Below are 57,450 nucleotides of genomic sequence, written 5' to 3'. Positions count from 1 at the left end.
AGACGCACCGATGCCGGGCGGCATGCCGGGCGGCATGGGCGGCATGGGCATGGACATGTAATCGACTTCGGTCGATGGTGTCCGGAGCGCGCAGCGATGCGCGCGCCAGCCAAAAGAAAAGACCCGCAGCGATGCGGGTCTTTTTTTATTGGTCGCGCGCCATGCGCGGCGTGCGCGAAAGAAGAGGTGGACGCGCCGCCCCGACGCGATGGTGCGCTGCGCTCGACGGCGCGGCGGCATGTGGCCGCCGTGCGTGCGTCAGTGCCGGTGCGACGTCCTTGGTGCCGGATCGGCCTTCACGGCCGGCGGCGTATCCGCATCGTCGTTGCTGCGGGCCCAGAAGAACCGGTCGGGCAGGTACGCACCCATGCCGGGCCGGAACGCGTCGCGCACGGCCTGATACAGATACTCCTGCGCTTCGCGCACCGCTTCGGGCGGTTCCTGGCCATTCGCGAGCAGCGCGGCGATCGCCGCGCCCAGCGTGTCGGTGATGCCCATCAACCGGTGCGGCGAGCGATCCCACATGTCTTCGCGCAACTGGCCTTCCTCGCCGTACAGCGTGTTGACGAGCCGGTGCGAGCCCGTCTCCGACGACAGGATGTACTCGCAACCCTGCGCGAGCAGGTGCGATACGGCCGCGTCGAGATTCGGCGCTTCGGCATCGCCGTCCGGCTGAGCGAGTGCGATCAGCGTCGCGTAATCGGCAACGAGCAGCGTCGTCTGCGGGGCGAGCAGGTCGGCGATCGATTCGCGCAGGTCGTCGGCGGCGAGCACGTGCTCGTCGTCGAGCGTGAAGTCCGGCGCGAGCACGAGCGGCACGCCGTCGTAGTCGGCGACCACTTCCGCGATCGCGCTCACGACTTCCGCACGCGTCGCCGCGCCGATCTTGAACGCGGCGACCGGCATGTCCTCGAGCAGCATGCGTGCCTGGGCGGCGACGACATCGGGATCGAGGCCGGTCACTTCGTCGCAGGCAGCCGAGTCGCGCACGGTATAGCCCGTCAGGACGGACACGCCGTGGCAGCCCATGCTCGCCAGGGTCATCAGATCGGCTTGGAGGCCGGAGCCGCCGGTGGGATCGGACAGGCCGAAGGTGAGGACGATCGGAGGGGCGTTGCTGGACATGGAAAAATGGGGCAAGAAAAAAACGGGGAAGCGACGGAGGTGCGGACGGCGAGGCGAAATGGGCCATTTCGGGCCCTGTGTTGCCCGGCAGGCCGCACTTTGCAGCCATTATGCGGCGGAATCCGGCCCGCACGACGGATTTTTTAGCGCAGCGCAACGTAGTTGCCGTACTCCAGTGCGATTGCTAGGCAGTCCGGCCCCGACACGGTACCATCATGGCTCCCGAATTTACCGACTTTCCCGACGCGGCTTAAGATGGAATACAAGAGCTGGATGTGCCTGATTTGTGGCTGGATTTATGACGAAGAAGCGGGGCTGCCCGAAGAGGGCATCGCCCCGGGCACGCGCTGGGAAGACGTCCCGATCAACTGGACGTGTCCCGAGTGCGGCGCTCGCAAGGAAGACTTCGAGATGGTCCAGATCTGACCGGATCCCGGCCCACGGATACACCGCTCCGGCCTCGCGGTTGCCCGGCGCTCGCGCGCCGCGGCCGGCGCGAGCGACTTGACGATGACAGGCGCGCGTGTCCATGACGGCCGACCCGGCGAACGTTCCCTATCCTGATGCACTGCCCAACCCACGCGGCGGGGCGGTGCGCGCGGCCGACGCGTCACTCGCGGCGGCCGCCGACGCATTTGCGCGTCGCGACGACGCGGTAGCGCCGCTTGCGGCCGCCGCGGCGGTGCTCGCGGAGGCTGGCTGGCTGCCGGCCGCCCGTTTCGCGGGTCAGTTGTCGGCCGCCGCGCCGCTGGTCGCCACCGAGTCGACGGCTGCCGCCTGGCGCGTCGCGCTCGACGATTTCCGCGCGGCCGTCGCGCGTCACAATCTGCGCGAGCTGGCCTGCTCGCCGGTTCTCTTCGAACATTTCCGTGCATTGCGTGTGCAAAGCGCGGCGGATCTGCACGCGAGCGCGCCGCTCGATGCGCTCGCGCTCGTCGGGCGCGCGGTGCCGCAGGCGACGCTGCGCGCGTTGCCCGACACCTTCGCGAGTCGCGCCCGCGCCCGCTACGAACAGGCGCTGCTCGCCGTGCTGCGCACGCCGCAGGGCACGCCGGACGCGGCACTCGACGAACTCGATGCGACCCTGGCCGCACTGGCCGACGGCGTGCCGTACGACTTCTGGCGGCTGGCCGCCGCGTGCCTGCGCGCGCTGCGCGCCAGCGGCGCCCCCGAACTGAGACGTTTTCTCGCGCGGACCAACCTGCTGCTCGGCGAGCACGCGCGGGGCCGGCGCCGTGCGCCGCCCGCGCTCGTGCGCGAGACGCTCGCGCTGCTGTGGCGCGATTTCGCGTTGTTCGGCGCGGCCGCCGAGGATGTCGCGCTCGTCGATGTGCTGCACGACTACGGGCTGACGGTGGACTGGCACGTCGCCGGCACGCCGGCATCCGAGGCGCTGTGGGAAGCCGGTGCCGCCCGCGCCGAGCATGACGCGATCGCGGCGGCGCCGACCCGCACGCTCGGTGTCGTGACCGTGAACGCACATGCCTATGAGGATTTCCTGCAGACGGCCGACGCGTCGATGGCCGATCTCACCGCCGCTCCGGCCGGGGCCGACGCGGGCGCCGCATGGCGCGCATCGGCCGCCGCCTATCGGGTCGGGACGGCCGCGTGCGCGCTCGGGCTCGGCCACGCGGCGTTGCTGGCCGATACGCTCGGGCTCGCGTGGCGCCGCGCTGCGCACGGCGCGCCGCTCGCCGACGGCGGGCTCGACCGCACGCCCGCGCGTTCGACATGCTGCGCGCCGCGCTGCTGAAGATCGCGGCGGGCGGCGCCGCCGGACCTGACCGCGGCGTCCGGCGCGCTCGGCGCGGCGCTCGACCGGGCCTGACCCGCAACGGGGCGCATACATGGCGGCGGCCCTTGTCGCGCGGGCCGGCAACACGCTGCCGACAGCGCCCGCGCGCGTGTTAGAGTGCCGTGTGATCCGCGCGCGTCGTTGCCAGCGTCGCGCGGCGTTGCTTGTTGATCGCGGCCCGGTCAGGTCGCGGCGTCTTTGCTAAAATTCAAACCATGTCAAAGCCTTCCGATCGCATCAATCTCACCAACCAGTTCCTGATCGCCATGCCGAACATGGCGGATCCGACGTTTTCGGGAACGGTGGTCTATCTTTGCGATCACAGCGAGCGCGGTGCGCTCGGCCTCGTCATCAATCGCCCCACCGACATCGATCTCGAATCGCTGTTCAACCGTATCGACCTGAAGCTCGACATCGAGCCGCTGCTGCATATTCCCGTGTACTTCGGCGGCCCGGTCCAGACCGAGCGCGGCTTCGTGCTGCACGAGCCGGTCGAGGGCGCGAACTACAACTCGTCGATGTCGGTCGAGGGCGGGCTCGAGATGACGACGTCGAAGGACGTGCTCGAGGCGGTCGCGACGGGCACCGGCCCGAAACGTTTCCTGCTGACGCTCGGCCATGCGGGCTGGGGGGCAGGGCAACTCGAGGAAGAGATTTCCCGCAACGGCTGGCTGACCGTGGCCGCCGATCCCCGCATCGTGTTCGACACGCCGGCCGAGGAGCGCTTCGAAGCCGCGCTCGGCCTGCTCGGCGTCAGCTCGTCGATGCTGTCCGGCGAAGCAGGGCACGCATGAGTGGCGCGAGCGCGCGCGATGCGACGCTCATGGCGTTCGACTACGGCGAGAAACGGATCGGCGTCGCGATCGGCAATGCGCTGACGCGCTCGGCCCGGGCGCTCGTCGTGATTCCCAACCTGAATCGTGAGCACCGCTTCAACGCGGTCGGCGAACTGCTGGCCGAATGGCGGCCGGACGCGCTCGTCGTCGGGCTGCCGATGCATCCGGACGGCACGCCGCACGAGATGACGCAGCAGGCCAGGCGCTTCGGCAACCAGCTGAACGGCCGCTTCGGGCTGCCCGTCACGTGGGTCGACGAGCGCTATTCGTCGGTCGAGGCCGAGGCCGGGCTGCGCGAGCGCAACGTGCGCGGCCGCGCGCGGGCCGAGATCCTCGATGCGGAAGCCGCGCGCGTCATCCTTCAACAGTATCTCGACCAATTGTCCGACCATGAGCACCATTGATGCCGACGCGCTCTATCGCGTCCTGCTCGACCAGATCCGCGGCGCATACGGCACGGCCTTCGCCGAACCGGGCGGCCCGCGCCTCGCCGGCATTCACAGCGGCGGCGCATGGCTCGCCGAGCGCCTCGCGCGCGATCTCGGCGCGCCGGCGTTCGGCGTCGTGAACGTCGCGCTGCATCGCGACGACTACGCGAAAAAGGGGCTGCACAGCCAGGCGAGTCCGACGGCGCTGCCGTTCGAGGTCGATGGTGCGCGCATCGTGCTGGTCGACGACGTGCTGTACACCGGCCGCACCGTGCGCGCCGCGCTCAACGAACTCTTCGACTACGGCCGTCCGGCCGCGGTCGAGCTCGCGGTGCTCGCCGATCGCGGCGGCCGCGAGCTGCCGGTCGCCGCGCGCTTTGCGGGCGGCACGCTCGACGTGCCGGCCGATGCGACGCTCGTGCTCGCGCGCGACGAAGCCGCGCAGCTCACGCTGCGCATCGAGGCGCACGGCGCCTGAACGAACCGCGAAACCGTATCCCGGGCCGCCGGCTCATGCCGCGGCCCGTTTGCATAGTTGGAATCACGCACACCATGACCACCGACACCACTGGCCGCACCGGCAATCCCGCGACGGCCGCGAGCCCCGAGCGGTTCCGCTACGGTTTCCTGAAGGGCAACCCGCAGCTCACGAAAAACGGCGAGCTGAAACACCTGCTGTCGATCGAGGGGCTGCCGCGCTCGATCGTCAACCATATTCTCGATACGGCCGAGCAGTTCGTCAGCGTGACGGACCGCGAGGTGAAGAAGGTGCCGCTGTTGCGCGGCAAGTCGGTGTTCAACCTGTTCTTCGAGAACTCGACGCGTACGCGCACGACCTTCGAGATCGCCGCGACGCGCCTGTCGGCCGACGTGCTGAACCTGAACATCAATGCGTCGTCGACGAGCAAGGGCGAGTCGCTGCTCGACACGATCAACAACCTGTCGGCGATGCATGCCGACCTGTTCGTCGTGCGTCACGCGTCGAGCGGCGCACCATACCTGATCGCCGAGCACTGCGCGCCGCACGTGCACGTGATCAACGCCGGCGACGGCCGTCATGCGCACCCGACCCAGGGCCTGCTCGACATGTACACGATCCGTCACTACAAGCGCGACTTCACGAAGCTGCGCGTGGCGATCGTCGGCGACATCCTGCATTCGCGCGTCGCGCGCTCGGACATCCATGCGCTTACCACGCTCGGCGTGCCGGAAGTGCGCGCGATCGGCCCGCGCACGCTGCTGCCGGGCGGTCTCGAGCAGATGGGCGTGAAGGTGTTCCACAACCTCGACGAAGGGCTGAAGGGCGTCGACGTGATCATCATGCTGCGCCTGCAGAACGAGCGGATGAGCGGCGCGCTGCTGCCGTCCGCACAGGAGTATTTCAAGACCTGGGGCCTGACGCCCGAGCGTCTCGCGCTCGCCGCGCCCGACGCGATCGTGATGCATCCCGGCCCGATGAACCGCGGCGTCGAGATCGACTCGCAGGTCGCCGACGGCCCGCAATCGGTGATCCTCAACCAGGTCACGTTCGGCATCGCCGTGCGGATGGCGGTGATGGGCATCGTCGCCGGCAACAGCGACTGAGCCCGCTTTCGCGCATCCTTGTTCAGGCATTCAACGCAATCAACGCATTCACAGACAGCGCATGAAGATTCATATCCAAGGCGGCACGCTGATCGATCCGGTCGCAGGCACCGAACGGCAGGCCGACGTATTCGTCGCGGACGGCAAGATCGCCGCGCTCGGCACCGCGCCGGCCGGTTTCAACGCGGACAAGACGATCGACGCGGCGGGGCTGATCGTCGCCCCCGGCCTCGTCGACCTGTGCGCGCGGTTGCGCGAGCCGGGTTACGAGCACAAGGCGACGCTCGCGTCCGAGATGGCCGCGGCCGTCGCGGGCGGCGTCACGACCCTCGTGTGCCCGCCGGACACCGACCCCGTGCTCGACGAGCCGGGCCTCGTCGAAATGCTCAAGTTCCGCGCGCGCAACCTGCACCAGGCGAACGTGCATCCGCTCGGCGCGCTCACTGTCGGCCTCAAGGGCGAAGTGATCACCGAGATGGTCGCGCTGACCGAATCGGGCTGCGTCGGCTTCACGCATGCGAACGTGCCGGTGCGCGACACGCAGGTGCTGCTGCGCGCGCTGCAGTACGCGAGCACCTACGGCTACACGACGTGGCTGCGTCCGCTCGACGCGTTCATCGGCCGCGGCGGCGTTGCCGCGAGCGGCGCGCTCGCGTCGCGGCTCGGGCTGTCCGGTGTGCCGGTCGCCGCCGAGACGATCGCGCTGCACACCATCTTCGAACTGATGCGCGTGACGGGCGCGCGCGTGCACCTTGCACGCCTGTCGTCGGCGGCCGGTCTCGCGCTCGTGCGCGAGGCAAAGGCCGAAGGGCTGCCGGTGACGTGCGACGTCGGCGTGAATCACGTGCACCTGATCGACGTCGATATCGGCTACTTTGATTCGCAGTTCCGGCTCGACCCGCCGCTGCGCAGCGAGCGCGATCGCGAAGCGATCCGCGTGGCGCTCGCCGACGGCACGATCGATGCGATCTGCTCCGATCACACGCCGGTCGACGACGACGAGAAGCTGCTGCCGTTCGCCGAAGCGACGCCCGGTGCAACGGGCCTCGAACTGCTGCTGTCGCTTACCGTGAAGTGGGCCGACGAAACCGGCACGCCGCTCGCGCAGGCACTGCGCCGCATCACGGCCGCACCGGCCGACGTGCTGCAACTGCCGGCCGGCCGTCTGGCCGAAGGCAGCGCGGCCGACCTGTGCGTGTTCGATCCGCGCGCGCACTGGCGCGTGGAGCCGCGCGCGCTGAAGAGCCAGGGCCACAACTCGCCGTTCCTCGGCTACGAACTGCCCGGCTGCGTGCGTGCGACGCTCGTGGCAGGGCAGGTCGCGTTCGAGCGCCACTGAACCACGCCGGATCTTCGCCATGACCGCTCTTCGCAAGTTGCGTCTCGTTGTTCACCTGCTGCGCGGCATGGCGACCGTCGCGCTGTGCTTTTCGCGCGTGACGCCCGCACGGCGCGCCGAAATGACTCGTCGCTGGTCGATCAGGATGTTGCGGATCTGCGGGATGCGCATCGTCGTCCACAACGACGGCGCGCGGCTTGATGCGAGCGCGCTCGTGGTCGGCAATCACGTGTCGTGGCTCGACATCTACGCAATCAATGCGTGGCGGCCGACGCCGTTCGTGTCGAAGGCGGAGGTGCGTCAGTGGCCGGTCGTCGGCTGGCTCGCCGAGAAGCTCGATACCGTGTTCCTGCAGCGTGAAAAGCGCACCGAAGCGATGCGGATCATGCACGAGATGGCCGCGCGCCTGCGCAACGGCGGCTTGATGTGCGTGTTCCCGGAAGGCACGACGTCGGACGGGCAGGCGCTGCTGCCGTTCCATGCGAACCTGTTTCAGTCGGCGGTGTCGGCCGGCTGCGCGGTGCAGCCGATCTGCCTGATGTACGAGGACGCGCAGCAGCGGCAGTCGGTCGCGCCGGCTTATACGGGCGACCTGTCGCTCGGGAAGTCGCTCGACATGGTGTTGCGCGGCGGCCCGCTGGTCGTGCATCTGTACGTGTGCGATCCGATCCCGCCGGGCGGCGATCGCCGCACCACATCCGCCGCCGCGCGCGACGCGATCGCGGCCGCGCTCGAGACGTTGCAGGCGAAGGTCGGCAAGCCGTCGCCCGAGTCGCTCGCGGAGCTGGAGGCGCACGCCTATCCGGTGACTGAAGTCGGCGCCGGTGCGCCGCACGACGCGACGCCCGACGAGCCGGTGCCGGGGCGCGAGATCTGAAGCATCGTTGTACCCGCGCGAGCTGCGCGGGTTACTCGCCGCCGGGCGAGCGGCACGCTTCGCACTGTACCTGCGTGACCGTACGCTGTGCCGGATCGGCCGTCAGTCGCACGGCCGACAACTGATTCCCCCATACGCATCCCGAATCCAGCGCGACGATGTTGTCGCGCAGCATCAGGCCGAGTGCGGCCCAGTGGCCGAACACGACCGTCACGTCCTGCGTGCGGCGACCCGGCACGTCGAACCACGGCAGGTAGCCGGGCGGCGCGCTGTCGGGGCCGCCATTCGCCTTGAACTCCATCGCACCGTCCGGCGTGCAGAACCGCAAGCGCGTGAACGCGTTGAACGCGACGCGCATCCGGTCGCGCTTCTTCAGATCCGGGCGCCATTGGTTTGGCTCGTTGCCGTACAGGTTTTGTAACGTTTCGCGCCAGTCAGGGGCGCGCAGCGCGCGTTGCAGTTCGTCCGCGAGTTCGAGCGCGAGCGTGGTGTCCCATTGCGGCAGCACGCCTGCATGGACCATCAGCATGTCGTTTTCGAAGTGCGCGAACGGACGGTGGCGAACCCAGTCGAGCAGCGCGTCGGCGTCGGGGGCGTCGAGGATTTCGCCGATGGTGTCGCCCGGGCGTTCGGTGCGAATGCCTGCGGACACCGCGAGCAGATGGAGGTCGTGATTGCCGAGCACGACGGTCGCGCGCGGACCCAGTTCGACGAGCGCGCGCAGTGCGGCGAGCGAGTCCGGTCCACGGTTGACGACGTCGCCCGCGATCCAGAAAGGCGTATCGATCGGAGCTGAAAGCTCTTCGAAGAGCGACTGGAAAGCAGAATGACAGCCTTGAATGTCGCCAATGGCGATGGGGGTGCGGGTCATGAGCGGAAAGTTGTTACAAAACCTATTGCCGAGTGAAAAGCGGACATGGTGGCAGGGCAGCCGCATGCGTCGTCGTCTGATAGTTTAACCTATTGATTTGGCAAGAAGTTTTGGTGGCTCTGCGGGTTCGGAGCACTGTTTCAAGTTGTTAGCGGCATGGCTTTTGCGCAATGCCGCTTCCTATAATCGACTCTTCCCAGACAAAATTAGCATTTCATGACTTTGGCAATCTCGGTGAACAGTTAGAATTCCCGCCTTAAGTGACGCGCGAGCAGGCGTCGTCGCTTTCCGAATCTGTGGCGGCACGTGCTCGAGGCCTGCCGTGTATGACTTAAGGGAGCCTCATGATCCTGGTGACGGGCGGCGCGGGTTTTATCGGTGCCAACTTCGTACTCGACTGGCTGCGTCAATCCGACGAAGCCGTGCTCAATGTCGACAAGTTGACCTATGCGGGCAACCTCCGCACGCTGCAGTCGCTCGACGGGAGTCCGAAACACGTGTTCGCGCGTGTCGACATTTGCGACGGCGCCGCGCTGCGCGCGCTGTTCGACGAACACAAGCCGCGCGCCGTCGTGCATTTCGCCGCCGAGAGTCATGTCGATCGCTCGATCCACGGCCCGGCCGATTTCGTGCAGACCAACGTCGTCGGCACGTTCGCGCTGCTCGAAGCTGCTCGCGCGTACTGGAACGATCTCGATGCCGCGGGCAAGGGCGCGTTCCGCTTCCTGCATGTTTCCACCGACGAAGTGTTCGGTTCGCTGTCGTCGACCGATCCGCAGTTCTCCGAAACGACGCCGTACGCGCCCAACAGCCCGTACTCGGCGACGAAGGCCGGTTCCGATCATCTCGTACGTGCCTACCATCACACATACGGGCTGCCGACGCTGACCACGAACTGTTCGAACAACTACGGTCCATACCAGTTCCCCGAGAAGCTGATTCCGCTGATGATCGCGAACGCGCTCGCCGGCAAGTCGCTGCCCGTGTACGGCGACGGCCAGAACGTGCGCGACTGGCTGTACGTCGGCGACCATTGCTCGGCGATCCGCGAAGTCCTCGCCCGCGGCCGGACCGGCGAAACGTACAACGTCGGCGGCTGGAACGAGAAAACGAATCTGGAAGTCGTTCATACGCTGTGCGACCTGCTCGACCAGGCGCGTCCGAAGGCGGCCGGTTCGTATCGCGACCAGATCGCGTACGTCACCGACCGTCCCGGTCACGATCGCCGTTATGCGATCGACGCGCGCAAGCTCGAGCGCGAACTCGGCTGGAAGCCCGCCGAGACGTTCGAGACCGGCCTCGCGAAGACGGTCGACTGGTATCTCGGCAATCAGGCCTGGGTCGACGAAGTCTTGTCCGGCGACTACCGGAAATGGGTCGCAACAAACTACGCGCATCGCGCGTAAGGGCAACGGACATGGCACGCAAGGGCATTATTCTGGCCGGCGGATCCGGCACCCGGCTGTATCCGATCACGCACGCAGTGTCGAAGCAACTGCTGCCTGTGTACGACAAGCCGATGATTTATTACCCGCTGTCGACGCTGATGATCGCCGGCATTCGCGATGTGCTGATCATCTCGACGCCGCAGGACACGCCGCGCTTCGAATCGATGCTCGGCGACGGTAGCCAGTGGGGGATGAACATTCAGTACGCCGTGCAGCCGTCGCCTGACGGCCTCGCGCAGGCGTTCGTGATCGGCCGCGATTTCGTCGGCAACGACCCGTCGGCGCTGATCCTCGGCGACAACATCTTCTACGGGCACGATCTGGCGAAGCAGCTCGAGCGCGCGGACGCACAGGACGCGGGCGCGACGGTGTTCGCGTATCACGTGCACGATCCGGAGCGTTACGGCGTCGTCGAATTCGACGAAGAATTCCGCGCGCTGTCGATCGAAGAGAAGCCGGCAAAACCGCGTTCGAACTACGCCGTCACCGGTCTCTACTTCTACGACAACCGTGTGTGCGACATCGCGGCCGACATCAAGCCGTCGCCGCGCGGCGAGTTCGAAATCACCGACGTCAATTCGCGCTATCTCGCGGACGGCGCGCTGAACGTCGAGATCATGGGACGCGGCTATGCATGGCTCGACACGGGCACGCACGATTCGCTGATCGAGGCGGCAAGCTTCATCGCGACGCTGCAGAAGCGGCAGGGGCTCATGGTCGCGTGTCCCGAGGAGATTGCGTACCGCAAGCGCTGGATCGACGAAGAGCAGGTGCTGAAGCTCGCGCAGCCGCTGTCGAAGAACGCTTACGGGCAGTATCTCCGGAACCTTCTCACGAATCAGGTCGCATGGTTATCCAGGTAACGGCAACGGCGCTTCCTGAAGTCAGGGTCATCGAGCCGAAGGTGTTCGGCGATGCGCGCGGCTATTTCTACGAGAGCTTCAACGGCCGCGAATTCGCGGAACTCGTCGAGACCGGCGTCGAATTCGTGCAGGACAACCATTCGCGTTCGGCGAAGGGCGTGCTGCGCGGGCTGCACTACCAGATCGAACACGCGCAGGGCAAGCTCGTGCGCGTGGTCGAAGGCGAAGTGTTCGACGTCGCGGTCGACATCCGGCGCAGTTCGCCGAATTTCGGCAAGTGGGTCGGCGTGACGCTGTCGGCCGACAACCACCGTCAGCTGTGGGTGCCGCCGGGCTTCGCGCACGGCTTCGTGGTGCTGTCCGAGTCCGCGCAATTCCTGTACAAGACGACCGACTACTGGTTCCCGGAACACGAGCGCAGCCTGCTGTGGAACGATCCGGAGATCGGCATTCAATGGCCGTTCGACGGCGAGCCGGTGCTGGCGGCGAAGGACGCGGCAGGCAAGCGGCTGAACGAGGCCGAAGTCTATGCGTGACGGCGGCCATCGTCAGCCGACGATCCTCGTGACGGGGGTAAGCGGCCAGGTCGGATTCGAGTTGCTGCGTACGCTGCAGGGGCTCGGCCGCGTGGTGCCGTGCGACAGGTCGATGCTCGACCTGTCCGATCTCGATCGCGTGCGGGCCGTCGTGCGCGAGCTGAAGCCGTCGCTGATCGTGAACCCGGCGGCGTATACCGCGGTGGACAAGGCCGAGACCGACATCGACGCCGCGCGGAGGCTGAATGCCGACGTGCCGCGCGTGTTCGCGGAAGAACTGGCGCGCATCGGCGGTACGCTGATTCATTACTCGACCGATTACGTGTTCGACGGCACGCAGGCGAGCCCGTACACGGAAAGAGACGCGACGAATCCCGTGAACGTGTACGGCGCGACGAAACTGGAAGGCGAGCAGGCGATCGCGGCCACCGGCTGCGCGCATCTGATTCTGCGCACGAGCTGGGTGTACGGCCGGCGCGGCAGGAATTTCCTGCAGACGATGCTCAAGCTCGGCGCCGAGCGCCCGGCGTTGAGCATCGTCGCCGATCAGGTCGGTGCACCGACCTGGGCGAACACCATTGCCGCCGCCACGGCACACATCGTCGCGCAGGGCGCGGCGACAGCCGACGCGCACTGGTGGGCGCATCGCACGGGCGTATATCACCTCACGTCGGCCGGCGCGACTTCGTGGTGCGGCTTTGCCGACGCGATCTTCGCGACCGCGATGGCCGGACGCGTGCCGACGGTTGTGCCGATTGCGTCGAGCGACTACCCGGCGCCGGCGAAGCGACCGGCCAATTCGAGGCTGGCGCTGGACAAGCTGACCGCAACGTTCGGTCTGCGGATGCCGGACTGGCGCGATGCGCTGCAACTGTGTCTGGCCGAGTGATTCAAGGGTTGGGGGTGTACGAGGGGCGCGGGTTGGGCGGTTTTGCCGCGACTCTCATTTTCGATTGGTGACAATGCATACGGATCCGGTTTATTTCCTTCATATTCCCAAAACGGGAGGATCGTCGCTCATTTCTTTCCTCGAGGATCAGTACGACAGGGAAGACGTGTGCCCGGCGCAGGTCCTCGAGGAGCTGTTCGCGCTGCCGCGGGAATCCGTCGACAGGTACCGGCTGTTTCGCGGACATCACTGGCACGGCATCGAGTCGTTCGTCGGACGAAACCTGACCCACCTCACGATGCTGCGGGATCCGGTGCAGCGAACGGTGTCGTGGTATCTGCATGCGCAGCGCCACGACGATACGTATCGTCATCGGCGGATGAACGACGAGAAGTGGTCGTTGCTGGATTTCGTTCGGGATCCTGACACGAACTGGGACATCGTCAATACGCAGACCCTCTTTCTCGCGGCCGACTTCGACTACGAGAAGCTGATGCGCGATCCGATCGGCTACGGTCGCGAGGCGGTCAAGGAATACGCATCGCGCCGGCACGACCGGGCGTTGCTCGACCGCGCGAAAAAGCGGCTCGAATCGTTCGCGTTCTTCGGCATCACCGAGCGCATGCGCGACTCGATGAACCTGCTCGCCTATTCGATGAACTTCTGTCCGAGGTTCGCGACGCCGCGGCTCAACACGTCGTCGGATCGGCCGGTCATGCACGAGTTGTCGTTCGAGGAAGTCGACGCGATCAACGAGCTGACTGCCCTCGACCAGGAACTCTATGCGTGGGGTTGCGCACTGTTCGAAGAGCGCCTTGGCGATATGGTTCGCGCGTTGCTGATCGAGCGTTTCGAGCAATCCGACACATTGCGCAAGAATTCCTGGCACGCGCCGCTTTCGGCGCAGGCAAAGGCCGAAATCGCGGTGACGGTGCTCGACGCGCCGTCGACGGTTGCCGCGGGCGCGTCGTTTTCGGTGCGCGTTCGCCTGTCCAACCGGTCGAACTTTCAGCTGGCCAGCCGGGCGCCGACTCCGGTGCACGCGTCGTATCACTGGCTCGACCGCACGCGCTCGCAGGTCGTGGTGTTCGACGGCGAACGAACGAGGCTGAAGGCCTCCATGATGCCGGGCGACGCGCAGGACCTGCTGGTGTCGGTCGTGGCGCCGGCTGCCGCCGGGCGCTACGTGCTGCGGTTGACCCTGGTTCAGGAGGGCGTCGCGTGGCTCGACGACGGTCGATCGGGCGTGTTCGGCGATGTCGAGGTGGTCGTCCGGTAAGGCCCGCTCGGCGGGTGCGACGCGTTTGTCCCTGCCGGCGCAAGCCGGGCAGCCCGATCGCCCGGCAGGGGCGCCCGGGCCTTGCGTGGCGGCGGTTCCCGGCGCCCGACCGGTTCCGAAGGCGGCAGTTCGCCGGCTATAATCCCCGCTTGGTCCGGCCGGTCGCGACCGGCCGGCAGGCACGCCGGTGGTGGTTTGATGTAAGTGGCGAAGGCATTGGCTTCGCCAGCGGATACTAAATCTGGAGTGAATGTGATGTTAATCCCCGTCATCCTGTCCGGTGGTGCTGGTACGCGGCTTTGGCCCGTCTCCCGCGAAGGGCATCCCAAGCCGTTCATGAAGCTTGCCGATGGCGAGAGCCTGTTGCTGAAGACGTACCGACGGGCAGCCGCGGCGGTCGGCCAAGATGCCGAGTCGGCATGCGCGGAGCTGCTGACGGTCACGAATCGCGACTACTACTTCATGAGCAAGGACGAGTTCGTCTGCGCGGCGCTCGATGATCAGCAATCCGGCGTATTCATGCTCGAGCCGTCCGGCCGGAACACGGCGCCCGCCGTCGCGATGGCGGCACACCACGTGGCGGAAAAGTACGGGCGCGATGCGCTGATGCTGGTGCTCGCGGCCGATCATCTGGTGCAGGATCAGCAAGGATTCTCCGCGGCTGTCGCAAGCGCGGTCGAACTGGCGAAGCAGGGCAAGCTGGTGACGTTCGGCATCGTGCCGACGTGCCCGGATACCGGCTTCGGCTACATCGAGGCCGGCGAGCAGATCGGCAATGGCCGGGTCGTGCGGCGTTTCGTCGAGAAGCCCGATGCGGCGAAGGCTGCCGAATACCTGGCGACGGGCAATTATCTGTGGAATTCCGGCATGTTCTGCTTCTCTGCGGGCGCCATTCTCGACGAGATGGCCCGTCACGCGCCGGACGTCGCGGCGGCTGCCGAAGCATGTTGGGCGTCGCTGCAGGCCGACAAGGCAACCGCGCAGATGCTCGAGATTCCGGCCGAATCGTTCCAGAAGATGCCCGACATTTCGATCGACTACGCGGTGATGGAGCGCTCGTCGAACGTGGCGGTGGTGCCGTCCAGCTTCGGCTGGAGCGACATCGGCTCCTGGGGCGCGGTGCGCGACCTGGTCGCGCCGGATCAGGACAGCAACCGCGTCGTCGGCGATGCGATCTTCGTCGATAGCCGCAATACCTACGTGCAAAGTCCGGATCGCGTGGTCGCGGCGGTCGGCGTGGCCGATCTGATGATCATCGATACGCCGGACGCATTGCTGGTCGCGCATCCCGATCGCGCGCAGGACGTGAAGCAGGTCGTCGCCCGGCTGAAGAAGCGCAATCACGATGCGTACAAGTTGCATCGCACCGTGAGCCGGCCGTGGGGTACCTACACGGTGCTGGAGGAGGGGCCGCGCTTCAAGATCAAGCGCATCGAGGTCAAGCCGGGCGCGAGCCTGAGCCTGCAGATGCACCATCACCGCAGCGAGCACTGGATCGTCGTGTCGGGGATGGCCAAGGTCGTCAACGGCGACCGCGAAATCTTCGTGCGCACCAACGAGTCCACCTATATCCCGGCCGGCCACAAGCACCGTCTCGAGAATCCGGGCGTGCTGGATCTCGTGATGATCGAGGTGCAGAGCGGCGAATACCTCGGGGAGGACGACATCGTTCGTTTCCAAGATGTGTACGGGAGGGCTTGATGCTGGGCATGCTGAGAGCCCTGTGGTCGTATCGCGGCTTCATCCTGGGGAGCGTCAAGCGGGAATTCCAGTCCAAGTACCGTAATTCCCTGCTGGGCGCCGCGTGGACCGTCATCAACCCGCTCGCGATGATCGTCGTCTATACGGTGATCTTTTCGCGGGTGATGCACGCCCGGCTGCCGGGCGTCGACAGCAGTTTCGCGTACAGCATTCACCTGTGCGCGGGGGTGCTGCCGTGGGGGATGTTCGTCGAGATCGTCAGTCGCGCGCAGAACGCGTTCATCGAGAACGCCAACCTGATCAAGAAGCTGAACTTTCCCCGGCTGTGTCTGCCGGTGATCGTGGTGGCGAACTCGCTGATCAACTTCGCGATCGTGTTCGGGCTGTTCGTGGTGTTCCTGCTGGTCACCGGCAACTTCCCCGGCGTGGTGTTCGTGGCCGTCGTTCCGCTGCTGATCGTGCTGACGCTGTTCGCGATCGGCCTGGGGATCACGCTCGGCGTGCTGAACGTGTTCTTCCGCGACGTCGGGCAGTTCTTCAACATCGTGCTGAATTTCTGGTTCTGGCTGACGCCGATCGTCTATTCGGTCGACATCCTGCCCAAGCGGATCCAGGCCGGCATGCAGTTCAACCCGATGGCATCGCTGGTCGAGGCGTTCCAGGTCGTGATGATGCAGGCCAGGTGGCCCGACTGGTCGCAGCTCTGGTTCGTGACGGCGCTGGGCGTCGGCCTGTGCCTGCTCGGCTTCAGCCTGTTCCGCAAGCATGCGGGCGAAATGGTGGATGAACTCTGATGGGCACCATTACCGTTACCAATCTGGGCAAGGCCTACAAGCAGTATCCGACGCGCTGGTCGCGTCTCGTCGAATGGATGGACCCGCGCCGCAAGCAGCATCACACGCTGCACTGGGTGCTGCGTGACGTGAGTTTCTCGGTGAAGGCCGGCGAGGCGCTGGGCATCATCGGCATCAACGGCGCGGGCAAGAGCACGCTGCTGAAGATGATCGTCGGGACCACGCAGCCGAGCGTCGGCAGCGTGACCATGACCGGCCGCGTCGCCGCTCTGCTGGAACTCGGGATGGGGTTCCATCCGGACTTCACCGGGCGCCAGAACGTGATGATGGCCGGGCAACTGCTCGGCTATTCCGTCGACGAACTGCTCGCGCTGATGCCGGAAATCGAGGCGTTCGCCGAAATCGGCGAATACATCGACCAGCCGGTGCGCGTGTATTCGAGCGGCATGCAGGTGCGTCTGGCATTCAGCGTCGCGACCGCGCGGCGGCCCGACGTGCTGATCGTCGACGAGGCGCTGTCGGTCGGCGACGCGTATTTCCAGCACAAGAGCTTCGACCGGATCCGCGAGTTCCGCAAGCTCGGCACGACGCTGCTGATCGTCGCGCACGACAAGGCGGCGATCCAGGCGATCTGCGATCACGCGATCCTGCTGAATGCGGGGCGGCTGGAGATGGAAGGGCCGCCGGAAGTGGTCATGGACTACTACAACGCGATGCTGGCCGACCGCAAGGATCACGAGGTCCGGCAGGAGAAGCTCGAGAGCGGCGCGGTGCAGACCGTGTCCGGCACCGGCGAGGCCGTGATCGACGCGGTCGAGCTGCTGGACGAATCCGGTCAACCCATCGAGGTTGCGGGTGTAGGGCAGTCGGTCGCGTTGCGCGTCAAGGTCCGGTGCGTGGAGGCGATCCCCGAGCTGGTGGTCGGCTACATGATCAAGGACCGGCTCGGGCAGACGGTGTTCGGCACGAACACGTATCACCTGAAGCAGGTGCTGGTCGGTCTCGACGCGGGACAGGCGATCGAGTTGCGCTTTGAATTCACGGCCAATCTCGGCGTCGGCAGTTATTCGGTCGCGGTCGCGCTGCACACGGGCGACGCCCATCTTGCCAACAACTACCAGTGGCGCGACCGCGCGCTGGTGTTCAACGTCGTCAACATCAAAATGCAAGACTTCGTCGGCGTAGCCTGGTTGCCGACGACGGTGCGGAGCTTGCCATAGTGGATAGTTTTTATCGTGCGTTTGAAGATCGGTATCGGGGATCGCGCAAGCTGATCAAAAGCCGGCTGACGAACTACTCGCCCTTCTTTGAGCCGCTCGCGGCGCGTTATCCGGGCGGGAAGACCTTCGACCTGGGGTGCGGCCGCGGCGAGTGGCTGGAGCTGATGGCCGAGGCCGGGTTCGAACCGATGGGGGTCGATCTCGACGCGGACATGCTGGAAGCCTGCCGCGAGCGCGGGCTGCCGGTCCAGCAGGGCGATGCGATCGCGTATCTCGCGTCGCTCGAATCGGATAGCCACGCGCTGATCTCGGCGTTTCACGTCGTCGAACACGTGAGCTTCGAGCAGTTGGGCGTGATCGTCCGCGAAGCGCTGCGCGTGCTGAAGCCGGGAGGCCTGCTGATTCTCGAGACGCCGAATCCGGAAAACATCTCGGTGGCGACGACCAATTTCTACATGGATCCGTCACACCAGAAGCCGATTCCGCCGCTGTTGCTGTCGTTCGTCGCCGAGCATGCGGGCTTCGATCGCGTGAAGGTGGTCCGTCTGCAGGAATCGCCGGAACTGCGCGATGCCGCGACGCCGGTTCAGTTCCTCGACATCGTGCGCGGCGCGAGCCCCGACTATGCGATCGTCGCGCAGAAGGACGTGGAATCGACCGAGGGCGCATTCGACGAAGCGTTCGGCGCGGAATACGGGCTGACGATCGATACGCTGATCCAGCGCTACGAAACCCGGCTGACGTCGGACGTTTCGCAGATCGGCGGTCGCGTGCAGCAAATGGGCGCGCGGCTTCAATCCATAGAAGGTCAACTGCGGCTCGCGGAAGGGCGGTTGCAGCTCGCCGAGGATCGCAGCCGGTTCGCCGAAGAACAGCGCGTGCTGGCGGAGCAAGTGCTGCGCGAGGTCGAAGCGCGCGCGCAGCATGCCGAGGAACTGGCCCGGCTGGCCAGCTCGCGGGTCGTCGATACGCAACTGCTGCATGTCGAGGATCGGTGCCGGCAGCTCGAGGCGCAGCTCGCACTGGCCGAGAGCAAGCTGCACGAGGCCGAGGCGCGTGCGCAGCACGAGCAGGCCGTGGCCCGGCAGACCCATGCGCATCTGCAGGCCGTCTATCGGAGCACGTCGTGGCGCGTCACCGCGCCGCTGCGGTGGGTGAGCCTCGGCCTGCGCGGCAAGGGGCTCGGGCCGCTCAAGCGGACCGTGAAGCAGCAGGTGAAGCGGGTGGTGCGCTACGCGTACCGGCAGCCCGCGCTACGCCGGCTCACGGTGGCCGTGCTCAATCGCGTGCCGGGCCTGAAGGCGCGTCTCGTGCCGTACGTGGCGGCCGCGGCGGCCAGCCAGCCCGTCGGCACCGCGTCGACGCATATTCGTATCGACAATCTGGACGCGCATGCGAATCGCATTCACGCCAGCCTGGTCGCTGAATTCGACCGGCTGAAGCAGGAGAAGAACTGATGCGCATTGTTATCGACATGCAGGGTGCGCAGACAGAAAGCCGATTCCGCGGAATCGGCCGCTACGTACTGGGTTTTGCGAAGGGCGTCGCGCGCGTGCGCGGCGAGCACGAGGTCGTTCTGGCGCTGAGCGGCATGATGTCCGATTCCATCGATGCGATTCGGGCGGAATTCGAGGGGCTGCTGCCGCAGGAGAACATCCGTGTCTGGCAGGCCGTGGGGCCTGTCGAGGAAATCAGCGACGACAACATCGCACGTCGCGAGATCGCCGAGTTGAGCTGGGAAGCGTTCCTGTCGAGCCTGGAGCCTGACGTCGTTCACGTCGGCAGCCTGTTCGAGGGGGTCACGGGGTACGGTGTGTCGAGCATCGGGCAGTTCGATCGGGCCACCCCGGTCACCGTGACTTTGCACGACCTCATTCCGCTCGTTCATGCGAAGCGTTACCTCGATCCGCATCCGGTCACGGCGCGCCACTATTACCGGAAAATCGATTACCTGAAAAAGGCCGCGCTTCTGCTGTCGAATTCCGAATTCTCGCGCCAGGAAGGTATCGAATATCTGGACTATCCGGCCGAGCGGATCATCGCGGTTTCTTCCGCTATCGAGGATTCGTTCAAGCCGCTCTCGATCGATGCCGCGGAGGCGAATCGCCTGCGTCGGCAATTCGGAATCAACGATGCGTTCCTGTTGTACACGGGCGGCGCGGACGAACGCAAGAACCTGCCGCGCTTGATCGAGGCCTATTCGCTACTGGCGAAGGACATTCGCGCTCGCGTTCAACTGGTACTCGTCGGCAAGATTCCCGAAGGCGTGATCGCCGAGTTGCGTCGACATGCACAACAGTTCGGCGTCACCGATGTCGAACTGAAGTTCACGGGCTACGTGAGCGACGATGACCTGCATGCGCTGTACGCGATTTGCGAAGCGTTCGTGTTTCCTTCGTGGCATGAAGGCTTCGGGTTGCCCGCGCTCGAAGCGATGGCCTGCGGCGTGCCGGTCATCTGTGCGGATGCCGGTAGCCTGCCGGAAGTGATGGGCTGGCAGGACGCGATGTTCGATCCGCTGGATACGTCCGCGATTTCCCGCAAGATCGCGCAGGTGCTGACCGACGCGAACTTCCGCGAGCAATTGCGCGAACACGGTCTCACGCAAGCGACGAAATTCTCGTGGGAGGCGGTTGCCCGCCGCGCGATCGACGCATGGGAAAAGCTCGATCGGCCCGCCGCGAAATCCTGGATCGAACGATCCAGCGAGCAGGAGCGTCTGCTCAAGTTGATCGCCGCGAAAGCCGCCGGAGCAAACGATTCGGACCTGCTGGTGCCGCTGGCCGACTGTCTGGCCCAGAATCAGAAGTCTGGCCGCGTCCGCCAGATCCTCGTCGATGTATCGGAGTTCTGCCACAACGATGCCGGCACGGGCGTGCAGCGGGTCGTGCGGAATCATCTGCGTTGTCTGCTCAACGATCCGCCCGAGGGCTACCGGATCGAGCCGGTGTATGCGACGTCGGGCGACGGGTATCAGTACGCGCGGCGCTTCACCCAGAAATTCCTCGGCGCGGCATCGGACGAGACCGTCGCGGACAGCCCGGTGCAATGGCAGCGCGGCGACGTTTTCTTCGGGCTCGACATGCAGCATTCCGTGCAGATCGCGCAGGCCGAGTTCTATCAGACGCTCCGAAGGCAAGGCGTGCTCGTCAAGTTTCTGGTTCACGATCTGTTGCCGATCGAGTTTCCGGAGCACTTCTTCGATCCGAACTTGAAGGTCATGCACGAGAAGCTGCTCGCGACAATCGCCGCGACGGACGGCGCCATCTGCGTGTCCCAGGCGACCGCGGATGCGCTGAACGCATGGATTCGCGAGAGCAAGACGCCGACCTCGTCGACGTTCCGAACGTCGTGCGTGCACAGCGGCGTCGAATTTCAGGAAGCTGAAGCCGGTGCGTTGCCGGCCGACGCGTCTGCCGTGCTCGCCGCGATGAAGCGGTGCCCCAGTTTGTTGTGCGTATCGACGATCGAGCCGCGCAAGCAACAGGAGCAGTTGCTGGCAGCGGTCGAGCTGCAGTGGGCGGCCGGTGAGGATGTCTGTCTGACCTTCGTCGGTCGTCTGGGCTGGAAGATGGAGGCGTTCGCGAAGAAGGTGCATGCGCATCCCGAATTCGGCCGGCGCCTGTTCTGGCTCGCGGGTATCGACGACAATTACCTGGTCAGTCTGTACAAGGCGGCGAGCGGACTCGTTGCGGCGAGCGTCAACGAGGGTTTTGGCCTGTCGTTGATCGAAGCGGCTTACTATGGAATCCCTGTCATTGCGCGCGACATTCCGGTGTTCCGCGAGGTGGCGGGAGAGGGTGCGTACTATTTCAGCGGCGATTCGGCCGAGCAGTTGAGTGCGGCACTGACGCAATGGCTCGTACTGTACAGGGCGGGGCAGCACCCCAGGCCGGAAAACATCTCGTGGTCGACGCTCGAGGAAAGTTCGACGGCGCTCAAGGCCCGGCTGCTCGAAGGCGCGGACGACACTCGGCAACTGCTGGTGGATATCTCCGAACTGGTGCAGCGCGATGCAAAGAGCGGCATTCAGCGGGTAGTCCGCAGTATTCTTCGAGAGTGGTTGTCGAATCCGCCCGACGGATATCGTCTGGAGCCCGTGTATGCGACTGCGGACCAGCCGTATCGTTACGCGCGAAAATACATGGCCCGTTTCCTTGGGCAGGATGACAGTCAGCAGCGCGACGAAGCGATGGAATATGGCGTCGGCGACGTCTTTCTCGGGCTCGATCTCGCACCGGCGGTCGTGCCGCACTACGCGAGCTTCTATCAGAAGATGCGCGACCAGGGCGTGCGGGTCAAGTTCGTGGTCTACGATCTCCTGCCGCTGCGGGACAACCATTTCGAGCAGCACGTCGTCGACCACTTCGTGCGCTGGCTGGACGTTGTCGCCGAAAGCGATGGCGCAGTGTGCATTTCGAAGGCGGTGGCGGACGAGTTCGAGGAATGGATGACCGGGCGCAAGATCGTGCGCCAGCGTTCGTTCGCGCTGAACTGGTTCCATCTGGGCGCGGATATCGCGAACTCCGTCCCGACCACCGGCATGCCGAAAAATGCGGCAAGCGTGCTGGAGGCGTTGGCGGCGCGGCCGAGTTTCCTGATGGTCGGCACCCTGGAGCCTCGTAAGGGGCATGCGCAGGTACTGGAGGCGTTCGAGCAGCTGTGGTCGAGCGGCGTCGACGCGAATCTGGTGATCGTCGGCAAGCAGGGGTGGATGATGGATGCGCTGGCGAGCCGCTTGCGTGCCCATGCTGAACGGGATCGCCGGCTGTTCTGGCTGGAGAGCATCAGCGACGAGTTTCTCGAGAAGGTGTATGCAGCGAGCGGTTGCCTGATCGCCGCGTCCACCGGCGAGGGTTTCGGGCTTCCATTGATCGAGGCAGCCCTGCACGGCGTGCCGATCATCGCGCGCGACATTCCGGTTTTTCGTGAAGTGGCCGGCGAACATGCATGGTATTTCCAGGCCGGCAAATCGGCGGATCTGGCAAACGCCGTGCGCGAGTGGCTGATGCGCCGCGAGGCGGGTACGGTTCCGGCCTCGACCGGGATGCCGTTCCTGTCGTGGTCGCAGAGTGCCGTGATGCTTGCCGGGAAAGTGTAGAGCAGGGCGCGTCGAATGCCCGGTTTTGCTGACAAGTCAGAGAACCAGCGACACGAATTGCATGTGTTGGATCGTTATGTTGGAACGAGTTTGAGGGGATGATGAAGACTTCCATTATTACTGGCATCACCGGTCAGGACGGTGCCTACCTTGCGCAGATTCTGCTCGAGAAAGGCTACACCGTTTACGGCACCTATCGCCGCACGAGCTCGGTCAACTTCTGGCGCATCGAGGAACTCGGGATCGCCAAGCACCCGAACCTGCATCTGATCGAGTACGACCTGACCGACCTGTCCGCGAGCATTCGTCTGCTGCAGACCACGGGCGCGACGGAAGTCTACAACCTGGCCGCGCAGAGCTTCGTCGGCGTGTCATTCGACCAGCCGGTCACCACCGCGGAAATCACCGGGATCGGCCCGCTGAACCTGCTCGAGGCGATCCGCATCGTCAACCCGAAGATCCGCTTCTACCAGGCGAGCACGTCGGAGATGTTCGGCAAGGTGCAGGCGATTCCGCAGATCGAGTCGACGCCGTTCTATCCGCGCAGCCCGTATGGCGTGGCCAAGCTGTATGCGCACTGGATCACGGTGAACTATCGCGAGAGCTACGATATCTTCGGCTGCAGCGGGATCCTGTTCAACCACGAGTCGCCGCTGCGCGGTCGCGAATTCGTCACGCGCAAGATCACCGACTCCGTCGCGAAGATCAAGCTCGGCCAGCTCGACGTGCTCGAACTGGGCAACATGGACGCGAAGCGCGACTGGGGCTTCGCGAAGGAATACGTCGAAGGGATGTGGCGCATGCTGCAGGCCGACGAGCCGGACACCTACGTGCTGGCCACGAACCGGACCGAAACCGTGCGCGATTTCGTGCGCATGGCGTTCAAGGCGAGCGGCGTCGACCTCGAGTTCAAGGGCAGCGACGTGAATGAAACCGGCGTCGATGTCGCGACCGGCAAGACGCTGGTTCGCGTCAATCCGAAGTTCCATCGCCCGGCCGAGGTCGATCTGCTGATCGGCAATCCGGAGAAGGCGAAGCAGAAGCTCGGCTGGGAGCCGAAGACGACGCTCGAGGAGCTGTGCGCGATGATGGTCGAAGCGGATTTGCGTCGAAATGAACGCGGCTTCTCGTTCTGACGCCCCGCGCGCCCTGGTGACGGGGCTCGGCGGCTTTACCGGAGATTACCTCGCGCAGTCGCTGCGTGCGGCCGGCTATCGCGTGTTCGGCACCGCGCACGGCGCCGAAGCGACGGGCGCCGACATGTACCGCGTCGACTTGTGCGACCGCGCCGCGCTCGCGCAGGTCGTCGCGGACGTGCAGCCTGACGTGGTGGCGCATCTGGCCGCGATCGCATTCGTCGCGCATGGCGACGCCGATGCGATCTATCGCACCAACGTGGTCGGCACGCGCAACCTGCTGGAGGCGCTCGCGAACCTGGAGAACCGTCCGAAGGCGGTCCTGCTGGCGAGCAGCGCCAACATCTACGGTAACGCGGCGGTCGAGGTCATCGACGAATCGGTCGAACCGAATCCGGCGAACGACTACGCGGTCAGCAAGCTGGCGATGGAATACATGGCGCGTCTTTGGCGCGACAAGCTGCCGATCGTCGTTGCGCGTCCGTTCAACTACACGGGCGTCGGCCAGTCGCCGCAATTCCTGCTGCCGAAGATCGTCGGCCATTTCCAGCGCGGCGAGCGCGTGATCGAGCTCGGCAATATCGACGTCGAGCGCGATTTTTCCGACGTTCGGCGCGTGGTGGACGCCTATCGGCGCCTGCTTCAACTGGCGCCGGCCGGCGGCGTGTTCAACGTATGCTCGGGCCGGGCCGTATCGCTGAAGGCGGTGATCGCGATGATGGAACAGATCGCCGGCTATTCGATCGAGGTGCGCGTCAACCCGGCATTCGTGCGGGCGAACGAGGTACGCCGCTTGCAGGGTGACGGTGCGCGCTTGCAGGCCGCCGTCGGGCCGCTCGAGGACATTCCGCTGGAAAGCACCCTGCGCTGGATGTTTGGCGGAGGGCGGGGGTGAAAGTCGGTTTCGGCACGACCGCCCTCGCGCGCAGCAGCGCGCATGGCGGTGTCGACGGCATCGGGTCGTATACGCGTGAACTGGGGCGGGCGCTGCTGGCCCACGGCGGGGTCGACCTGGTTCCCGCTGGCTTCGGCGCGGTCGTCGGCAGCGATGCATTTCCGGGCGCCCGGCCGCCCGTGAATCTGGGCGGGCACGCGGTCGCGACGGTGCTGGGCGCCGTCACGCCGTGGTCCTGGGTCGACACGCAGGCGTTGCGCGCCGAGCGCGTCGACGTTTTCCACGCGACGGATCACTTGATTCCGAAGCTGTCGGGCACGCCGGTGATCGCGACGCTGATGGATGCGATCCCGCTGTCGCATCCTGAGTGGACGACGGTCCGCCTGGCTGCGCTGCGCCGCTGGCTGTTGCGGCGTTCCGGACATTGGGCCGATCATGTGATCACGATCTCCGATTATTCGAAGCGCGAAATCGTCGAGCATTTCGGCATCGCGCCCGACCGGATCTCGGTCGTTCCGCTGGGCGTGCATCCGCGCTTCTTCGAGCGGATCGACGCAGCCGAGCGGGCAGCAGTGCTGAAGCGGCTCGGCCTGCCCGACCAGTTCTTCCTGTGCGTCGGCACCTTGCAGCCGCGCAAGAACCTCGAGCGGGTGGTCGATGCCCACGCGAGCCTGCCGGCCGCACTGCGCCGCGACATCCCGCTGGTGATCGTCGGCCGCGCCGGGTGGGGCTGCGATCAGCTCGTCGCGCGCCTGGGCGCGGACGAAAGCGGCAGCGTGCGCTGGCTCCAGTATCTGCCCGACCACGACGTGCGCGCGCTGATGCAGTCGGCCAGCGCGCTCGTGTTCGCGTCGCTGTGCGAGGGTTTCGGGCTGCCGGTCGTCGAGGCGTTCGCGTCGGGGCTGCCGGTGATCGCATCGAATACGACGTCCGTTCCCGAAGTCGCGGGCGACGCGGCGATCCTGGTCGACCCCGCCAGCACCGGCGACATCGCCGACGGGATGCGCGTGATCGTCGAGCAGTCGGGCCGGGCCGCCGCGTTGCGCGAAGCCGGGCTTGCGCGTGCGCGCGAACTGAACTGGCCGGCCTGCGCGGCGCAGACCCTGGCCGTCTACGACACCGTCCTGCGCGGGACGCGTCGTTCATGAATGAATTTGCTGCGAGGAGTACCGCGTGAAGTTGGGGGTGGATATCACCTGGATGGTGGGCAACTACCGCGGCATGGGGCGGTTCGCCCGGCAACTGGTGGCGCCGGTCGGCGCATCGGTCCTGGGCCTTGCGCCGGACGGCGTGAACGCCGACGAATGGCGGTGCGTGAGCGGCGGCCGCGGTTTCTTCCCGTGGTGGGAGCAGGTCGAGCTGCCGCGCCTTTGCCGGGAACAGAAGCTCGACTACCTGCTGTGCCCGTACAACACCGGGCCGCTGCGATCGATCGGCAACACGCGGCTGATCGCGGTCGTTCACGACCTGATCTACATGAAGCCGTGGAGCGTGCTGCCGCCGGCAAGATCGCTGTACCAGACCGCCGGACGCGTCTATCGCCGGCACGTGGTGCCACGGCTCGCGCGCCGGGCGGACGTCGTGCTGACCGTTTCGCGATTCACGCAGCGTGAGCTGGTGGAGACGTTCGGACTGCGTGAGGCGGACGTGCAGGTCATTCCGTGCGCGATTTCGGACGACTGGTTCGCACCGCCGTTGAGTCGCGCGGAGCGCGCGCCGTACCTGTTTACGGTGGCGGGCGAGGTGCCGAGCAAGAACGTCGACCGGTTGCTGCAGGCTTTCGCGATCGCGCGGCCGGCGCTGGACGACGATGCGCGGCTCCGGATCGCCGGCATCAACGTCGAGCATCACGCGCATTTTCGCGAGCGGGCGAATGCACTCGGGCTCGCGCGCCACGTCGAACTGCTCGGCTACGTGTCGCGCGACGAACTGCGTGAGCAGTACCGGCGAGCGCGTGCCTTCGTGTTTGCTTCGCTGTTCGAAGGATTCGGAATTCCGCCGCTGGAAGCGATGGCGTCCGGCACGCCCGTCGCGTGCAGCAACACGACGTCGATCCCCGAGATCGTCGGTGCGTGCGGCCTGCAGTTCGATCCGTATTCGGTGGAAGACATGGCGGAGCAGATCCGCCAGGTATGGTGCGACGACACGCGCTTCGAGGTGGCGTTCGGCGACGGGATGGATCGCGCGCGCACCTTTTCGGAATCCGCTGTCCGTCCGAAGATCGAGGATTTCTGGGCGTGCCTGTCATGAGCGAAAACAAGAAGAAGCTGCTGGTGCTGACGCCCCGGTTTCCGTATCCGGTGATCGGCGGCGACAAGCTGCGGATCTATCACCTCTGCAGGATGCTGTCGCGCCATTACTCGCTGACGTTGCTGAGCCTGTGCGACAGTCAGGAAGACATGCATGCCGAAGTGCCGGCCGACGGCGTGTTCGACCGCGTCGAACGGGTCTTTCTGTCCAGGGCGCGTTCGTACGTCAATACGCTGCTCGCGCTGCCCACGCGCACGCCGCTGCAGGTGGCGTATTACCGCAGCCGCGCGTTTGCGGCGGCCGTGTCCCGGCTGCTGCCGTCGCATGACGGCGCGTTCGTGCACCTGGTGCGCTGCGCGGAGTACGTGCGCAAGTCGGACAAGCCGCGCGTGCTCGAAATGACCGACGCAATCTCGCTCAACTACAGCCGCGTCAAGCAACTCAGGAAAGCGCGGGGGCTGAAGTCGCGCGTGTTCGGCATCGAGGCGAAGCGCCTGCTCGACTACGAGCGCACGATCGTCGACGACTTCGACCTGTCGGTACTGGTGTCGAAGACCGATCGAGATTACCTGTTTCCCGGCGAGTCCGGCAAGCGGGTGATGGTGTGTTCGAACGGCGTGGATCTTTCCGGCCTGCCGTATGCGGCGCGCAGCATGGCGAGCCGCTTGCTGGTGTTCATCGGCGACATGCGCACGGTGCAGAACCAGGACATGTGCCACTACTTCGCCGAAGCGGTGCTGCCGTTGCTGCGCCGGCGCGCCGACTATCGCTTCCGGATCGTCGGCTCCATTGCCCCCGCGCTGGCCGAGCAATTCCGCGCGTACGACGGCGTCGAGGTGACCGGCCGCGTCGAATCGGTCGCGCAGGCCGCGGCCGACGGCGCGATCGGCGTGTGCCCGATGCGGATCGGCGCCGGCGTGCAGAACAAGATCCTCGAATACATGGCGCTCGGGCTGCCGGTCGTCACGACGTCGCTGGGGCACGAAGGGCTGGGTGCGAAAAGCGGGGAGGACCTGCTGATCGCCGATACACCCGAGGCGTTCGTCGAACGCATCGAGTGGCTCGTTGCGCATCCGTCGGAAGCGGTGGAGATGGCCGGTCACGCGCGGCAGTTCGTCGAGCGCGAACATGGCTGGGTCGAGATGACCCGCGCGCTGGTCGAGCGGGTGGACGCTCTGCTGGCCGCCGGCCCGGGGCGTTGATCGAGCGCTGACGGAGGGCGGCGGCGAGTCGGTGCGACGTCTGTTGCCCGGCGAACACCGGTATATTCCTTCCCGTATCGTCGAGCGCGAGCCGGGCATCATGCATTGCGCACCGCCGTGGAGGCGAAATCCGTGGTGTGCGACTGGTAGATCGGGATGCCGTCAATTTTCAGGAAATGCGAACGATGCCGGCGCCGAATGTTTTATCCATCGTTTCGGGTGCGAAGGGTTTATTAATCCCGATGAAATAAAGGTGTAATTTGGATGGCTGTCGCAGGAAGGTCGTCATATCCTGCGTACGTATTCTTACGATGTAGTCTTCATGATTTCCACATTACAATAGCGGTGGATCAATGCTGGATCGGGTAGATTGACGGAGGATGTTGGCACATGATTTATGGATACTTGGCTCTGGTTTTTAGCAGTATTGCCAGCGCTGCCGCAAGCGTGCTTTTGAAGCTGGCCGCCGATTTGCCACCTGATAGTGCGCGGTTTCTCCAACTACTCGGGGGAACGGGGTTGAAGGCAGTTGCGGTTTTGTGCTACGGCGTTGGTTTCGTTTTTTATTCTTTGTCGTTGAAATCAATTCAACTGCAGATTGCTTATCCAATTATGGTCGGCGTCACCATACTGCTGCTGTTCGTGTATGGTGTTGTGCTGTCCCAGTCGGTTGCGATGACATCCATGCTGGGAGCGGCATTCGTCTGTTTGGGTATATTTATCATGTCGGTCAAGTAAAATAACGCATACTGGCTGATTGTTGTTGTCGGTGTCTACGGGGAATTCCAATGCTGTCTTCCAAGAAGTTTTTCTGGATATCTCTGTTTCTTGTTGGATTATTTTCGGGGGTTAGTCTTGGTAATATAAAACCAGGAATCACCGGAGACGGACTCGAATATACCCTCATGAGCCAAGCTATCTTGGATCACGGTGGTGCCAATGTAACGCCTCACGATTTCCATGAAGTGCAATTGTACAAAGGGGATGCCGGGACCAATGTTCCGGAGATTTCGAGTCACAGGACGGTATCCACTTCCCCGCCATTTTTTAGGGATACGGGAGGGCGTTACTATTCTTACCATTTCTGGTTTTATTCTTTATTCGTAGCCCCATTTCTTTTTCTGGTTAAATTGTTCGGAGTTGCAACGCCGTGGGCCTTCGTCTCCACTAACTTGATTTTTGCCCTAGTCGCGTCCTACTCGATTTGTGTGTGGCGTGGGGTTAGTAGAGAAAAAAGGGTGCTCCTGCTGACCTTGTTTTGGAGCTGTGGAACGATACCTTACATCAGGTGGACGCATCCGGAGGTTTTCTCCGCATCATTCCTTGTTATATCGATGGTGCTGGCGCACAGTCGGCGATACATACTGTCAGCGATTGCCGCAGCAATGGTCGCGCAACAGAATCCACCGGCTTTGTTTTTGGTGGCTGCGTTGCTAGTTATTGATTTTCATGCAAGCTACGCTCAAACGGGGTCCGTTGTGCCCCCTGTCAGAAAGATGGTGCAGTGGCTCGTGTGTATCGCAGTGGCGTTTTTCTCTACTGCATTTTTCTATATTCATTTTAAGACTGGTAGTCTTATTGCAAATTCAGGATTCGCAAAGGCCGAACTAATATCAATTGGTAGGCTGTGGTCTTTTTATTTTGATCCCAATCAAGGTGTGATCGTATTGCTTTGGCCACTGCTAGCTATAGTCCCGGCAATGGTCGTGTGCGACGTTGTGGAGAGAAGGGGGGGGATCAAACGTTATGTTCTCGCAGGGGCACTGATAGGCGCGTCCCTGATGCTGGCCGTGCCGTCCCTTTCTACGACCAATTTCAATTCCGGGGCGTCGTTCATTCTCCGATATGCGTATTGGGCAAGTATTCCACTGCTATTTGCTGTTGTGGCGTTGTGTTCAAAGGGGACCGGATCCAGAGTGGTCACTTATCTGGCGGTGACGATTTTCGCTGTCGCGAACTTGGCGTGCTATCGAGGAACGTGGCCAAGCTACGTCTACTACACGCCGATCACTGAAAAAATCATGGATGTATTCCCCGGTGCATACAATCCCATTCCTGAGATTTTCGTGGAGAGAGGGCAGCATCTCGACGGTGCAATGAATGTCGGTAATATTTATTATTATTCGACGAATAATGGTGTTAGAAAAATCCTGTTGAATGGGAAGTATAGGGATATATCAGAATTTAAATGCTCGAATGGACGGCTGGCGCGGGATTATATCGATTCGACCTCTCCTGTCGAACAGGGATGGATCTATTTCAACCTTGCGCGTGGTTGTTCGACATTGTTCGGGAAGCGTGGAATCTATGAAGTGCCTCCAGCTGTCGGACACAGCGATTCATTGTTTTTTTTCGACAGCGCCAACGGCAAACTCTATCTGGGTTCAGGATGGTCTAACTCGGAGTCCTGGGGTACGTGGTCCGATGCTCGTGAGGCTTTCGTTATCTTGCCTTTGAAGGGCAACAACGTCCGCGAAATCTCTCTGGAGGCCAATGCACTTGTGAACGCCCGGCACTGGGAGCAAATGGTCGACGTTTCCATGAACGGCGTGGATGCCGGATCGATTACGCTGAATGCTGCCTCGAACAATCACTTCGATATTCGCATCCCTGAAAAAGCCTTGTCCGGGATTGGGCAGTCGAAAATACTCAGACTGGATTTCGGGTTCCATGACGCCATCAGCCCGAAGGAACTCGGAATCAACGGTGATGAGCGTATGCTGGCCATCGGGTTGATATCGCTGACCATCCGGTGACGACGAGGCGGGGTCGACCGGCCCTGTTGAAGCGCGCAGGGTGTTTGGGTCTCAAGAGGCCTGCCAGCACCTGATGAACGGGTGCTGGCGCATCGCGATCGGCGTGGGTCCGGAATGTCGAGCCCTTGTCGTCGATATCAGGGGGCCGACTGTCTTCAGATGGCAGCCCAGAAGACCAGGCCGCACAGTCCGACCACGACGAGACTCAATCTGTCGCGAACGGCGAAGATGATGGGATCGTCGTGCATGTGCCCGCGGTGCGTGATGATCCAGGTGCGGCTGACCCAGTAGAGCAGCAAGGGGCAGGCCAGCCAGATCAGTTGAGGGTGATGATAGAGGTGTGCGGTCCTCGGGTCTTGGATGTACAGCGCCAGCACCAGCACGGACAGATACCCCGATGCACAGCCCAGCGACGAAATCATTTCGAGATCGCCCGAAACATAGCCACGACCGCGAGATTGATTCAGCCCGCGCTTTTTTACCGAGAGCAGCTCTGCATAGCGTTTGACGAGCGCCAGGCTGAGAAAGATGAACATCGAGAAGGCCAGTAGCCAGAACGTCAGGTGCACCGCGATCGCGGTGGTGCCCGCAATGATACGTACCGTATACAGCAACGCGAGCACGACGACGTCGACCATCACCAGCCGTTTCAATACCGTCGAGTAGGCGAGGGTCAGTGCGTAGTAGCCCAGCAAGACGGCCGCGAAACGCCAGGGCAATGCGATCCAGGCCAGCGCGAACGCACCGGTGAGCAGGACAGGAAAGGCCGCAAGTCCGTGCGCGAGCGGTAGCGCGCCGGAAGCAAGCGCCCGTCGGCACTTGGTCGGATGGTGGCGGTCGTCTTCAAGGTCGAGCAGGTCGTTGAGCAGATAGACGCTCGACGCACAAAGTCCGAAGACCACGAACGCCAGCGCCGCATTGAAGACCAGGTGCGGCGACGTCAGCATGTGTCCGGCAAGGAGCGGAACAAAGATCAGCAGGTTTTTCAACCACTGATGCATGCGCAGGGATTTGGCCCAGGTCTTCAGGACCGGCGGGCGGGATTCAAAGACACGTTCGACGTTGCCGGCTTTTTCCGCCGCGCGCTTGACGGTAGTCGGGGCGTTGACGACATACGCTCGTGCGGCCGCCTGCCAGACGGGGAGGTCATCACGGGAGTTGCCCGCGTAGTCGAAGCCTCGCTCGCCGAATCTGGCCACGAGCTTGTCTTTTTTCCGGTGCGAAGACAGATTGATCTGGTCGTCGCTCGCCAGGACTTCATCGAACAGTTCGAGATACTGGGCAATCGCCTGTGCATATTTTTCGTGGCTTGCAGTCGCAAGCACGATCGTGCGTCCGTTCGCTCGCTCTTCCTTGAGCCACGCGACGATCTGCTGGTCGTACGGCAGTACGCGGACGTCGAGTTCGGTTTCGGCCGCCAGTTTCGACTTGAGCGCAGGCTTCCCGCCCTGGAGTAACCACTTGAACGGAGCGAGGCAGCGAAGAGGGGACGTCTTCAGGTGAGAAAAGCCCGATTCGATCAGGATATCGGAGCGAAGCAAGGTCCCATCGAGGTCAACAACGAGCGGTCTGCTGATCATATGTAATTTCTGCTGGAGGCGAGTCGAATCTAACAGCATCAACAGATGGCTGAAACGGTTTTCGAAACATTCTTGCCGGACCTGGCCAGACCCGGTTTGCGAGAATTGAAGAAACGGGAAGACTGGATGATCGCTGCCGATTCGGGATTGATTGCGGACAGGGAAAGCGAGTTTTTCGTCTTCCAGGTCGGGCAGCTTTTTCTCGCGAAACCCGGGGCATCAGCGCGATGGATGCCGGTAGAGATCCTGCTGATCGGCAGTGTTTCGATTGCAATGGCGGGGGAAATCAATAAGTCAGGAGAAACGATATTGTTTTTAATAGATTCCCTGATTGACTGGTGCTCCCCGGTTGCATCCAATGTGGGTCCCATAGATCCGCTTTATCTTTGTCAGTCGCCAGTGAGCATGGCTTCGCCGGTCAGACTGGCATATCCCGAAGCGGGCGCTATCATGCAGGAAAAAGCGTGATATTTCAACCTCTTGCGTGCGTGTCGAATGTGTGTTGCGGTGAATTTGGGATAGTGCCCGGAGGGCCGCGCGAGGGGCGCGCATCACCAGTTTTGCTCCCCGGGCGAGGATGCCGAAACGTGACCGAACTGCCACGATCGAAACCCGGTACCTAAACGGTATACTGCGGGTCTATTAGGCATTCGAACATCATTCCTGTATCGAATGAGCATGGGTGTCCGCCGAGCGTGTCGCGCGCCGCGTCCATGCTGCTTTCTCAACCGCTTTGCCTGGAAACATCGCCGATGCATGTCGTGGTAACGGGGGCGAACGGCTTCGTGGGCCGCGTCCTCTGCCGTACCCTGGTCGAGAACGGTCATCGGGTGACCGGCCTCGTGCGCCGCGCCGGCACCGCGCCGGCCGGCGTCGACGAGTGGGTGTACACCGGCCCCGAATTCGCCGATATCGACACGCAGTGGCCAGCCTCGGCCTGTGATGCCGACTGCGTCGTGCACCTCGCCGCACGCGTGCACGTGATGAACGACGCCGCTGCCGATCCGGACGCCGCGTTTCGCGCGATGAACGTCGATGGCACGCTGCGCGTGGCCGCCGCCGCGCACCGGCATGGCGTACGTCGCATCGTGTTCGTGAGCAGCATCAAGGCCATCGCCGAAACCGACGGCGGCCAGCCGCTGCGAGAGGATACGCCGGCTCGCCCTGACGATCCGTACGGCCGTTCCAAGCGCGATGCCGAAGTGCGGCTTCGGCAATTCGGCGACGATACCGGCCTCGAGACGGTGATCGTCCGGCCGCCGCTGGTATACGGCCCCGAGGTCCGCGCGAACTTCCTGAAAATGATGGACGCCGTATTGCGCGGCGTGCCGCTGCCGCTCGGTGCAATCACCGCACGCCGCAGCATCGTCTACGTCGACAACCTCGCCGACGCGCTGCTGCAATGCGCAATCGATCCGCGCGCCGCTGGCGAATGCTTCCACGTCGCCGACGACGACGCGCCGTCGGTCGCCGGCCTGCTGCGCATGGTCGGCGACGCGCTCGGCCGGCCGGCAAGGCTCTTTCCGGTCCCGCTCGCCGCGCTGCGGCTCGCCGGCCGGCTGACCGGCCGCCGCGCCGCGATCGACCGCCTGACCGGCAGCCTGCAGCTCGATACGAGCCGCATCCGGCGCGTGCTCGGCTGGCATCCTCCCCATACGACCCGACAGGGTCTCGAGGCGACCGCCGCATGGTATCGTTCGCGCGATACCCAGAACTAAACGACATGTCTTTCCCGATCTCCACGTGGCCGGCCGCGCTCGCGCTGGCCCTGGCCGCGGCCGTCGCATCGACGGCCATCCTGCGCGTGCTGCTTGCGACCGGTCTCGCATGGCGGCTGGCCACCGACATTCCAAACGATCGTTCGCTCCATACGCTGCCGACGCCGCGCGTGGGCGGGTGGGGCATCGTGCCCGTGTGCGTCGTCGCGCTGCTGGCGCTCGCGCCGCGGCTGGGGCTGATCGCGGCAGCGGCGGCGGGGCTTGCGGCGCTGTCCCAGATCGACGACCGGCGCGGGCTGCCGGCGCGCGTGCGGTTCTCGGCGCACCTCGCGGCGGTCGTGGCGCTGGTCGCCGTCTATCCCGCCGCCGCGCCGTGGTGGCTGCTGGCCGGCGTGGGCTTCGTGATGGTCTGGCTGACGAACCTGTACAACTTCATGGACGGCGCGGATGGTCTCGCGGGCGGGATGGCGCTGTTCGGCTTCGGCGGCTATGCGGTCGCGGCACTGGGCGGCGCGAATCCGTCGCCCGACCTGGTCGTGGCCGGCGCGGCTGCCGCCGGCGCGGCGCTCGGCTTTCTTCTGCTGAATTTCCATCCGGCGCGGCTGTTTCTCGGCGACGCCGGCTCGATTCCGCTCGGCTTTCTCGCCGGCGCGCTCGGCTACTGGGGCTGGCGCACGAATGTGTGGCCCATCTGGTTTCCGGCGCTGGTGTTCTCGCCCTTTATCGCAGACGCATCTGTAACACTTTTGAGACGTCTGTTACGCGGAGAAAAGTTCTGGCAAGCGCACCGCGAGCATTATTATCAAAGGATGGTGCGATCGGGGGTTGGCCACCGTCGTACCGCTCTTTATTGGTACCTCATCATGCTCGCAGGCATAATCGTCGCCGTGTGGGCAAAGGGCCGCCCTGAACTGCAGCAATGGCTGTCGTTCGTCGCTTGGTACGGCGTCCTGGCATGTCTCGGAGTCGTGGTCGACATGCGTTGGCGCCGGTTTCAGTCGGCCGCCAAAAACAACTCGTGAGGTTTCCCGCCGATGTTGCGATCCAAAGCATCGTGGCTGTCGCTGAGTGCTTTCCTGTTCGACCTGATGGCGGTTGTAGCCGCCTGGTTGTTCGCCTATCTCGTCCGTTTCAACGGCAGTATCCCGCCTGACTTCCTGAGCGGCGGCTCGACCGCGCTCTTCTGGGTGCTGCCGGTCTATGCGCTGATGTTCCACGTGTTCGGCCTCTATCGCGGCCTGTGGGTGTTCGCGAGCCTGCCCGATCTGGTGCGGATCTCGAAGGCGGTGATCGGCGGCGGCGTGATCGTGATGATCGGCGCCGTGATGTTCCAGCCGTCACCGATCATTCCGCGCTCGGTGCTGCTCGTGTCGCCGCTGATGTTGTTTCTCGCGATGGGCGGCGCGCGTGCGCTGTATCGCGCGACCAAGGAGTTCTACCTGTACGGCGGACTCGTCGGGCAGGGCAAGCCGATACTGGTGCTCGGCGCCGGCACGGCCGGCGCGAGCCTCGCGCGCGAGCTGTCGCGTTCGGGCGAGTGGCGCCTCGTCGGCCTGCTCGACGACGACGTCACCAAGCAGGGCCGCGAAATCTACGGCTACAAGGTGCTCGGCTCGTTCAACGACCTGCAGCACTGGACCGACGCGATGAAGGTCGAGTACGCGATCATCGCGATTCCGTCGGCATCCGTCGAAACGCAGCGCCGCGTCGCGACGCTGTGCGTGCGCGCCGGGATCAAGGCGATGGTGCTGCCGTCGCTGACCGCGCTGATGCCGGGGCAGGGGTTCCTGTCGCAGGTGCGGAACATCGATCTCGAGGATCTGCTCGGCCGCGATGCGGTGACGATCGACACGCCGCACGTCGAGGCGCTGCTGCGCGGGCGCGTGGTGATGGTGACGGGGGCGGGCGGCTCGATCGGCTCCGAGCTGTGCCGGCAGATCCTCCGCTTCAAGCCGGCGCAACTGGTGGCGTTCGATCTCTCCGAATACGCGATGTACCGGCTCACGGAGGAACTGCGCGAGCGCTTCCCCGACCAGCCGGTGCTGCCGATCATCGGCGATGCGAAGGATTCGCTGCTGCTCGACCAGGTGATGTCGCGCCATGCGCCGCACATCGTGTTCCATGCGGCCGCCTACAAGCACGTGCCGCTGATGGAAGAGCACAACGCGTGGCAGGCGCTGCGCAACAACGTGCTCGGCACGTACCGCGTCGCGCGCGCGGCGATCCGCCACGACGTGCGCCATTTCGTGTTGATCTCGACCGACAAGGCCGTCAACCCGACCAACGTGATGGGCGCGAGCAAGCGGCTGGCCGAAATGGCTTGTCAGGCGTTGCAACAGACGAGCGGGCACACCCAGTTCGAGACGGTGCGTTTCGGCAACGTGCTCGGCAGCGCGGGCAGCGTGATTCCGAAGTTCCAGCAGCAGATCGCGAAGGGCGGCCCGGTGACGGTCACGCACCCCGAGATCACGCGCTTCTTCATGACGATTCCGGAGGCATCGCAGCTCGTGCTGCAGGCCTCGAGCATGGGCCGCGGCGGCGAGATCTTCATTCTCGACATGGGCGAGCCGGTCAAGATCGTCGATCTCGCGCGCGACCTGATCCGCCTGTACGGTTTCTCGGAAGGGCAGATCCGCATTGAGTTCACGGGGCTGCGCCCCGGCGAAAAACTCTACGAGGAACTGCTCGCGGACGACGAGGCGACAACACGCACGCCGCACCCGAAGCTGCGCATCGCCCGCGCGCGCGAAGTGCCGGACGGCCTGCTCGACGAACTGCTGCCGTGGCTGATGCAGAACCGCGTGCTGAGCGACGACGAGGTGCGGCGCGATCTGCGGCGCTGGGTGCCGGAATACCAGTCGACGGTTGCGCCGGCGCTGCAAAGCGTGCCGGACGTGCGGGCGGCATCGAACGGGTAAGTCGTTGCCGCCCGAAACAAAAAAGCGCCCCGCGGAGCGCTTTTTTCTGTCGAACAGTTGGCGCGGTTGGCGCTCAATGCCCCCGCTTTTCCTTCCTCACGACCATCCACCGCGGCACCCGGAACCGCACGATGCTGATGTACAGCCACACGTAGGTGAGCGCGAACAGCACGACGAACACGAACAGGTGCACCGTGTGCCGCCAGAACAGCGTCGCGGGAATCACCGCGATCAGGCACAGCAGCCACAGGTACGGCGACGTCAGCGAGTTGCGGCGCGTGAGATCGTGCGCGTGCTTCGTGCCGACGGCCCAGCGCATCAGCCGCTTGTACACCAGCATGTGCAGGTGCACGCCGTCCGGAATGCCGGGCGACATCCCGCGAATGAATTTCTTCCGGTAGATCGAGAAGCAGGTCTCGAAGATCGGGTACATGAACAGAAGCACCGGGTACCACGCGGACACTTCGCGGTTGCGCATCACGAGCATGATCGCGAGTTCGGCGAGCATGAAGCCGATGAAATACGCGCCGCCGTCGCCGAGAAAGATCAAGCCGGCCGGGAAATTCCACAGGAAGAACCCGAGCACCGCGCCCATCATGATGATCGACGCGGACATCACGACCGGGTCGCCGACCTCGAACGCGACGTACGCGAGCGACGCGAACATCATGAAACTGACCATCGACGCGAGCCCGTTGAAGCCGTCGATGATGTTGATCGCGTTCGCCAGCGCCGCGACCGCGAGCACGGTCACGAACGCCGAAATGGCCACGTAGCGGAGCAGGAAGTCGAGCGGCGGCACGCTGATGCGCGTGACCGCGATGTTCAGCAGCCAGAACGCGAGCGCGGCCGCGGCCATCGTGCAGAGCAGCCGCGCGCGCGGCGATACCTTCTTGGTGAGGTCCTCGACGAGGCCCGACAGGAACGCCGGCATCCCGCACGCGACGATGCCGAGGATGCTGCCGGCGATCGTCGGGTAGCGCTGCGTCAGCAGCAGCGCCGACGCGACGACCCCGGTGAGGATCCCGATGCCGCCGACGCGCGGCACTGGCCGCACGTGGAATTTCTGCACGCCGGCCAGATCGCTGTCGATCGAGAATTTCTCGTGCAAATGCGCATAACGCACGATGAACAACGTGACGAGCAGGGAGACGATAAAGCCGGACGCGAAGCTGAGCATGGGATCGCTCGAAAAATGGACAGCGGATTATACAAAACCGCGGGGGTTCCCCTCCTGCCATCTCCAGTGATCGGCACACATTTCCTCGATTCCGAGCCTTGCGCGCCAGCCGATGAGGTCGGCCGCGGCCTGCGGGTTCGCGTAGCACTCGGCGACGTCGCCCGGGCGGCGCGCGACGAGTTCGTACGGCACCGGGCGGCCCGATGCCTTCTCGAACGCGCGCACGACTTCCAGCACGCTGTAGCCCTGGCCCGTGCCGAGGTTCACGACGAAGCTCGCGTCGCGCTTCGCGAGCGCGTCGAGCGCGGCGATATGCCCCTTCGCGAGATCGACGACGTGAATATAGTCGCGCACGCCGGTGCCGTCCGGCGTCGGATAGTCGGAGCCGAACACGCGCAGCTTCTCGAGCTTGCCGACGGCGACCTGCGCGACGTACGGCATCAGGTTGTTCGGGATGCCGGCCGGGTCCTCGCCGATCAGCCCGCTCGCATGCGCGCCGACCGGGTTGAAGTAGCGCAGCGTCGCGATCCGCCACGACGGATCCGATACCTCGAGATCGCGCAGGATCTGTTCGGCGATCAGCTTCGACTGGCCGTACGGGTTGGTCGCGGAGAGCGGGAACGACTCGTCGATCGGCGAGCGCTCCGGCACGCCGTACACGGTCGCCGACGAGCTGAACACGAACTGCCGGACGTTGCGCTCGCGCATGACCTTGAGCACGGCGAGCAGGCCGCCGAGGTTGTTCTGGTAGTACTCGATCGGCTTCGCGACCGACTCGCCGACCGCCTTGAGCGCCGCGAAATGGATCGTGCCGGTGATCGGATGCGCGTCGAACACCTTCGCGAGCGCGGCTTCGTCGCACACGTCGACCTGGTGGAACGCGGGCGTTCTGCCCGTGATCTGCTCGATGCGCCGCACGGACTCGGCCTTGCTGTTGACGAGATTGTCGACGATCACGACGTCGTAGCCGTTGTCGAGCAGCTCGACGGCCGTGTGCGAGCCGATGTAGCCCGCACCGCCGGTGACGAGGATGGTGCCTTTAGCGGTCATTGCTGATGCGCTCCTTCAAAGTGTGATGCCCGTCAACGAATGGATGGTCTGGCGGTAACGTTCGACGACGTGCTGCTCGTCGAATTCTGCCGCGACTTTTTGTCGGCCGCGTGCACCCATGGCTTCGCGCCCGGCCGTGCCGAGCTCGACCATGCGAATCAATTGTTCCGCGAGGCTCGCGCTGTCGCGCGCGCGGCACAGGAAGCCCGTTTCGCCGTCGGCGACGACGTCGCGGCAGCCCGGCACGTCGGTCGCGACGATCGGGCGGCCCATCGCGGACGCCTCCATCAGCGTGCGCGGCACGCCCTCGCGGTACGACGGCAGCACGACGCAGTCGGCCGCCGCGATGTGCGGGCGCACGTCGTGCGCCTCGCCGAGATAGTCGACGACGCCTTCGCCGACCCATGCGTCGACATCCGCACGGCCGATCGCGCTCGGGTTGTCCACGCCCAGCGGCCCGAGCAACTGGAAGCGCGCGTTCGGATAGCGCTGGCGCACGACGCGCGCGGCTTCGACGTATTCGCGCACGCCCTTGTCCCACAGCAGCCGGCCGATCAGCACGAATACCGGCGCGTCGCCGGCCGGCAGCGGCACTGGCGCGAACTGTTCGAGATCGACGCCTTCGCCGTGCAGCAGGCGCGCGCGCTCGGGGTGGGCGAGCAGCTTCTCGTCGGTGAAGGTGGCGAGATCGTCGCGGTTCAGGAACCAGACTTCACGCGGGAAGCGGAACGCGAACCGGTACAGGCGCTTGGCGACGCTTGCCGCGCGGCTTTTCTGGATGAACACGTAGCCGAGGCCCGTGGTGACCGCGATCGACGGCACGCGCGCGAGCCATGCGGCGATCGACCCGTAGATGTTGGGCTTGATCGTGTAATGGAACACGAGATCGGGCGCGAGCGCACGGTAATGGCGCACCAGCGCGGCCAGCGTGCCGAGGTCCTCGCGCGGGCTCGTGCCTTTCGAGGCGACCGCGAGCGCGACGTAGCGGCAGCCCATCTGCTCGAGCAGCGGCACGGTGCGGTCGTGCGGTGCGATCACGATGACCTCGGCGCCGCGCGCGACGAGCATCCGGATCAGCCCTTGGCGGTAGGTGTAGATCGCCCAGGCCGTGTTGCACACGAGCGCGATGCGCAGCGGGGAGGTAGCGGACATGAAAAAAAAGAAAAAATAAAGCGTCGAAAATGCCGGCTATCGGCTAGGCGGACGGCCGCGCGGCGAACAGCGCCTGCTTGATCCGCTGCAGCGTCCGGTACGGCGTCACGAAATGCAGCAGGTTCTTGGCGAGGCCGGCCCAGTCGTACGGATTCAGCGCGTTGAAGTGGCGCAGCAGCAGCGACAGGGTCGACATCAGCTGGCGGCGGCGCTTGGTCGCGCTGATCCCGCCCTCGTTGAGCTCGTAGTAAAGGCCGAGCTCCGGCAGGTTCGCGCAATCGTAGCGTTGCATTAACCGTAAAAAAAGATCGAGATCCTCGGCCGCGCGGTACTTCGCGCGATAGTTGCCGACTTCGCGCACGGCATCGACGCGCAGCATGACCGACGGATGCACGAGCGGCGAGCGCAGGAAGCGCGTGCGGCGCAGCGCGCGTGGATCGGCGGGCGGCGTCAGCATGAAGCGCGGCTCGCCGGCGCGCGACACGACCTGGGTCCACATGCCGACGCAAGCCACGCGCGGGTGGGACTCGAGATACGCACGCTGCTTTGCGAGGCGCTGCGGCGCGGCGAGGTCGCCCGCGTCGATACGGGCCGCATAGCGGAAACCGCGCGCGGCGAGCGCGTCGATGCCGGCCTGGAGCGCGCGCTCGATGCCGCCGTTCTGCGGCATGCGCAGTACCTCGATCTCGAGGCCGGGCAGCGCCGGCGCGACGATCGGCGGCGTGCTGCCGTCGTCGACGATCAGCACGTGAACCGGCGCGTCCTCGCGAAACGACGCGAGGGTGCGGGCAACGTCGTCGTGCCCGTTGTAGGCCGGCATCAGCACGGCCACGTCGTCGAGCGGGAGCGGGCAATCGGGAGACGTCATGGGCGCAGCTTGAAACGAATGTAATAAAAATTGACGGCGGCAGCCGCGACATAGCCGGCCGCGAGCCCGACGAGCGCGCCGTACAGGCCGAGCCGGGGGATGGCGAACACGTTGACGAGCGCGGCGATCGCGAGCGCGAGCACCCATTTCGCCAGCAACACGAATTTTGCTTGATATTTGAGAACGATAAGATTGCCTATCGCCTCGATGCCGGCCGGCACGGACAGCCAGACGGCCCAGCGGAAGATGTCGACCGACGCCTCGTAGCCGTGGCCGAACACCTTGCCGACGATGAGCGGGGCGGCCGCATCCAGCACCAGCGCGCCGGCCGTCATCAGCGCGGCGGTCATCGCGATCAGCCGGACGATGTTGCGGCGCAGCCGCGCGACGTCCTGCACGCGGTACACGAACGCCGGCGCGATGGTCTGCGCGAGCATCAGCGCGAGCGTGATCCAGTTCTCGTTGAGCTGCTGGGCCGCCGCGTAGCGGCCGAGGTCGGCGAACGACACGTGACGCTCGAGCATCAGGCGGTCGAGCTTCAGGAACAGGTACATGCAGATCAGGCCGAGCCAGAACACGGTGCCGGCAGTCGCAAAGTGCCTGAACAGCGGTTTGTCGAACGTCCAGCCGAGCGTGCCCCCGTTACGATGGCGGTAGTAGAGCAGCAGCGCGAAGCCGATCGCGGCGGCCTCCAGCGCCCACAGCCACGCGAAGCGGGCAGGGCCGGCGGCCGCGCGGACTAGCAGCCACACGAGCAGCGCCTTCGCCAGCGCCGTGACCATGCTGGTCACGAGCTGCGGCTTGCTGTAGGTCATGCTCTGCAGCCACGCGTTGATCACGCCGACGAACGGCTCGCGAAACACCATCGTGACTGCGAGGCCGGCAAGCATCGCGCCGACGAGCGGATCGAACGCGCCCGCGCCGATCGCGATCCAGGTCGCGGCCAGCGCGACGGCGGACACGCCGATCCGCAGCGCGAACGCGCTGCCGAGCACCGCGCCGAGCTGGGCCGGCGGACGCTGGACGATGGTCGGAACCAGGATTTCGGCGCCGCACACCCAGGTGAGCGGCGCCAGTACGAGGAGAAGCGTATTCGCATACTGCCATTTGCCGAACACGTCCGGCCCGAAATAACGGGCCAGAAGACCGCTGATCGCGATCGCGACGCCGATCTGCGTGAGCCGTTCGAGCCCCAGCCAGACGAGATTCGCGACGGCCTTCGCGACGTCCGGGTTGCCGAATCGTTTCAGCATGCGGGACAGCCATATGCGCGCGAAGCGGCCGGGAAGGCGCCCGGGGGCGGCGGATTGGCGGCGGCGGAACGGCTAGGCATTAAAATGGGCGCAATGCGCGTCATCAAAACCCGCGATTATAAGTTGGATCGGGGCCGCTCCCGCCGTCCCGTTCCTCGTTGCGCGGAGCCCGCATGTATCATGCCGGGCACACGCAAGAGGCGGCCAGATTACTTTTCATGCATGCAACCGAGAGAGAATCGATGATCTCCCAATCCATCTTCAAGGCATATGACATTCGCGGTGTGGTCGGCAAGACGCTCGACGCCGACACGGCGCGCGGGATCGGCCGGGCCTTCGGCAGCGAAGTGCGTGCCCAGGGCGGCGACGCGGTCGTCGTCGCGCGCGACGGCCGCCTGTCGGGGCCCGAGCTCGTCGGCGCGCTCGCCGACGGCCTGCGTGCGGCGGGCGTCGACGTCGTCGACGTCGGCACGGTGCCCACGCCGTCGGCTATTTCGCGGCGAGCGTGCCGCTCGCGCTGAAGGGCGGCGAGCGCCGCGTCGATTCGTGCATCGTCGTCACGGGCAGCCACAACCCGCCGGACTACAACGGCTTCAAGATGGTGCTGCGCGGCGCGGCGATCTACGGCGAGCAGATCCAGGCGCTGTACCGGCGCATCGTCGACGAGCGCTTCGAGGCGGGCAGCGGCTCGTACGAAGCGTTCGGACGTTACGACCAGTACATCGAGCGCATCGTCGGCGACGAAGCTCGCGCGCCTGACGGTGCCGTCGTCGACGCCGGCAACGGCGTCGCGGGCCCGCTCGCCACGCGCCTGTTCAAGGCGCTGGGCTGCACGTGCGGCTGGTCGAGCGCTTTACCGACATCGATGGCACGTTCCGGAATCACCACCCTGATCCGCCCACCTGAAACCTGCAGGACGTGATCCAGGCGCTGAAGGACACCGACGCCGAGCTCGGCTTCGCGTTCGACGGCGACGGCGACCGGCTGGGCGTCGTCACGAAGGACGGCCAGATCATCTATCCGGATCGTCAACTGATGCTGTTCGCGGAGGAAGTGCTGTCGCGCAACCCGGGCGCGCAGATCATCTACGACGTGAAGTGCACGCGTCACCTCGCGCAATGGGTGAAGGCGAAGGGCGGCGAGCCGCTGATGTGGAAGACGGGCCACTCGCTGGTGAAGGCGAAGCTGCGCGAGACGGGTGCGCCGCTCGCGGGCGAGATGAGCGGCCACGTGTTCTTCAAGGATCGCTGGTACGGCTTCGACGACGGCCTCTACACGGGCGCGCGGCTGCTGGAGATTCTCACGAAGACGGCCGATCCGAGCGCGCTGCTCAACGGGCTGCCGGATGCGATGAGCACGCCCGAACTGCAGTTGTGGCTCGACGAAGGCGAGAACTTCCGCCTGATCGAGAAGCTGCAGAAGGAAGCGAAGTTCGACGGCGCCGACGAAGTCGTGACGATCGACGGGCTGCGTGTCGAGTATCCGGACGGCTTCGGCCTCGCGCGTTCGTCGAACACGACGCCGGTGGTGGTGATGCGATTCGAAGCGGAGACGCGCGAAGGGCTCGAGCGCATCCAGGCGGACTTCCGCCGGGTGCTGACGGCCGCGAAGCCGGACGTCGAGCTGCCGTTCTGAGTTCGCGCGGCCAGCGGGCCGCGACCGGCGCGACGCCCGGGCCGACGGCCGGGCGATTCGTCGCGCCATTTCCGAAAAAGCGGCGCACGCGTCCTGCGTGCGCCGCTTTTTGCCTGTGTGGTTCACCGGGCGCGATAAAATCGCGTCTTTATGCCTGTCGCCGGCTGTCCGCCGGCGTTTTTTCAGCGTGCAAAAGATCCTGATCGTGCGTGTGTCGTCGCTGGGCGACGTCGTGCACAACATGCCGGTGATCGCCGATATCCGGCGACGCCACCCCGACGCGCACATCGACTGGCTCGTCGAGGAGAGCTTCGTCGACCTCGTGCGGCTCGTCGACGGCGTGCGTGAAGTGCTGCCGTTCTCGCTGCGCCGCTGGCGCAAGAAGCCGTTGTCGGGCGCGACGTGGCGCGAGATCCGCGCGTTCCGCAAGCGCCTCGCGGCCGAGCAATACGACCTCGTGATCGATTGCCAGGGTCTCATCAAGACGGCCTGGGTCGCGAGCTGGGCGCATGGCCCGCTCGTCGGCCTCGGCAACCGCACCGACGGCGCGGGCTACGAGTGGCCCGTGCGCTTCTTCTATCGCAAGCGCGTGCCGATCGCGCCGCGCACGCACGTGGTCGAGCGTTCGCGCCAGCTCGTCGCGGCCGCGCTGGGCGATCCGGCGCCGACGCCGGCCGACCCGGTCGACTTCGGTCTCGACACGCGTGCGGCAGCGCTCGCGGTCGCGGCGCTCGGGCTGAACCTGCCGGTGCCGTACGTGGTGTTCGTGCACGCAACGTCGCGCGCCGACAAGCAATGGCCGGACGCCGCATGGATCGAGCTCGGCCAGGCGCTCGTGCGGCGCGGCGCGTCGCTCGTGCTCCCGTGGGGCAACGACGCGGAACGCGCGACCAGCGAGCGGCTCGCGAAGGAATTCGGCGCGGCGGCGATCGTGCCGCCGAAGCTGTCGCTGCCGGCCGTGGTCGGTCTGATCGACGGTGCCGCCGCGACGGTGGGGGTTGATACAGGTCTGGTTCATATCGCGGCCGCGCTGAAGCGTCCGACGGTCGAACTGTACAATTTCTCGACGGCCTGGCGTACCGGCGGCTACTGGTCGCCGAACGTCGTCAATCTCGGCACGGCGGGGCAGCCGCCGTCGATCGCGCAGGTGAAGGCGGCGCTCGCGGGCTTCGGTCTGCTGTAATGCCCGTCATGCCTGCCTTGTCTGTCACGCACGCGAATCGACCATGAGCGAATCCCAGATCATCGAAGTCCCGTCCGCCGACTGGAGCGGACACAACCTGTCAGCGCCGCGCGAGCGGTTGCTGGCCGCGGTCGAGGAAGGCAAGGTGCTGTATTTCCCGCACCTGCGCTTCGCGATCGAAGGTGGCGAGGAAGCGCTGCTCGATCCGGCGCTCGCCGATCCGAAACGCAAGAACATCAGCCTCGCGCCGAACGGCGGCGCGCTCGCCGGCGTGCTCGGCGACAGCGTCACGCAGTCGGCCGTGCGCGCGCTGGTCGCGCGCTTCCAGCATCAGGCGGGCACGCTCGTCGACGGCCTCTTTCCCGAATACCGCGGCAAGCTGCGCGTCGCGCCGACGAGCCTGCGGCTGATGCAGGTCGAGACGCGCCAGACGTCGTGGCGCAAGGACGACAGCCGGCTGCACGTCGACGCGTTCCCGTCGCGGCCGAACTACGGCGAGCGGATCCTGCGCGTGTTCACCAACGTGAACCCGGCCGGCCAGCCGCGCGTGTGGCGCGTCGGCGAGCCGTTCGAGGACGTCGCGAAGCGCTTCCTGCCGAAGATCCGGCCGCAGTTGCCGGGTTCCGCGTGGCTGCTCAACCTGCTGCACGTGACGAAGTCCCCGCGCAGCGCATACGACCACCTGATGCTGAACCTGCACGACGGGATGAAGGCCGATCTCGACTACCAGAAAACCTGCCCGCAGCAGACGATGCCGTTTCCGCCTGGCAGCGTGTGGATATGTTTCTCGGATCAGACTTCGCACGCTGTGATGTCCGGCCAGTTCATGCTCGAGCAAACCTTCTTCCTGCCGGTCGACGCGATGGTGCGCCGCGAATGCGCACCGCTCGGCATTCTCGAACGCCTGCAGGGCAGGGCGCTGGTTTGAGCGCGCACCGTATTCGCCGCTCCGGAGCCCGTGCATGCTGAGGGCGATCTATCGCGCGCTGTGGTGGCTCGTCGCGCCGGTCGCCGTCATCCGGCTCTTCGTGCGTTCACGCAAGGAGCGCGGCTATCGCGAGCATATCGGCGAGCGCTTCGGCCACGTCGCGGGCCGCTCGCCGGACGATCGCGCGCCGCTGGTGTGGGTACATGCGGTGTCGGTCGGCGAGACGCGCGCCGCCCAACCGCTGATCGATGCGCTGATGCGCGCGCGTCCCGACGCGCGCATCCTGCTCACGCACATGACGCCGAGCGGGCGCGCCACCGGCAAACAGATTTTCGGCGCTCGCGTGCTGCGTTGCTACCTGCCGTACGACATGCCCGGCGCGGTGCGGCGTTTCCTGCGCGCGTGGCGGCCGACGCTCGGCCTCGTGATGGAAACCGAGGTGTGGCCGACGCTGATCGACGAGTGCCGCCGCGCGGACGTGCCGCTCGTGCTGACCAATGCGCGGATGTCCGCGCGTTCGTTCCAGCGCGCGGCGAAGTTCGGCGTGGCGACGCGCGACGTGTTCGGCGGTTTCGCGCGCGTGCTCGCGCAGAGCCCGGCCGACGCGGAGCGGCTGTCGTCGCTTGGCGCGCGCAACGTGACGGTGCTCGGCAACCTGAAGTTCGACATGACGACGCCGCCGGAGCTGGCGGCGCGCGGCCATGCGTGGCGCGACGCGATCGGCGTGCGGCCCGTGTGGGTCGCGGCCAGCACGCGCGAGAACGAAGAAGCGCTGGTGCTGCAGGCGTTCGCCGCGATGCGTACGCCCGGCGCGTTGCTGATTCTGGTGCCGCGTCATCCGCAGCGTTTCGCCGAAGTCGAGGCGCTGGTCGAGCGCGGCGGGCTCAAGTGCGTGCGGCGCTCCGCGTGGGCCGCCGATGCGGCCGCGCTCGCCGCCGGGCGCCCGGCGGCCGAACCGCTGCCGGCCGACGTGACGGTGCTGCTCGGCGATTCGATGGGCGAGCTCGGCGCGTACTACGCGGCCGCCGACATCGCGTTCATCGGCGGCAGCCTGCTGCCGCTCGGCGGGCAGAACCTGATCGAAGCGTGCGCGGTTGGCGTGCCGGTGTTGATCGGGCCGCACATGTTCAACTTCACGCAGGCGAGCGCCGATGCGGTCGCGGCCGGCGCGGCGATGCAGGTCGCCGATCCGCTCGATCTCGCGCACGTGCTCGACGCGCTGTTCGCCGACCATGCGCGACGCGTCGCGATGGGCGCGGCCGGCGCGGCGTTCGCGTCGCGCCATCGCGGCGCGACCGCGCGTTCGGTCGACGTGCTCGCGGCGCTGTTGCCGCCGGCCGAGCGCGGCGCGCGCATGGCGGAGGATGCGCAGGACGCGTCCGGCGATTAGACGCAGGCGGCGCAATGCCGCCGGAGCAGGCGAGGCGGCCGCGTGTGCCGCCCTGCAGCCTTGCCGCTCAGACCGTCAGCAATCCCTTCTTTTCGATGAACGCGACGACGTCCGCGACGCCGTCGAGCGCCTTCAGGTTCGTCATCACGTAAGGGCGCTCGCCGCGCATCTTCTTCGTGTCGGACGCCATCACGTCGAGGTTCGCGCCGACGAGCGGCGCGAGGTCGGTCTTGTTGATCACGAGCAGGTCGGACTTCGTGATGCCGGGGCCGCCCTTGCGCGGAATCTTCTCGCCGCCCGCGACGTCGATCACGTAGATCGTCAGGTCGGACAGCTCGGGGCTGAAGGTCGCCGCGAGATTGTCGCCGCCCGATTCGATGAACACGATGTCGGCATCGGGAAAGCGCGACAGCATCCGGTCGACGGCCTCGAGATTGATCGACGCATCCTCGCGGATCGCCGTGTGCGGGCAGCCGCCCGTCTCGACGCCCATGATGCGCTCCTCGGGCAGCGCACCCGCGACGGTCAGCAGGCGCTGGTCTTCCTTCGTGTAGATGTCGTTCGTGATCGCGACGAGGTCGTACCGGTCGCGCATCGCCTTGCACAGCATTTCGAGCAGCGTGGTCTTGCCGGAGCCGACCGGGCCGCCGATGCCGACGCGCAGCGGCGGCAGTTTCTTGGTGCGGCGGGCGGAGGAGGGAGCGAATGCGTTCATGGCGGGTATCGGATTCAGGATCGGAACAAGCGCGAATACTGGGTTTCGTGCCGCGCGGACAGGATGCCGAGCTGCGGCGCAAAGGTGTTGATCGAGTCGGGCGGCGTGGCGAGCGCGCGGCGCACGGCCGCGTCGATCGCGCCGCGCAGCGCGACGATGATGCGCTGGCCCGCGAGCTGGCCGAGCGGCACGGCTTTCAGCGCGGCCGACGTCTGGTTTTCGACCCAGCCGAACGCGTACGCGGCGAGCGTTGCGTCGGCGCTGGCGTCGTGTGCGGCGGCTGCATAGGCGAATGCGGTCGGCAGCGCGATCGGCGACAGCGACGCGAGCGTCGCGCGGCGAGCGGCATCGCCCCATTCGAGCGACGCGCAGAGCTGCGCGAGCGACCAGCCCATCTGTTCGGTCTCGCGGCGCAGCTCGGCGGATTCGCGGCTCGCGACGAACCACGCGTTCTCGCGTACCAGCGTGTCGGCGTCGTGCGCGTGCCAGCGTGCGAGCTGGTGTGCGAGGAACGGCAGCTCCCCGTGCGCGAGCACGTCGGTCAACCCGCTCGCGATCCAGTCGCGCGCGGAGTCGGCATCGCGGATCAGGTTCGCGTCGAGCGCGGCCTCGAGTCCCTGCGAATAGCTGAACGCGCCGATCGGCAACGCGGGCGACGCGAGATGCAGCAGCGCGACGAGCTCAGTGGTGGTCATGGCCGTGGTGGCCGTGCGTGCAGCCCGGACCATGCTGATGATCGTGATCGTGATCGTGATCGTGCGAGTGGTCGTGGCCGTGGTGCTCGCCGAATACCTGCTGCGCGAGCGCATAGTCTTCGGCGAACGTCGCATCGTGCCCGTGCTTGTGACCGCCGCCGTATGCGCCGGCTTCCGGCTGGAACGGCGCGCGCGTCTCTTCGACCTGCGTGCCGAGCCGGCGCAGCATGTCCGCGAGCACCGGGTCGGCTTCGAGCTTCAGGTAACCGTCGCCGATCTCGACCGGCGTATGGCGGTTGCCGAGGTGATACGCGGCGCGCATCAGCGTGAGCGGATCGGCCGCGTGCACGCGCAGCACCGTTTCGGGAGCGGCGGCGATGCGCACGAGCCCGCCGTCGTCGGCGACCAGCACGTCGCCGTCGCGCAGCACCGTGCCGCGCGACAGCAGGACCGCGACGTCCTCGCCGGTGTCGAGCGTCGCCGCGAGGCGGCTCTTGCAGCGGGCGTCATAGGCGAGCGTGAGCGTCGGCGCGCGCGCGACGAGCGACGCGGCGAGCTTCACGTTCGGGGCAATGCGTTTGTCGAGGGTGCGCATGGAACGAAAACCGGAAATCAGAACAGGAAATAGCGCTGCGCCATCGGCAGCGCCGACGCCGGCTCGCAGGTGAGCAGTTGCCCGTCGGCGATCACGTCGTAGGTTTCGGGATCGACGCTGATCGACGGACGCCACGCGTTGTGGATCATGTCGGCCTTCGTCACGTTGCGGCAGTTGCGCACCGGCACGACGCGCTTCGCGAGTCCGTAACGTTCGGCGATGCCTGCGTCGGCGGCCATTTGCGACACGAAGGTCAGCGACGTGCGCGCGAGCGCACCGCCGCGCGTGGCGAACATCTCGCGATAGTGGACCGGCTGCGGCGTCGGGATCGACCCGTTCGGGTCGCCCATCTGCGCGACCGCGATCATCCCGCCTTTCAGGATCATCGACGGCTTGATCCCGAAGAACGCCGGCTCCCACAGCACGAGGTCGGCCCATTTGCCGGGTTCGATCGACCCGACTTCGTGCGCGATCCCGTGCGTGATCGCCGGGTTGATCGTGTACTTCGCGACGTAGCGCTTCGCGCGGAAGTTGTCGTTGCGCGCGCCGTCCTCGGGTAGCGCGCCGCGCTGCACCTTCATCTTGTGCGCGGTCTGCCACGTGCGGATGATCACCTCGCCGACGCGGCCCATTGCCTGCGAGTCGGACGACAGCATCGACAGCGCGCCGAGATCGTGCAGGATGTCCTCGGCCGCGATCGTCTCGCGGCGGATTCGCGATTCGGCGAACGCGAGATCCTCGGCGATCGACGGATCGAGATGGTGGCACACCATCAGCATGTCGAGGTGCTCCTCGAGCGTGTTGATCGTGTACGGACGCGTCGGGTTGGTCGACGACGGCAGCACGTTCGCCTCGCCGCACACCTTCAGGATGTCGGGCGCATGACCGCCGCCCGCGCCTTCGGTGTGGTACGTGTGGATCGTGCGGCCCTTGAACGCGGCGACCGTCGATTCGACGAAGCCGGCTTCGTTCAGCGTGTCGGTGTGGATCGCGACCTGCGTGTCGGTGTCGTCGGCGACCGACAGGCAGTTGTCGATCGCGGCGGGCGTCGTGCCCCAGTCCTCGTGCAGCTTCAGGCCGATCGCGCCGGCGGCGATCTGCTCGACGAGCGGCTGCGGCAGGCTCGCGTTGCCCTTGCCGAGAAAGCCGAGGTTGATCGGCCAGCCGTCGGCCGCCTGCAGCATCCGCTCCATGTGCCAAGGGCCCGGCGTGCAGGTCGTCGCATTGGTGCCGGTGGCCGGCCCCGTGCCGCCGCCGAGCATCGTCGTGACGCCGGACGCGAGCGCCTCGTCGATCTGCTGCGGGCTGATGAAGTGGATGTGCGTGTCGATGCCGCCCGCGGTGACGATCAGCCCTTCGCCGGCGATCACTTCCGTCGCTGCGCCGATCGCGATCGTCACGCCGGGCTGGATGTCGGGATTGCCGGCCTTGCCGATCGCGGCGATGCGGCCGTGCTTGATCGCGATGTCGGCCTTCACGATGCCCCAGTGATCGAGGATCACCGCGTTCGTGATGACCGTGTCGGGCACGTCGGCGGCCACGCGCTGCGACTGGCCCATCCCGTCGCGGATCACCTTCCCGCCGCCGAACTTCACTTCCTCGCCGTAGATCGTGTAGTCGCGTTCGATCTCGATCAGCAGTTCGGTATCGGCGAGCCGGACGCGGTCGCCCGTCGTCGGCCCGAACATTTCCGCGTACGCGCGGCGGCTCAAGCGTAGTGTCATGTTGCTGTTCCTGAAGAGCGGGGCGTGGCTTACAGCGGCCCCATCACCTTGCCCTGAAAACCGTAGACGATGCGCTCGCCGGCCAGCGCGACGAGCTCTACGGTGCGCGTCTGGCCCGGCTCGAAGCGCACGGCCGTGCCGGCCGCGATGTTGAGCCGGAAGCCTCGCGCGGCCGCACGGTCGAACGACAGCGCGTCGTTGACTTCGAAGAAGTGGTAGTGCGAGCCGACCTGCACTGGGCGGTCGCCGGTGTTCGCGACGACGAGCGAGCGCGTCGCGCGGCCCGCGTTCAGCTCGTGTTCGCCGTCGTCAGTGAGGATTTCGCCGGGGGTCATGCGGGGGCCTCGGTCACGGAATCGGATGGTGGACGGTGACGAGCTTCGTGCCGTCGGGGAAGGTTGCCTCGACCTGGATGTCGGGGATCATCTCCGGCACGCCGTCCATCACGTCGTCGCGCGTGAGCAGCGTCGTGCCGTAGTGCATCACCTCGGCGACGGTCTTGCCGTCGCGCGCGGCTTCCATCAGCGCGGCGGTGATGAACGCGACCGCTTCCGGATAGTTGAGCTTCAGTCCGCGCGCACGGCGGCGCTCGGCCAAAAGGGCTGCCGTGAAGATCAACAGCTTGTCCTTTTCTCGGGGAGTCAGTTTCATGAAGGCAGTCGTTCAGGAAAACGTAATTTTTATCGGTGCGCGGGGTTCCGGCGAATGCGCGGCTCATCGTAGCATCGCGCCGTTTTTCGTGCGTCGTGTATCCGTTATGTAAGCAGCAAGGTATGTGCCATGTCGTTGGCGCGCATGGCCATGCGCGTTCATGGTGCGCCATGCACGAAGCGCATGCGGCGCCGACGCCGTGCTGCGCCGAAGCGGTGCATGGCGGGTCCGGCGCGCTCAGGTTTGCCAGATTCGCAGCGGCCGTGCGTCGACGCCGTGCACGATCGGCCGCAGGTGCAGCCAGCAGTCGGTGAAGAGGCGCTGCAGCGCTTCCATCGATGTCGACAGCGCGCGCACCAGCACGACGCCGGGCGTCACGCAGGTCGCGCCTGCGCGCAGTGTGTCGTCGAACGGCATCCGCGCGGCGAGTGCTTCGGCAAGCGCGGCGTCGCACGCGGCGCCGGCCGCCCACAGCGTGCCGTAGGCGGGGAAGCCGGCGAGACCCTGCAGCGCGCCGCGCAGCGGATCGCGCGCGTCGAGCAGCGCGCGCTCGGTCCACAACGGCTGGCCGTCTGCGTCGACGAGTGCCGACGTGGACGCGATGCGGCCCGCCGACCACGTTTCGCCGGCCGCCTGCCGGCCGAGTTGCGTCGCGTCCCAGCCGATCGCGCTCGCACCCGCGCCGAGGGTGACCGTGAAGTCGAGTGCGGCATGCGCTGCGTCGAAGAACAGGTTGTTCTGCGGCAGCCAGTCGAGCTGTGCGTGCGCGCCCAACGTGATGCCGATGCGCTGGGTCGCGTCGAGGCCGTTCGACTTGTACCACTTGGTCGCGCCGGGCGTCGTCAGCACCGCATGCGTGCCGTCGCCGAGCGCGATGTCGATGTCGAGCCGGTCGCCGCCCGCGACGCCGCCCGGCGGATGGACGATCACCGCGTGGCAGATCGCATCGCCTTCCGGATACAGCGGCCGCTGCACGCGCAGCGGGCCGTCGTGCAGCCGATGCACGAGCGTCGTGCGCGCGCCGTGCCGTTCGAAACCGAGTTCGAGGCGGCCGCGCCACGATTTGGCGACGGCGGGACGGGACAGCGAAGCGTGGGAGTCGAGGGCGGACATCGATGGAAAGCAGGGGCGGGCGCGGTGAACGATGATGCTACCGCAACAATATACGCTGCGGCGCGCGCGTAGCGGCATGACCCAACGCCGCTCGCGGGCCGTATCGTTTCGCCGGCGTGCGCCCGACATGTGTGGTGCGGCGATGTCCCGGCGCGATACCCGGAAGCGACACGGCCCACGCGCCGTCTTCTACACCGTCTACACCGCGATCAACTCGCGCACGCCGTTCGTCTCCATGTCCCGCGCATCGCCGCCCGCGACGATCTCGCCGCGGCTCATCACCCAGTAGCGATCCGCGATCGAGCGCGCGAAGTCGTAATACTGCTCGACGAGCAGCACGGTCATCTTCGATTCGTCGACGAGCTGGCGCAGCGTGCGGCCGATGTCCTGGATGATCGACGGCTGGATGCCTTCGGTCGGCTCGTCGAGGATCAGCAGTTGCGGCTCGCTCATCAGCGCGCGGCCGATCGCGAGCTGCTGCTGCTGGCCGCCCGACAAGTCGCCACCGCGCCGTGCGCGCATGTCCTTCAGCACCGGGAACAGGTCGTAGATGCGGTCGGGCACCTTCGACGGCGCGCGGCGGCTTGCCGCGCCGACGAGCAGGTTCTCCTCGACGGTGAGCCGCGGAAAGATGTCGCGGCCCTGCGGCACGTATGCGAGCCCGGCCGCGACGCGCGCATACGGCGGCAGCGTGCCGAGCGCCGTGCCGCGCCACGTCACGCTGCCGCTTTTCGCGGCGACGACGCCCATCAGGCAGCGCAGCAGCGTGCTCTTGCCGACGCCGTTGCGGCCGAGCAGCACGGTGAGCTTGCCGTCGTCGGCGCCCAGCGTCACGTTGCGCAGGATATGGCTGCCGCCGTAGTACTGGTTCAGTGCATCGATTTTCAGCATCGCATCATCGTCCGAGATAAGACTCGATCACCGCGTCGTCGCGCTTGACCTGGTCGAGCGTGCCTTGCGCGAGCACCGCGCCTTCGGCCATCACTGTCACGTGGCCCGTGTCGCCCGCGAGCGCCGCGACGAAGTCCATGTCGTGCTCGACGACCATCATCGAGCAGGTGCCGCGCAGCCTGTTGAGCAGCGCGGCGAGTTCCATCGTCTCGTGATCGGTCATCCCGGCCGCCGGTTCGTCGAGCAGCAGGAGAGCCGGGCGCTGCATCAGCAGCATGCCGATCTCGAGCCGCTGCTTCTGTCCGTGCGACAGCTCGCCGGCCGCACGATACGCGTCGCTTTCGAGGCCGATCAGCGCGAGCGTCTCCTCGATCTTCGCTTGCGCATCGCGGTCGAGCCGCGCGCGCAGCGACGCGAGCCAGCCCTTGTCGGTCTGCATCGCCAGCTCGAGGTTTTCCCACACCGGATGCTGTTCGAACACGGTCGGCTTCTGGAACTTGCGGCCGATCCCCGCACGCGCGATTTCCGGCTCGTTCATCCGCGCGAGGTCGATGGTCTGGCCGAGAAACACCTTGCCCGCGTCGGGACGCGTCTTGCCGGTGATCACGTCCATCATCGTCGTCTTGCCCGCGCCGTTCGGGCCGATCACGCAGCGCAGCTCGCCCGCGTCGATCTCGAGCGACAGCTTGTTCAGCGCGCGAAAGCCGTCGAAGCTCACTTCGATGTCCTCGAGGTAGAGGATCGTGCCGTGCGACGTGTCGATGCCGGGCGGCACCACGCGGCCCATCGATGCGGTGCCGCTGACGGCCAGCAACTCGTCCTCGGGCGGTGGCGTGAACTGGTAGAGCGCCGTGCCGTTCATCCGCGTTTCCCCTTTGCGAGCAGCGTGTCGACGAGGCCCATGATGCCGCGCGGCAGCAGGAGCGGCACGAGCACGAAGATCAGGCCGAGAAAGAACAACCAGTATTCGGCGAAGTACGCGGTGAAGAAGCTCTTCGCGCCGTTCACCGCGAACGCGCCGACGATCGGCCCGATCAGCGTGCCGCGCCCGCCGACCGCGACCCATATCGCCATTTCGATCGAGTTGCCGGGCGACATCTCGCCGGGATTGATGATGCCGACCTGCGGCACGTACAGCGCGCCCGCGATCCCGCACAGCACGGCCGACAGCGTCCACACGAACAGCTTGTATGCGAGCGGGCTGTAGCCGAGGAACATCAGCCGCGTCTCGCCGTCGCGCACGGCGGTGACCACGCGCCCGAGCTTGCTGGTGACGATCGCGCGCGCGACGAGGAACGCGAGCACGAGCGTTGTGAAGGTCAGCAGCAACAGCACCGTGCGCGTGCCGGGCGACGTGATCGGAAACCCGGCGATGCGCTTGAAGTCGGTGAAGCCGTTGTTGCCGCCGAAGCCCGTCTCGTTGCGAAAGAACAGCAGCATCGCGGCGAACGTCAGCGCCTGCGTAATGATCGACAGGTACACGCCCTTCACGCGCGAGCGGAACGTGAAGAAGCCGAACACCCAGGCGAGCACGGCCGGCACGAGCACGACGAGCAGCAGCGCCCACGCGAGATGCTGCGTGCCGCTCCAGTACCACGGCAGCCGATGCCAGTCGAGGAACACCATGAAGTCGGGCAGGTCGCTGCCGTACTTGCCGTCGCGGCCGATCTCGCGCATCAGGTACATGCCGATCGCATAGCCGCCGAGGGCAAAGAACAGCCCGTGGCCGAGGCTCAGGATGCCGCAGTAGCCCCACACGAGATCGAGCGCGAGCGCGGCGATCGCGTAGCACATCAGCTTGCCGGCGAGCGTCATCGCATACGCGGACAGATGGAACGCGCTCGACTCGGGCGCGACCAGCGCGGCGAGCGGCACGCCGATGCCGATCGCGACGCACAGCGCGACGAGCGCGAGCCACGCGCGGCGCGACAGCAGCGCGGGGCGGGGCGGCAGGCCGAGCGCGAAGCGTTTCTCCGCACGCGCGGCGGCCGCGGCTGGCTGCGGCGCGTCGGCAACCGGGGGCGACAACGAATCGGTGATTGAAGTTGAAGTCATGTCAGGCCTCCGCGCTGCGTCCCTTCGGGGCGAACATGCCCTGCGGACGTTTCTGGATGAACAGCACGATCATCACGAGTACCGCGATCTTCGCGAGCACCGCACCCCAGAACGGCTCGATCGCCTTGCTGACGAGGCCGAGCCCGAAGCCGCCGAGCACGGTGCCGGCGATCTGACCGACGCCGCCGAGCACGACCGCCATGAACGAATCGATGATGTAGTTCTGCCCGAGGTCGGGCCCCACGTTGCCGATCTGCGACAGCGCGCAGCCGCCGAGGCCCGCGATGCCCGCACCGAACGCGAACGCATACGCGTCGACGCGGGCCGTCTTCACGCCGACGCACGCGGCCATCCGACGGTTCTGCGTGACCGCGCGCACGAACAGGCCGAGCCGCGTCTTCGTCAGCACGGCCCACGCGACGAATACGACCGCGAGTGCGAACGCGAGGATCGCGAGCCGGTTGTACGGCAAGATCAGGTTCTGCATCACGGTGACGCCGCCGCTCATCCACGACGGGTTCACGACCTGCACGTTCTGCGCGCCGAACAGCATGCGGGTCGCCTGGATCAGGATCAGGCTCACGCCGAAGGTCGCGAGCAGCGTCTCGAGCGGGCGGCCGTACAGGTGCCGCAGCACGAGCCGTTCGAGCACGATGCCGACCAGTGCGGCCGCCGCGAACGACACGGGCACCGCGACGAGCGGATACCAGTCGAACGCGGCCGGCGCATAACGCTGGATCAGCGTCTGCACGACATAGGTTGCGTACGCACCGATCATCAGGAACTCGCCGTGCGCCATGTTGATCACGCCGATCAGCCCGTACGTGATCGCGAGGCCGAGCGCCGCGAGCAGCAGCACGCTGCCGAGCGACAAACCGGCGAACACGGTGCCCACGATCTCGCCGCGGCGCTGCAGCGCGTGCAATGCATCGAGCCCTTGCTGCGCGGCGTCGCGCACCTGCGCGTCAGGCTCCGCGTAGCTGCCGTCGGCGTTCTTCGCGACGAGCGGGCGCAACTGCTCGATCATGTCGAGATCGTGGCGCGCGGCCACCACCTGCACGGCTTCGAGGCGCTTTGCCGGATCGGCGTCGTGCAGCGCTGCGATCGCCCACAGTGCGTCGAGACGGCGCTTCAGCGCGGGATCGGTTTCCTTCGCGCGTGCGCGGTCGATCATCGGCTTGAGCGCCGGGTCGGGTGACTTCAGCAGCGCGTCGATCGCGTCGCGACGCGC

At 65.8% G+C, this 57,450-nt stretch carries 51 protein-coding genes and 2 pseudogenes (1 of these 53 only partly in view); 34 read left to right on the top strand and 19 right to left on the bottom strand.

Annotated elements, in window-relative coordinates; all coding sequences use genetic code 11:
• On the top strand, positions 1-61 hold the end of the coding sequence (gene groL, locus J7024_RS10715) for a chaperonin GroEL (protein ID WP_011883504.1). It extends 1,580 nt beyond the left edge of the window; only the last 61 of its 1,641 coding nucleotides appear in the window; its start codon lies beyond the left edge, outside the window; the stop codon is at positions 59-61.
• A 197-nt stretch (positions 62-258) separates the two neighbouring features.
• Here groL and J7024_RS10710 read toward each other — a convergent pair whose 3' ends face one another.
• The gene (locus J7024_RS10710; RefSeq protein WP_124830212.1) at positions 259-1,125 is read right to left on the bottom strand and encodes a hydroxymethylpyrimidine/phosphomethylpyrimidine kinase; all 867 of its coding nucleotides are present in this window, start codon (positions 1,123-1,125) and stop codon (positions 259-261) included.
• A 255-nt stretch (positions 1,126-1,380) separates the two neighbouring features.
• Between J7024_RS10710 and J7024_RS10705 the strand changes: the two genes are divergently transcribed.
• From J7024_RS10705 to J7024_RS10670, 8 genes and pseudogenes are all read left to right on the top strand, one after another.
• Entirely contained in the window at positions 1,381-1,551 is a 171-nt protein-coding gene (locus J7024_RS10705) for a rubredoxin (RefSeq protein ID WP_004186709.1), read from the top strand.
• 103 nt (positions 1,552-1,654) lie between these two features.
• Positions 1,655-2,953, top strand: a pseudogene (locus J7024_RS10700) (hypothetical protein).
• Between the two features lie 182 nt (positions 2,954-3,135).
• Entirely contained in the window at positions 3,136-3,714 is a 579-nt protein-coding gene (locus tag J7024_RS10695) for a YqgE/AlgH family protein (RefSeq protein WP_006751106.1), read from the top strand.
• A complete protein-coding gene (gene ruvX / locus J7024_RS10690; protein WP_124830210.1) occupies positions 3,711-4,160 on the top strand; it encodes a Holliday junction resolvase RuvX in 450 nt (149 codons plus the stop codon). Before J7024_RS10695 ends, ruvX begins: the two co-directional genes overlap by 4 nt.
• Positions 4,147-4,662 carry a bifunctional pyr operon transcriptional regulator/uracil phosphoribosyltransferase PyrR gene (pyrR, locus tag J7024_RS10685; RefSeq protein WP_124830209.1) on the top strand — a complete coding sequence of 172 codons (516 nt, stop codon included), beginning with the start codon at positions 4,147-4,149 and terminating at the stop codon, positions 4,660-4,662. The genes ruvX and pyrR overlap by 14 nt, the downstream gene beginning before the upstream one ends.
• A gap of 74 nt (positions 4,663-4,736) precedes the next feature.
• The gene (locus J7024_RS10680) at positions 4,737-5,768 is read left to right on the top strand and encodes an aspartate carbamoyltransferase catalytic subunit (protein ID WP_096503383.1); all 1,032 of its coding nucleotides are present in this window, start codon (positions 4,737-4,739) and stop codon (positions 5,766-5,768) included.
• Between the two features lie 61 nt (positions 5,769-5,829).
• Positions 5,830-7,107, top strand: coding sequence for a dihydroorotase (locus tag J7024_RS10675; RefSeq protein ID WP_124830208.1), 1,278 nt, complete (start codon positions 5,830-5,832; stop codon positions 7,105-7,107).
• A gap of 19 nt (positions 7,108-7,126) precedes the next feature.
• The gene (locus J7024_RS10670) at positions 7,127-7,984 is read left to right on the top strand and encodes a lysophospholipid acyltransferase family protein (protein WP_124830207.1); all 858 of its coding nucleotides are present in this window, start codon (positions 7,127-7,129) and stop codon (positions 7,982-7,984) included.
• A 31-nt stretch (positions 7,985-8,015) separates the two neighbouring features.
• On the opposite strand, the gene J7024_RS10665 is transcribed toward J7024_RS10670, so the two are convergent.
• Entirely contained in the window at positions 8,016-8,855 is an 840-nt protein-coding gene (locus J7024_RS10665) for a symmetrical bis(5'-nucleosyl)-tetraphosphatase (protein ID WP_124830206.1), read from the bottom strand.
• Between the two features lie 344 nt (positions 8,856-9,199).
• Here J7024_RS10665 and rfbB point away from each other — a divergent pair, with 344 nt between their 5' ends.
• The 17 genes from rfbB (at position 9,200) to J7024_RS10580 (ending at position 30,925) form a co-directional block, all read left to right on the top strand.
• Positions 9,200-10,261, top strand: coding sequence for a dTDP-glucose 4,6-dehydratase (gene rfbB / locus J7024_RS10660; protein WP_175751270.1), 1,062 nt, complete (start codon positions 9,200-9,202; stop codon positions 10,259-10,261).
• Positions 10,262-10,272: 11 nt separating this feature from the next.
• On the top strand, positions 10,273-11,166 hold the full coding sequence (gene rfbA, locus J7024_RS10655) for a glucose-1-phosphate thymidylyltransferase RfbA (RefSeq protein ID WP_175751269.1): 894 nt from the start codon (positions 10,273-10,275) through the stop codon (positions 11,164-11,166).
• Positions 11,151-11,702 carry a dTDP-4-dehydrorhamnose 3,5-epimerase gene (rfbC, locus tag J7024_RS10650; protein ID WP_124828084.1) on the top strand — a complete coding sequence of 184 codons (552 nt, stop codon included), beginning with the start codon at positions 11,151-11,153 and terminating at the stop codon, positions 11,700-11,702. The genes rfbA and rfbC overlap by 16 nt, the downstream gene beginning before the upstream one ends.
• The gene (rfbD, locus tag J7024_RS10645) at positions 11,695-12,591 is read left to right on the top strand and encodes a dTDP-4-dehydrorhamnose reductase (protein ID WP_124828083.1); all 897 of its coding nucleotides are present in this window, start codon (positions 11,695-11,697) and stop codon (positions 12,589-12,591) included. The genes rfbC and rfbD overlap by 8 nt, the downstream gene beginning before the upstream one ends.
• A 73-nt stretch (positions 12,592-12,664) precedes the next feature.
• Positions 12,665-13,870 carry a COG1470 family protein gene (locus J7024_RS10640; RefSeq protein ID WP_175751268.1) on the top strand — a complete coding sequence of 402 codons (1,206 nt, stop codon included), beginning with the start codon at positions 12,665-12,667 and terminating at the stop codon, positions 13,868-13,870.
• A 255-nt stretch (positions 13,871-14,125) separates the two neighbouring features.
• Positions 14,126-15,571, top strand: a complete 1,446-nt coding sequence (locus J7024_RS10635; RefSeq protein ID WP_124828081.1) for a mannose-1-phosphate guanylyltransferase/mannose-6-phosphate isomerase — start codon at positions 14,126-14,128, stop codon at positions 15,569-15,571.
• Positions 15,571-16,365: an ABC transporter permease gene (locus tag J7024_RS10630; RefSeq protein WP_234745025.1), complete on the top strand. Its 795-nt coding sequence runs from the start codon at positions 15,571-15,573 to the stop codon at positions 16,363-16,365. The genes J7024_RS10635 and J7024_RS10630 overlap by 1 nt, the downstream gene beginning before the upstream one ends.
• The gene (locus J7024_RS10625; RefSeq protein WP_124828079.1) at positions 16,365-17,585 is read left to right on the top strand and encodes an ABC transporter ATP-binding protein; all 1,221 of its coding nucleotides are present in this window, start codon (positions 16,365-16,367) and stop codon (positions 17,583-17,585) included. Before J7024_RS10630 ends, J7024_RS10625 begins: the two co-directional genes overlap by 1 nt.
• Entirely contained in the window at positions 17,585-19,042 is a 1,458-nt protein-coding gene (locus tag J7024_RS10620; protein WP_124828078.1) for a class I SAM-dependent methyltransferase, read from the top strand. The genes J7024_RS10625 and J7024_RS10620 overlap by 1 nt, the downstream gene beginning before the upstream one ends.
• A complete protein-coding gene (locus tag J7024_RS10615; RefSeq protein ID WP_124828077.1) occupies positions 19,042-22,686 on the top strand; it encodes a glycosyltransferase family 4 protein in 3,645 nt (1,214 codons plus the stop codon). Before J7024_RS10620 ends, J7024_RS10615 begins: the two co-directional genes overlap by 1 nt.
• 101 nt (positions 22,687-22,787) lie before the next feature.
• Positions 22,788-23,822, top strand: coding sequence for a GDP-mannose 4,6-dehydratase (gene gmd, locus J7024_RS10610; RefSeq protein ID WP_124828089.1), 1,035 nt, complete (start codon positions 22,788-22,790; stop codon positions 23,820-23,822).
• The gene (locus tag J7024_RS10605) at positions 23,800-24,717 is read left to right on the top strand and encodes an NAD-dependent epimerase/dehydratase family protein (RefSeq protein ID WP_096503411.1); all 918 of its coding nucleotides are present in this window, start codon (positions 23,800-23,802) and stop codon (positions 24,715-24,717) included. The genes gmd and J7024_RS10605 overlap by 23 nt, the downstream gene beginning before the upstream one ends.
• Complete coding sequence (locus tag J7024_RS10600) at positions 24,714-25,865, top strand: glycosyltransferase family 4 protein (protein ID WP_234745024.1); 1,152 nt, start codon at positions 24,714-24,716, stop codon at positions 25,863-25,865. Before J7024_RS10605 ends, J7024_RS10600 begins: the two co-directional genes overlap by 4 nt.
• Positions 25,866-25,902: 37 nt before the next feature.
• A complete protein-coding gene (locus J7024_RS10595) occupies positions 25,903-26,967 on the top strand; it encodes a glycosyltransferase family 4 protein (protein WP_234745023.1) in 1,065 nt (354 codons plus the stop codon).
• A complete protein-coding gene (locus J7024_RS10590) occupies positions 26,964-28,169 on the top strand; it encodes a glycosyltransferase (RefSeq protein ID WP_175751266.1) in 1,206 nt (401 codons plus the stop codon). Before J7024_RS10595 ends, J7024_RS10590 begins: the two co-directional genes overlap by 4 nt.
• Before the next feature lie 390 nt (positions 28,170-28,559).
• Entirely contained in the window at positions 28,560-28,907 is a 348-nt protein-coding gene (locus J7024_RS10585; protein ID WP_234745022.1) for a hypothetical protein, read from the top strand.
• A 50-nt stretch (positions 28,908-28,957) separates the two neighbouring features.
• A complete protein-coding gene (locus J7024_RS10580) occupies positions 28,958-30,925 on the top strand; it encodes a hypothetical protein (protein ID WP_175796560.1) in 1,968 nt (655 codons plus the stop codon).
• Between the two features lie 155 nt (positions 30,926-31,080).
• Here the strand turns inward: J7024_RS10580 and J7024_RS10575 are convergent, their stop codons facing one another.
• A complete protein-coding gene (locus tag J7024_RS10575; RefSeq protein WP_175796559.1) occupies positions 31,081-32,505 on the bottom strand; it encodes a UbiA family prenyltransferase in 1,425 nt (474 codons plus the stop codon).
• A gap of 45 nt (positions 32,506-32,550) precedes the next feature.
• Here J7024_RS10575 and J7024_RS10570 point away from each other — a divergent pair, with 45 nt between their 5' ends.
• The 4 genes from J7024_RS10570 (at position 32,551) to J7024_RS10555 (ending at position 37,141) form a co-directional block, all read left to right on the top strand.
• Positions 32,551-32,973 (top strand): hypothetical protein, encoded by a 423-nt coding sequence (locus tag J7024_RS10570; protein ID WP_175796558.1) that lies wholly within the window; start codon positions 32,551-32,553, stop codon positions 32,971-32,973.
• Positions 32,974-33,257: 284 nt separating this feature from the next.
• A complete protein-coding gene (locus tag J7024_RS10565) occupies positions 33,258-34,223 on the top strand; it encodes a UDP-glucose 4-epimerase family protein (RefSeq protein WP_175796557.1) in 966 nt (321 codons plus the stop codon).
• Positions 34,193-35,245: an MraY family glycosyltransferase gene (locus J7024_RS10560; RefSeq protein WP_175796556.1), complete on the top strand. Its 1,053-nt coding sequence runs from the start codon at positions 34,193-34,195 to the stop codon at positions 35,243-35,245. Before J7024_RS10565 ends, J7024_RS10560 begins: the two co-directional genes overlap by 31 nt.
• Positions 35,246-35,257: 12 nt before the next feature.
• Positions 35,258-37,141, top strand: a complete 1,884-nt coding sequence (locus tag J7024_RS10555) for a polysaccharide biosynthesis protein (RefSeq protein ID WP_175796555.1) — start codon at positions 35,258-35,260, stop codon at positions 37,139-37,141.
• 73 nt (positions 37,142-37,214) lie between these two features.
• On the opposite strand, the gene J7024_RS10550 is transcribed toward J7024_RS10555, so the two are convergent.
• Genes J7024_RS10550 through J7024_RS10530 form a run of 5 tightly spaced genes read right to left on the bottom strand, consistent with a single transcriptional unit; the run spans position 37,215 to position 42,644 of the window.
• Positions 37,215-38,321 (bottom strand): MraY family glycosyltransferase, encoded by a 1,107-nt coding sequence (locus J7024_RS10550; protein ID WP_124828063.1) that lies wholly within the window; start codon positions 38,319-38,321, stop codon positions 37,215-37,217.
• 27 nt (positions 38,322-38,348) lie between these two features.
• Positions 38,349-39,371 carry a UDP-glucose 4-epimerase GalE gene (gene galE, locus J7024_RS10545; protein WP_124828062.1) on the bottom strand — a complete coding sequence of 341 codons (1,023 nt, stop codon included), beginning with the start codon at positions 39,369-39,371 and terminating at the stop codon, positions 38,349-38,351.
• Positions 39,372-39,386: 15 nt separating this feature from the next.
• Positions 39,387-40,523, bottom strand: coding sequence for a glycosyltransferase family 4 protein (locus tag J7024_RS10540; RefSeq protein ID WP_175751262.1), 1,137 nt, complete (start codon positions 40,521-40,523; stop codon positions 39,387-39,389).
• 43 nt (positions 40,524-40,566) lie between these two features.
• A complete protein-coding gene (locus J7024_RS10535) occupies positions 40,567-41,391 on the bottom strand; it encodes a glycosyltransferase (RefSeq protein WP_124828060.1) in 825 nt (274 codons plus the stop codon).
• Positions 41,388-42,644 carry a lipopolysaccharide biosynthesis protein gene (locus J7024_RS10530; RefSeq protein WP_124828059.1) on the bottom strand — a complete coding sequence of 419 codons (1,257 nt, stop codon included), beginning with the start codon at positions 42,642-42,644 and terminating at the stop codon, positions 41,388-41,390. Before J7024_RS10530 ends, J7024_RS10535 begins: the two co-directional genes overlap by 4 nt.
• 242 nt (positions 42,645-42,886) lie before the next feature.
• On the opposite strand from J7024_RS10530, the pseudogene J7024_RS10525 reads away from it, so the two are divergent.
• From J7024_RS10525 to waaA, 4 genes and pseudogenes are all read left to right on the top strand, one after another.
• Positions 42,887-44,279 (top strand): annotated as a pseudogene (locus J7024_RS10525) (phosphomannomutase/phosphoglucomutase).
• 187 nt (positions 44,280-44,466) lie between these two features.
• Positions 44,467-45,462: a lipopolysaccharide heptosyltransferase I gene (gene waaC, locus J7024_RS10520; protein ID WP_124828057.1), complete on the top strand. Its 996-nt coding sequence runs from the start codon at positions 44,467-44,469 to the stop codon at positions 45,460-45,462.
• 43 nt (positions 45,463-45,505) lie between these two features.
• The gene (locus tag J7024_RS10515; protein ID WP_124828056.1) at positions 45,506-46,390 is read left to right on the top strand and encodes a Kdo hydroxylase family protein; all 885 of its coding nucleotides are present in this window, start codon (positions 45,506-45,508) and stop codon (positions 46,388-46,390) included.
• Between the two features lie 34 nt (positions 46,391-46,424).
• A complete protein-coding gene (gene waaA / locus J7024_RS10510) occupies positions 46,425-47,780 on the top strand; it encodes a lipid IV(A) 3-deoxy-D-manno-octulosonic acid transferase (RefSeq protein ID WP_234745021.1) in 1,356 nt (451 codons plus the stop codon).
• A gap of 67 nt (positions 47,781-47,847) precedes the next feature.
• Here waaA and ureG read toward each other — a convergent pair whose 3' ends face one another.
• The 11 genes from ureG to urtB all read right to left on the bottom strand — a co-directional run.
• A complete protein-coding gene (ureG, locus tag J7024_RS10505) occupies positions 47,848-48,495 on the bottom strand; it encodes an urease accessory protein UreG (RefSeq protein WP_124828054.1) in 648 nt (215 codons plus the stop codon).
• A 14-nt stretch (positions 48,496-48,509) separates the two neighbouring features.
• The gene (locus J7024_RS10500; protein ID WP_124828053.1) at positions 48,510-49,190 is read right to left on the bottom strand and encodes an urease accessory protein UreF; all 681 of its coding nucleotides are present in this window, start codon (positions 49,188-49,190) and stop codon (positions 48,510-48,512) included.
• A complete protein-coding gene (gene ureE / locus J7024_RS10495; RefSeq protein WP_234745020.1) occupies positions 49,177-49,785 on the bottom strand; it encodes an urease accessory protein UreE in 609 nt (202 codons plus the stop codon). Before ureE ends, J7024_RS10500 begins: the two co-directional genes overlap by 14 nt.
• A gap of 17 nt (positions 49,786-49,802) precedes the next feature.
• Positions 49,803-51,509, bottom strand: a complete 1,707-nt coding sequence (ureC, locus tag J7024_RS10490) for an urease subunit alpha (protein WP_234745019.1) — start codon at positions 51,507-51,509, stop codon at positions 49,803-49,805.
• A gap of 29 nt (positions 51,510-51,538) precedes the next feature.
• Entirely contained in the window at positions 51,539-51,844 is a 306-nt protein-coding gene (locus tag J7024_RS10485; protein ID WP_124828050.1) for an urease subunit beta, read from the bottom strand.
• Positions 51,845-51,857: 13 nt separating this feature from the next.
• A complete protein-coding gene (gene ureA / locus J7024_RS10480; RefSeq protein WP_006406310.1) occupies positions 51,858-52,160 on the bottom strand; it encodes an urease subunit gamma in 303 nt (100 codons plus the stop codon).
• Positions 52,161-52,397: 237 nt separating this feature from the next.
• A complete protein-coding gene (locus J7024_RS10475; protein ID WP_175751259.1) occupies positions 52,398-53,273 on the bottom strand; it encodes an urease accessory protein UreD in 876 nt (291 codons plus the stop codon).
• A 198-nt stretch (positions 53,274-53,471) separates the two neighbouring features.
• Positions 53,472-54,164: an urea ABC transporter ATP-binding subunit UrtE gene (gene urtE, locus J7024_RS10470; RefSeq protein WP_124828048.1), complete on the bottom strand. Its 693-nt coding sequence runs from the start codon at positions 54,162-54,164 to the stop codon at positions 53,472-53,474.
• A 4-nt stretch (positions 54,165-54,168) separates the two neighbouring features.
• On the bottom strand, positions 54,169-55,026 hold the full coding sequence (gene urtD / locus J7024_RS10465; RefSeq protein WP_124828047.1) for an urea ABC transporter ATP-binding protein UrtD: 858 nt from the start codon (positions 55,024-55,026) through the stop codon (positions 54,169-54,171).
• Positions 55,023-56,219 (bottom strand): urea ABC transporter permease subunit UrtC, encoded by a 1,197-nt coding sequence (urtC, locus tag J7024_RS10460; RefSeq protein ID WP_175751257.1) that lies wholly within the window; start codon positions 56,217-56,219, stop codon positions 55,023-55,025. The genes urtD and urtC overlap by 4 nt, the downstream gene beginning before the upstream one ends.
• Before the next feature lies 1 nt (position 56,220).
• The coding region (gene urtB, locus J7024_RS10455; RefSeq protein ID WP_234745018.1) for an urea ABC transporter permease subunit UrtB at positions 56,221-57,450 on the bottom strand (1,230 nt) is incomplete at its 5' end.

The organism is Burkholderia sp. WTPI3, from assembly GCF_021483755.1.
Taxonomy (GTDB): Bacteria; Pseudomonadota; Gammaproteobacteria; order Burkholderiales; family Burkholderiaceae; genus Burkholderia.
This window is presented reverse-complemented; position numbering and strand designations above follow the sequence as displayed.

Bases quoted from the DNA above. Each gene is read 5' to 3' on its own strand.
- J7024_RS10710 (WP_124830212.1), bottom strand. From the start codon at position 1,125: ATGTCCAGCAACGCCCCTCCGATCGTCCTCACCTTCGGCCTGTCCGAT.
- J7024_RS10705 (WP_004186709.1), top strand. From the start codon at position 1,381: ATGGAATACAAGAGCTGGATGTGCCTGATTTGTGGCTGGATTTATGAC.
- J7024_RS10695 (WP_006751106.1), top strand. From the start codon at position 3,136: ATGTCAAAGCCTTCCGATCGCATCAATCTCACCAACCAGTTCCTGATC.
- ruvX (WP_124830210.1), top strand. From the start codon at position 3,711: ATGAGTGGCGCGAGCGCGCGCGATGCGACGCTCATGGCGTTCGACTAC.
- pyrR (WP_124830209.1), top strand. From the start codon at position 4,147: ATGAGCACCATTGATGCCGACGCGCTCTATCGCGTCCTGCTCGACCAG.
- J7024_RS10680 (WP_096503383.1), top strand. From the start codon at position 4,737: ATGACCACCGACACCACTGGCCGCACCGGCAATCCCGCGACGGCCGCG.
- J7024_RS10675 (WP_124830208.1), top strand. From the start codon at position 5,830: ATGAAGATTCATATCCAAGGCGGCACGCTGATCGATCCGGTCGCAGGC.
- J7024_RS10670 (WP_124830207.1), top strand. From the start codon at position 7,127: ATGACCGCTCTTCGCAAGTTGCGTCTCGTTGTTCACCTGCTGCGCGGC.
- J7024_RS10665 (WP_124830206.1), bottom strand. From the start codon at position 8,855: ATGACCCGCACCCCCATCGCCATTGGCGACATTCAAGGCTGTCATTCT.
- rfbB (WP_175751270.1), top strand. From the start codon at position 9,200: ATGATCCTGGTGACGGGCGGCGCGGGTTTTATCGGTGCCAACTTCGTA.
- rfbA (WP_175751269.1), top strand. From the start codon at position 10,273: ATGGCACGCAAGGGCATTATTCTGGCCGGCGGATCCGGCACCCGGCTG.
- rfbC (WP_124828084.1), top strand. From the start codon at position 11,151: ATGGTTATCCAGGTAACGGCAACGGCGCTTCCTGAAGTCAGGGTCATC.
- rfbD (WP_124828083.1), top strand. From the start codon at position 11,695: ATGCGTGACGGCGGCCATCGTCAGCCGACGATCCTCGTGACGGGGGTA.
- J7024_RS10640 (WP_175751268.1), top strand. From the start codon at position 12,665: ATGCATACGGATCCGGTTTATTTCCTTCATATTCCCAAAACGGGAGGA.
- J7024_RS10635 (WP_124828081.1), top strand. From the start codon at position 14,126: ATGTTAATCCCCGTCATCCTGTCCGGTGGTGCTGGTACGCGGCTTTGG.
- J7024_RS10630 (WP_234745025.1), top strand. From the start codon at position 15,571: ATGCTGGGCATGCTGAGAGCCCTGTGGTCGTATCGCGGCTTCATCCTG.
- J7024_RS10625 (WP_124828079.1), top strand. From the start codon at position 16,365: ATGGGCACCATTACCGTTACCAATCTGGGCAAGGCCTACAAGCAGTAT.
- J7024_RS10615 (WP_124828077.1), top strand. From the start codon at position 19,042: ATGCGCATTGTTATCGACATGCAGGGTGCGCAGACAGAAAGCCGATTC.
- gmd (WP_124828089.1), top strand. From the start codon at position 22,788: ATGAAGACTTCCATTATTACTGGCATCACCGGTCAGGACGGTGCCTAC.
- J7024_RS10605 (WP_096503411.1), top strand. From the start codon at position 23,800: ATGAACGCGGCTTCTCGTTCTGACGCCCCGCGCGCCCTGGTGACGGGG.
- J7024_RS10590 (WP_175751266.1), top strand. From the start codon at position 26,964: ATGAGCGAAAACAAGAAGAAGCTGCTGGTGCTGACGCCCCGGTTTCCG.
- J7024_RS10585 (WP_234745022.1), top strand. From the start codon at position 28,560: ATGATTTATGGATACTTGGCTCTGGTTTTTAGCAGTATTGCCAGCGCT.
- J7024_RS10580 (WP_175796560.1), top strand. From the start codon at position 28,958: ATGCTGTCTTCCAAGAAGTTTTTCTGGATATCTCTGTTTCTTGTTGGA.
- J7024_RS10575 (WP_175796559.1), bottom strand. From the start codon at position 32,505: ATGATCAGCAGACCGCTCGTTGTTGACCTCGATGGGACCTTGCTTCGC.
- J7024_RS10570 (WP_175796558.1), top strand. From the start codon at position 32,551: ATGGCTGAAACGGTTTTCGAAACATTCTTGCCGGACCTGGCCAGACCC.
- J7024_RS10565 (WP_175796557.1), top strand. From the start codon at position 33,258: ATGCATGTCGTGGTAACGGGGGCGAACGGCTTCGTGGGCCGCGTCCTC.
- J7024_RS10560 (WP_175796556.1), top strand. From the start codon at position 34,193: ATGGTATCGTTCGCGCGATACCCAGAACTAAACGACATGTCTTTCCCG.
- J7024_RS10555 (WP_175796555.1), top strand. From the start codon at position 35,258: ATGTTGCGATCCAAAGCATCGTGGCTGTCGCTGAGTGCTTTCCTGTTC.
- J7024_RS10550 (WP_124828063.1), bottom strand. From the start codon at position 38,321: ATGCTCAGCTTCGCGTCCGGCTTTATCGTCTCCCTGCTCGTCACGTTG.
- galE (WP_124828062.1), bottom strand. From the start codon at position 39,371: ATGACCGCTAAAGGCACCATCCTCGTCACCGGCGGTGCGGGCTACATC.
- J7024_RS10540 (WP_175751262.1), bottom strand. From the start codon at position 40,523: ATGTCCGCTACCTCCCCGCTGCGCATCGCGCTCGTGTGCAACACGGCC.
- J7024_RS10535 (WP_124828060.1), bottom strand. From the start codon at position 41,391: ATGACGTCTCCCGATTGCCCGCTCCCGCTCGACGACGTGGCCGTGCTG.
- J7024_RS10530 (WP_124828059.1), bottom strand. From the start codon at position 42,644: ATGCTGAAACGATTCGGCAACCCGGACGTCGCGAAGGCCGTCGCGAAT.
- J7024_RS10515 (WP_124828056.1), top strand. From the start codon at position 45,506: ATGAGCGAATCCCAGATCATCGAAGTCCCGTCCGCCGACTGGAGCGGA.
- waaA (WP_234745021.1), top strand. From the start codon at position 46,425: ATGCTGAGGGCGATCTATCGCGCGCTGTGGTGGCTCGTCGCGCCGGTC.
- ureG (WP_124828054.1), bottom strand. From the start codon at position 48,495: ATGAACGCATTCGCTCCCTCCTCCGCCCGCCGCACCAAGAAACTGCCG.
- J7024_RS10500 (WP_124828053.1), bottom strand. From the start codon at position 49,190: ATGACCACCACTGAGCTCGTCGCGCTGCTGCATCTCGCGTCGCCCGCG.
- ureE (WP_234745020.1), bottom strand. From the start codon at position 49,785: ATGCGCACCCTCGACAAACGCATTGCCCCGAACGTGAAGCTCGCCGCG.
- ureC (WP_234745019.1), bottom strand. From the start codon at position 51,509: ATGACACTACGCTTGAGCCGCCGCGCGTACGCGGAAATGTTCGGGCCG.
- J7024_RS10485 (WP_124828050.1), bottom strand. From the start codon at position 51,844: ATGACCCCCGGCGAAATCCTCACTGACGACGGCGAACACGAGCTGAAC.
- ureA (WP_006406310.1), bottom strand. From the start codon at position 52,160: ATGAAACTGACTCCCCGAGAAAAGGACAAGCTGTTGATCTTCACGGCA.
- J7024_RS10475 (WP_175751259.1), bottom strand. From the start codon at position 53,273: ATGTCCGCCCTCGACTCCCACGCTTCGCTGTCCCGTCCCGCCGTCGCC.
- urtE (WP_124828048.1), bottom strand. From the start codon at position 54,164: ATGCTGAAAATCGATGCACTGAACCAGTACTACGGCGGCAGCCATATC.
- urtD (WP_124828047.1), bottom strand. From the start codon at position 55,026: ATGAACGGCACGGCGCTCTACCAGTTCACGCCACCGCCCGAGGACGAG.
- urtC (WP_175751257.1), bottom strand. From the start codon at position 56,219: ATGACTTCAACTTCAATCACCGATTCGTTGTCGCCCCCGGTTGCCGAC.